At 62.0% G+C, this 55,326-nt stretch carries 55 protein-coding genes, 3 tRNA genes and 1 rRNA gene (1 of these 59 only partly in view); 22 read left to right on the top strand and 37 right to left on the bottom strand.

Annotated elements, in window-relative coordinates; translation table 11 throughout:
* Positions 1–730: the 3' portion of an IS21-like element helper ATPase IstB gene (gene istB, locus BB934_RS09735; protein ID WP_099509450.1), read on the top strand. Its footprint begins 32 nt before the window's first position; 730 of the gene's 762 nt are visible here — the last part of the coding sequence; its start codon lies beyond the left edge, outside the window; its stop codon occupies positions 728–730.
* Between the two features lie 168 nt (positions 731–898).
* Here the strand turns inward: istB (BB934_RS09735) and BB934_RS09730 are convergent, their stop codons facing one another.
* A complete protein-coding gene (locus BB934_RS09730) occupies positions 899–1,186 on the bottom strand; it encodes a hypothetical protein (protein WP_099509449.1) in 288 nt (95 codons plus the stop codon).
* Positions 1,187–1,480: 294 nt separating this feature from the next.
* Here BB934_RS09730 and BB934_RS46990 point away from each other — a divergent pair, with 294 nt between their 5' ends.
* Positions 1,481–1,702 (top strand): hypothetical protein, encoded by a 222-nt coding sequence (locus BB934_RS46990; protein ID WP_157934109.1) that lies wholly within the window; start codon positions 1,481–1,483, stop codon positions 1,700–1,702.
* 655 nt (positions 1,703–2,357) lie between these two features.
* Here the strand turns inward: BB934_RS46990 and BB934_RS09725 are convergent.
* Both BB934_RS09725 and BB934_RS09720 read right to left on the bottom strand, forming a co-directional pair.
* Positions 2,358–3,101: a DUF4145 domain-containing protein gene (locus BB934_RS09725; RefSeq protein WP_157934108.1), complete on the bottom strand. Its 744-nt coding sequence runs from the start codon at positions 3,099–3,101 to the stop codon at positions 2,358–2,360.
* 1,500 nt (positions 3,102–4,601) lie between these two features.
* Positions 4,602–4,832 carry a hypothetical protein gene (locus tag BB934_RS09720; RefSeq protein WP_099509447.1) on the bottom strand — a complete coding sequence of 77 codons (231 nt, stop codon included), beginning with the start codon at positions 4,830–4,832 and terminating at the stop codon, positions 4,602–4,604.
* A gap of 628 nt (positions 4,833–5,460) precedes the next feature.
* Here BB934_RS09720 and BB934_RS09715 point away from each other — a divergent pair.
* Positions 5,461–5,652, top strand: a complete 192-nt coding sequence (locus BB934_RS09715) for a DUF2188 domain-containing protein (protein ID WP_099509446.1) — start codon at positions 5,461–5,463, stop codon at positions 5,650–5,652.
* Positions 5,653–6,196: 544 nt separating this feature from the next.
* Here the strand turns inward: BB934_RS09715 and BB934_RS09710 are convergent.
* The 3 genes from BB934_RS09710 to BB934_RS09700 form a co-directional block, all read right to left on the bottom strand.
* Positions 6,197–6,745, bottom strand: coding sequence for a HEPN domain-containing protein (locus BB934_RS09710; RefSeq protein WP_157934107.1), 549 nt, complete (start codon positions 6,743–6,745; stop codon positions 6,197–6,199).
* Positions 6,746–6,817: 72 nt separating this feature from the next.
* A complete protein-coding gene (locus BB934_RS09705) occupies positions 6,818–7,132 on the bottom strand; it encodes a Rap1a family protein (protein WP_157934106.1) in 315 nt (104 codons plus the stop codon).
* 279 nt (positions 7,133–7,411) lie between these two features.
* Complete coding sequence (locus tag BB934_RS09700) at positions 7,412–7,639, bottom strand: WGR domain-containing protein (protein ID WP_099509443.1); 228 nt, start codon at positions 7,637–7,639, stop codon at positions 7,412–7,414.
* Positions 7,640–8,480: 841 nt separating this feature from the next.
* On the opposite strand from BB934_RS09700, the gene BB934_RS09695 reads away from it, so the two are divergent.
* Entirely contained in the window at positions 8,481–8,993 is a 513-nt protein-coding gene (locus tag BB934_RS09695; protein WP_099509442.1) for a hypothetical protein, read from the top strand.
* 166 nt (positions 8,994–9,159) lie between these two features.
* Here BB934_RS09695 and BB934_RS09690 read toward each other — a convergent pair whose 3' ends face one another.
* On the bottom strand, positions 9,160–10,143 hold the full coding sequence (locus BB934_RS09690; RefSeq protein ID WP_099509441.1) for an IS481 family transposase: 984 nt from the start codon (positions 10,141–10,143) through the stop codon (positions 9,160–9,162).
* 1,093 nt (positions 10,144–11,236) lie between these two features.
* Between BB934_RS09690 and istA the strand changes: the two genes are divergently transcribed.
* Together istA and istB (BB934_RS09670) are read left to right on the top strand one after the other, a co-directional pair.
* Positions 11,237–12,724 (top strand): IS21 family transposase, encoded by a 1,488-nt coding sequence (istA, locus tag BB934_RS09675; protein WP_157933989.1) that lies wholly within the window; start codon positions 11,237–11,239, stop codon positions 12,722–12,724.
* A complete protein-coding gene (gene istB / locus BB934_RS09670) occupies positions 12,721–13,488 on the top strand; it encodes an IS21-like element helper ATPase IstB (RefSeq protein WP_099508287.1) in 768 nt (255 codons plus the stop codon). The genes istA and istB (BB934_RS09670) overlap by 4 nt, the downstream gene beginning before the upstream one ends.
* Positions 13,489–13,698: 210 nt before the next feature.
* Here the strand turns inward: istB (BB934_RS09670) and BB934_RS09665 are convergent, their stop codons facing one another.
* Positions 13,699–13,947: a DUF6894 family protein gene (locus BB934_RS09665; protein WP_099509438.1), complete on the bottom strand. Its 249-nt coding sequence runs from the start codon at positions 13,945–13,947 to the stop codon at positions 13,699–13,701.
* An 86-nt stretch (positions 13,948–14,033) separates the two neighbouring features.
* A complete protein-coding gene (locus BB934_RS09660) occupies positions 14,034–14,756 on the bottom strand; it encodes a Crp/Fnr family transcriptional regulator (protein ID WP_099509437.1) in 723 nt (240 codons plus the stop codon).
* Positions 14,757–14,934: 178 nt separating this feature from the next.
* On the opposite strand from BB934_RS09660, the gene BB934_RS50210 reads away from it, so the two are divergent.
* The gene (locus tag BB934_RS50210) at positions 14,935–15,057 is read left to right on the top strand and encodes a hypothetical protein (protein ID WP_257792371.1); all 123 of its coding nucleotides are present in this window, start codon (positions 14,935–14,937) and stop codon (positions 15,055–15,057) included.
* Positions 15,058–15,180: 123 nt separating this feature from the next.
* On the opposite strand, the gene BB934_RS09655 is transcribed toward BB934_RS50210, so the two are convergent.
* Positions 15,181–15,603 carry a helix-turn-helix domain-containing protein gene (locus BB934_RS09655; RefSeq protein ID WP_237050233.1) on the bottom strand — a complete coding sequence of 141 codons (423 nt, stop codon included), beginning with the start codon at positions 15,601–15,603 and terminating at the stop codon, positions 15,181–15,183.
* A 247-nt stretch (positions 15,604–15,850) separates the two neighbouring features.
* On the opposite strand from BB934_RS09655, the gene BB934_RS09650 reads away from it, so the two are divergent.
* The 3 genes from BB934_RS09650 to BB934_RS09640 all read left to right on the top strand — a co-directional run bounded on the left by BB934_RS09650 (position 15,851) and on the right by BB934_RS09640 (position 17,541).
* A complete protein-coding gene (locus BB934_RS09650; RefSeq protein ID WP_237050232.1) occupies positions 15,851–16,255 on the top strand; it encodes a helix-turn-helix domain-containing protein in 405 nt (134 codons plus the stop codon).
* 508 nt (positions 16,256–16,763) lie between these two features.
* Positions 16,764–16,982, top strand: a complete 219-nt coding sequence (locus BB934_RS48390; protein WP_099509434.1) for a hypothetical protein — start codon at positions 16,764–16,766, stop codon at positions 16,980–16,982.
* A gap of 79 nt (positions 16,983–17,061) precedes the next feature.
* Complete coding sequence (locus BB934_RS09640; protein WP_099509433.1) at positions 17,062–17,541, top strand: M41 family metallopeptidase; 480 nt, start codon at positions 17,062–17,064, stop codon at positions 17,539–17,541.
* A 542-nt stretch (positions 17,542–18,083) separates the two neighbouring features.
* Here BB934_RS09640 and BB934_RS09630 read toward each other — a convergent pair.
* From BB934_RS09630 to BB934_RS09615, 4 genes are all read right to left on the bottom strand, one after another.
* Entirely contained in the window at positions 18,084–18,341 is a 258-nt protein-coding gene (locus BB934_RS09630; protein WP_099509431.1) for a WGR domain-containing protein, read from the bottom strand.
* Positions 18,334–18,576, bottom strand: a complete 243-nt coding sequence (locus tag BB934_RS09625; RefSeq protein ID WP_157934105.1) for a hypothetical protein — start codon at positions 18,574–18,576, stop codon at positions 18,334–18,336. The genes BB934_RS09630 and BB934_RS09625 overlap by 8 nt, the downstream gene beginning before the upstream one ends.
* Positions 18,577–19,449: 873 nt before the next feature.
* On the bottom strand, positions 19,450–20,220 hold the full coding sequence (locus BB934_RS09620; RefSeq protein WP_237050231.1) for a DnaB-like helicase N-terminal domain-containing protein: 771 nt from the start codon (positions 20,218–20,220) through the stop codon (positions 19,450–19,452).
* Positions 20,221–20,471: 251 nt separating this feature from the next.
* Positions 20,472–20,556: transfer RNA gene (locus BB934_RS09615), tRNA-Leu, on the bottom strand.
* 256 nt (positions 20,557–20,812) lie between these two features.
* Between BB934_RS09615 and BB934_RS09610 the strand changes: the two genes are divergently transcribed.
* The 3 genes from BB934_RS09610 (at position 20,813) to BB934_RS09600 (ending at position 23,082) form a co-directional block, all read left to right on the top strand.
* Positions 20,813–21,394, top strand: a complete 582-nt coding sequence (locus tag BB934_RS09610) for a YqaA family protein (protein ID WP_099509428.1) — start codon at positions 20,813–20,815, stop codon at positions 21,392–21,394.
* 10 nt (positions 21,395–21,404) lie between these two features.
* The gene (locus BB934_RS09605; RefSeq protein WP_099509427.1) at positions 21,405–21,905 is read left to right on the top strand and encodes a disulfide bond formation protein B; all 501 of its coding nucleotides are present in this window, start codon (positions 21,405–21,407) and stop codon (positions 21,903–21,905) included.
* 91 nt (positions 21,906–21,996) lie between these two features.
* The gene (locus BB934_RS09600) at positions 21,997–23,082 is read left to right on the top strand and encodes a D-TA family PLP-dependent enzyme (protein WP_099509426.1); all 1,086 of its coding nucleotides are present in this window, start codon (positions 21,997–21,999) and stop codon (positions 23,080–23,082) included.
* Between the two features lie 27 nt (positions 23,083–23,109).
* On the opposite strand, the gene BB934_RS09595 is transcribed toward BB934_RS09600, so the two are convergent.
* From BB934_RS09595 to BB934_RS09555, 9 genes are all read right to left on the bottom strand, one after another.
* On the bottom strand, positions 23,110–23,679 hold the full coding sequence (locus BB934_RS09595; protein ID WP_162299152.1) for an HNH endonuclease: 570 nt from the start codon (positions 23,677–23,679) through the stop codon (positions 23,110–23,112).
* A 233-nt stretch (positions 23,680–23,912) separates the two neighbouring features.
* Positions 23,913–24,794, bottom strand: a complete 882-nt coding sequence (locus tag BB934_RS09590) for a 3-hydroxybutyryl-CoA dehydrogenase (protein ID WP_099509424.1) — start codon at positions 24,792–24,794, stop codon at positions 23,913–23,915.
* A 70-nt stretch (positions 24,795–24,864) separates the two neighbouring features.
* Positions 24,865–25,809 (bottom strand): electron transfer flavoprotein subunit alpha/FixB family protein, encoded by a 945-nt coding sequence (locus tag BB934_RS09585; protein ID WP_099509423.1) that lies wholly within the window; start codon positions 25,807–25,809, stop codon positions 24,865–24,867.
* Between the two features lie 12 nt (positions 25,810–25,821).
* Entirely contained in the window at positions 25,822–26,571 is a 750-nt protein-coding gene (locus tag BB934_RS09580; protein WP_099509422.1) for an electron transfer flavoprotein subunit beta/FixA family protein, read from the bottom strand.
* Between the two features lie 143 nt (positions 26,572–26,714).
* Positions 26,715–27,422, bottom strand: coding sequence for a rhomboid family intramembrane serine protease (locus BB934_RS09575; protein WP_099509421.1), 708 nt, complete (start codon positions 27,420–27,422; stop codon positions 26,715–26,717).
* A 102-nt stretch (positions 27,423–27,524) separates the two neighbouring features.
* The gene (locus BB934_RS09570; protein WP_099509420.1) at positions 27,525–28,100 is read right to left on the bottom strand and encodes a cob(I)yrinic acid a,c-diamide adenosyltransferase; all 576 of its coding nucleotides are present in this window, start codon (positions 28,098–28,100) and stop codon (positions 27,525–27,527) included.
* A 139-nt stretch (positions 28,101–28,239) separates the two neighbouring features.
* Positions 28,240–28,785 carry an acyloxyacyl hydrolase gene (locus tag BB934_RS09565; protein ID WP_237050230.1) on the bottom strand — a complete coding sequence of 182 codons (546 nt, stop codon included), beginning with the start codon at positions 28,783–28,785 and terminating at the stop codon, positions 28,240–28,242.
* A gap of 151 nt (positions 28,786–28,936) precedes the next feature.
* A complete protein-coding gene (locus BB934_RS09560; RefSeq protein WP_099509418.1) occupies positions 28,937–29,128 on the bottom strand; it encodes a twin transmembrane helix small protein in 192 nt (63 codons plus the stop codon).
* A 246-nt stretch (positions 29,129–29,374) separates the two neighbouring features.
* On the bottom strand, positions 29,375–31,975 hold the full coding sequence (locus tag BB934_RS09555) for a TIGR02302 family protein (RefSeq protein ID WP_099509417.1): 2,601 nt from the start codon (positions 31,973–31,975) through the stop codon (positions 29,375–29,377).
* A 237-nt stretch (positions 31,976–32,212) separates the two neighbouring features.
* Between BB934_RS09555 and BB934_RS09550 the strand changes: the two genes are divergently transcribed.
* Together BB934_RS09550 and BB934_RS50415 are read left to right on the top strand one after the other, a co-directional pair.
* Positions 32,213–33,856 carry a hypothetical protein gene (locus BB934_RS09550; RefSeq protein ID WP_099509416.1) on the top strand — a complete coding sequence of 548 codons (1,644 nt, stop codon included), beginning with the start codon at positions 32,213–32,215 and terminating at the stop codon, positions 33,854–33,856.
* A 330-nt stretch (positions 33,857–34,186) separates the two neighbouring features.
* Positions 34,187–37,489 carry a cadherin domain-containing protein gene (locus tag BB934_RS50415; protein WP_162299151.1) on the top strand — a complete coding sequence of 1,101 codons (3,303 nt, stop codon included), beginning with the start codon at positions 34,187–34,189 and terminating at the stop codon, positions 37,487–37,489.
* 82 nt (positions 37,490–37,571) lie between these two features.
* Here the strand turns inward: BB934_RS50415 and lysA are convergent, their stop codons facing one another.
* Together lysA and lptM are read right to left on the bottom strand one after the other, a co-directional pair.
* Positions 37,572–38,840 carry a diaminopimelate decarboxylase gene (gene lysA / locus BB934_RS09540; protein WP_099509414.1) on the bottom strand — a complete coding sequence of 423 codons (1,269 nt, stop codon included), beginning with the start codon at positions 38,838–38,840 and terminating at the stop codon, positions 37,572–37,574.
* Between the two features lie 9 nt (positions 38,841–38,849).
* Positions 38,850–39,095, bottom strand: coding sequence for an LPS translocon maturation chaperone LptM (gene lptM, locus BB934_RS09535; protein ID WP_099509413.1), 246 nt, complete (start codon positions 39,093–39,095; stop codon positions 38,850–38,852).
* A gap of 202 nt (positions 39,096–39,297) precedes the next feature.
* Between lptM and tlpA the strand changes: the two genes are divergently transcribed.
* Entirely contained in the window at positions 39,298–39,945 is a 648-nt protein-coding gene (gene tlpA, locus BB934_RS09530) for a thiol:disulfide interchange protein TlpA (protein ID WP_173909436.1), read from the top strand.
* A 209-nt stretch (positions 39,946–40,154) separates the two neighbouring features.
* Here tlpA and BB934_RS09525 read toward each other — a convergent pair whose 3' ends face one another.
* From BB934_RS09525 to purC, 8 genes are all read right to left on the bottom strand, one after another.
* Entirely contained in the window at positions 40,155–40,469 is a 315-nt protein-coding gene (locus BB934_RS09525) for a hypothetical protein (protein WP_099509412.1), read from the bottom strand.
* A gap of 189 nt (positions 40,470–40,658) precedes the next feature.
* Positions 40,659–40,994: a Grx4 family monothiol glutaredoxin gene (gene grxD, locus BB934_RS09520; protein WP_099512717.1), complete on the bottom strand. Its 336-nt coding sequence runs from the start codon at positions 40,992–40,994 to the stop codon at positions 40,659–40,661.
* 43 nt (positions 40,995–41,037) lie between these two features.
* Positions 41,038–41,274 (bottom strand): BolA family protein, encoded by a 237-nt coding sequence (locus BB934_RS09515; RefSeq protein ID WP_099509411.1) that lies wholly within the window; start codon positions 41,272–41,274, stop codon positions 41,038–41,040.
* A 26-nt stretch (positions 41,275–41,300) separates the two neighbouring features.
* The gene (gene purL, locus BB934_RS09510; RefSeq protein WP_099509410.1) at positions 41,301–43,511 is read right to left on the bottom strand and encodes a phosphoribosylformylglycinamidine synthase subunit PurL; all 2,211 of its coding nucleotides are present in this window, start codon (positions 43,509–43,511) and stop codon (positions 41,301–41,303) included.
* A gap of 21 nt (positions 43,512–43,532) precedes the next feature.
* Positions 43,533–44,231: a phosphoribosylformylglycinamidine synthase subunit PurQ gene (gene purQ / locus BB934_RS09505; RefSeq protein ID WP_099509409.1), complete on the bottom strand. Its 699-nt coding sequence runs from the start codon at positions 44,229–44,231 to the stop codon at positions 43,533–43,535.
* A gap of 7 nt (positions 44,232–44,238) precedes the next feature.
* Entirely contained in the window at positions 44,239–44,478 is a 240-nt protein-coding gene (gene purS / locus BB934_RS09500) for a phosphoribosylformylglycinamidine synthase subunit PurS (RefSeq protein WP_099509408.1), read from the bottom strand.
* A 66-nt stretch (positions 44,479–44,544) separates the two neighbouring features.
* Positions 44,545–45,081 (bottom strand): hypothetical protein, encoded by a 537-nt coding sequence (locus BB934_RS09495; RefSeq protein ID WP_099509407.1) that lies wholly within the window; start codon positions 45,079–45,081, stop codon positions 44,545–44,547.
* A gap of 105 nt (positions 45,082–45,186) precedes the next feature.
* Positions 45,187–45,981, bottom strand: a complete 795-nt coding sequence (gene purC / locus BB934_RS09490; RefSeq protein WP_099509406.1) for a phosphoribosylaminoimidazolesuccinocarboxamide synthase — start codon at positions 45,979–45,981, stop codon at positions 45,187–45,189.
* Positions 45,982–46,218: 237 nt separating this feature from the next.
* Between purC and BB934_RS09485 the strand changes: the two genes are divergently transcribed.
* A complete protein-coding gene (locus BB934_RS09485; protein ID WP_099512716.1) occupies positions 46,219–46,542 on the top strand; it encodes a DUF1476 domain-containing protein in 324 nt (107 codons plus the stop codon).
* Between the two features lie 50 nt (positions 46,543–46,592).
* Positions 46,593–47,363 (top strand): HpcH/HpaI aldolase family protein, encoded by a 771-nt coding sequence (locus BB934_RS09480; RefSeq protein WP_099509405.1) that lies wholly within the window; start codon positions 46,593–46,595, stop codon positions 47,361–47,363.
* Between the two features lie 88 nt (positions 47,364–47,451).
* Here the strand turns inward: BB934_RS09480 and BB934_RS09475 are convergent, their stop codons facing one another.
* Both BB934_RS09475 and BB934_RS09470 read right to left on the bottom strand, forming a co-directional pair.
* Complete coding sequence (locus BB934_RS09475; protein WP_099509404.1) at positions 47,452–48,135, bottom strand: alpha/beta hydrolase; 684 nt, start codon at positions 48,133–48,135, stop codon at positions 47,452–47,454.
* Between the two features lie 23 nt (positions 48,136–48,158).
* Complete coding sequence (locus BB934_RS09470; protein WP_099509403.1) at positions 48,159–48,803, bottom strand: DNA-3-methyladenine glycosylase family protein; 645 nt, start codon at positions 48,801–48,803, stop codon at positions 48,159–48,161.
* Positions 48,804–48,832: 29 nt separating this feature from the next.
* On the opposite strand from BB934_RS09470, the gene gluQRS reads away from it, so the two are divergent.
* Positions 48,833–49,705: a tRNA glutamyl-Q(34) synthetase GluQRS gene (gene gluQRS, locus BB934_RS09465; protein WP_099509402.1), complete on the top strand. Its 873-nt coding sequence runs from the start codon at positions 48,833–48,835 to the stop codon at positions 49,703–49,705.
* A 95-nt stretch (positions 49,706–49,800) separates the two neighbouring features.
* Here the strand turns inward: gluQRS and BB934_RS09460 are convergent, their stop codons facing one another.
* Both BB934_RS09460 and BB934_RS09455 read right to left on the bottom strand, forming a co-directional pair.
* Positions 49,801–50,718, bottom strand: coding sequence for an AEC family transporter (locus BB934_RS09460; RefSeq protein ID WP_099509401.1), 918 nt, complete (start codon positions 50,716–50,718; stop codon positions 49,801–49,803).
* Positions 50,719–50,724: 6 nt separating this feature from the next.
* A complete protein-coding gene (locus tag BB934_RS09455) occupies positions 50,725–52,761 on the bottom strand; it encodes a M23 family metallopeptidase (protein ID WP_099509400.1) in 2,037 nt (678 codons plus the stop codon).
* 596 nt (positions 52,762–53,357) lie between these two features.
* Here BB934_RS09455 and BB934_RS09450 point away from each other — a divergent pair.
* From BB934_RS09450 to BB934_RS09440, 3 genes are all read left to right on the top strand, one after another.
* Positions 53,358–54,844 (top strand): 16S ribosomal RNA (locus BB934_RS09450).
* Positions 54,845–55,021: 177 nt separating this feature from the next.
* Positions 55,022–55,098 (top strand) — tRNA-Ile (locus BB934_RS09445).
* A gap of 24 nt (positions 55,099–55,122) precedes the next feature.
* Positions 55,123–55,198 (top strand) — tRNA-Ala (locus tag BB934_RS09440).
* Positions 55,199–55,326 lie beyond the last annotated feature (128 nt).

Raw genomic sequence — 55,326 nt, 5'->3', positions numbered from 1 at the left:
CGCGCTTGGCCTGACCGGCATGGCCAAAGCCTTCGAGGAGCAGCGACGATTGCCCGATCTCGACGCTCTGTCCTTTGAGGAGCGCATCGGGCTGTTGGTCGACCGCGAAGCGGCCGAGCGCGACACCAAGCGTCTCACCGCGCGGCTCAAGTTCGCGGCGCTGCGCCAGAACGCCTGCGTCGAGGACGTCGATTGGCGAACCCCGCGCGGCATCGATCGCGCGGTCTTTGCCCGGCTGGTTGTTGGCGACTGGATCGACCGGCATGAGAATGTGCTGATTACAGGGGCGGCCGGCCTCGGCAAGAGCTGGATCGCCTGCGCGCTCGGCCACAAGGCCTGCCGGGATAACCGCTCGGTGCTCTACCACCGCGTGCCGCGCCTGTTCGAGGCATTGGCGCTCGCGCGCGGCGACGGGCGCTATGGCCGCCTGCTCAAGGCCCTCGGTCGCGTACAGGTGCTGATCCTCGATGATTGGGGCTTGTCAGTGCTCACCGGGTCCGAGCGGCGCGATCTCCTGGAAATCCTCGACGATCGTCACGGCCGCTCATCGACCATCGTCACGAGCCAGGTTCCCGTGGACGCATGGCATGACCTGATTGGGGATCCCACTCTTGGAGACGCAATCTTGGATCGTCTTGTTCACAATGCCCACCGCCTTCAACTCGCCGGAGAAAGCATGAGAAAGCAGAACGCCAGAGCCCGCCCTCTTGACGGCGACCAAATCTCCTGACTCCATCACCCCATCGGTCGACGCGACCGCTCATGATCGCGTGAAATGCCTGCTCACGATCCCACGAAATGAGCGCTCACGATCCGCGAGATGCGCAGATCACGGGCCTACCATTCCGCGGTGCCAGTCTGACCGGATACCAGTCCTGCATGGCGGCTCTTTCCCGATTCAAGGCTTTGGCTCTGCCCTGCTCTTGCCCGTCTCGGCCTTGCCGACTGCCTCTGTTTCCAGCGCGTGAACCCGGGCCTCAATCCACCCGCTCATCTTGTCAACGAACTCCATGGCGCAAGCCCTTAGCCCCTCATCAGCCTCATAGGTCTCCAGGAAGGCTTGCCGCACCTTCTCAACTTCAGCCTGGATGTAGGCGGGGCGGTGATCAGGGGGCACGGTGACCGCCCGCTCGGCGATCTTGGTAACGATCTTCTCGATCCGCGCTGCTTGCTGCTCCCGATTCATCTTCGCCTCCCGTCCTGGCGCTGCCGATCCTGCTAAGCGCCCCCGGCTTTGCCGATAGCCCTTCTCAGGTTCTCCAATGCTGCTTCAAGTTTTGGGTCTGGCACATAGGTCTTTGGCGGAAGGCCGCTTATCTTTCTGATCTCCTCCATAGGCACAGTGGATGTGGCCCGAAGCTTAGGTGCCATTGATTGGCTTGCATAGGAACATGCCATTCCGGGAGGCGTTCCCTAACGGGCCCAACTTAGCAATTCAGTAGGCCGTATGCCCTGGGCCACCTCAACCGGAGACAAATCCATGAGCAAACTCACGGCAGTGATGGCCTCTACCTTCCTGGCTGCTTCGTCTGCATGGGCGCAGACCCCAGCCCCCACCACCCCGGCACCTGGCACTACTCCTGCCTCCCCACCCGCAGCAGGTGGCGGTATTGCGGATTACTGGTGGCTCATTGTGCTCGCCATCATCGTCGCCGCTGCTGTCTGGTACTTCTCGCGGAGTCGCAACCGCAATCAATTGTAGGAAGCCCATCCGGTAGCCCGACAGTCGTGGAACGGCTTCATGGGCGCCAGCGTTGATGAGCAGACGTGTTGTTGCTCATGACCGTCCCCGAGACAGGAACCCGGCCTCGTGCCGGGTTCTTTTTTGGCTGCTGATCGCGCAACTAGCGCAGCTTTCTCACTCCCTATTGGGACTTCATAGGTCCTTGTACCCGCGATGACGCATTACTTGGGCGATGTCCTCGAGGGCTGCTCCGGCTTGGAGCTCGTCAGGGGTTGCGCTGCTGTATCAAGCTTCGAGGATAAGCGGGCGGCCATCGCCTGTACAGGAGGCGCAATCTAACCCCACACGCTCCAATTCCCTAAACGGCCTTATCGGAAAGCGCATTCCATATACGACCTTCCGCGAAATTCGGCCCTACAGCTGAAAAGGCGACGCCGGCGCGATAGGGGTTGGAGAACCTCCCAATCGGCCGGCGTCGGGGCCTCGCGATCAGAGCAGTCTCACAGACCAAGCCATGAGTGGCCGCAGACCTCAGATTAGCCGTTCAGGCGGCCGCTCCAAAGCTATCCTTTGGCTTATACCACCTCTACCACCTCCCCGATTTTCTGCGCGGTATGGGCGTTATGGAATGCGGCCCCGCTTCCGAGGCCTCGCGTGCGCGAGTCCAGCCCAATCAAGCTGACGCAGGCTCCGGCGGAGGCTCAGGGATTTTCGGCTTCTTTGCACGGGATGGCTTGGGCGGCACTGCCTCCCTCAGCTTCTGCGCCTGATCGCGGAGGATGAACGTCCTGTAGATGAAGCCCTCGATGCTCGCCATCATGACATCAAGCTGTTCCGGCGTCGGCGCCCAGCCTCGATGCGCAGCAGCACTTCCTGCATCCGTAAGTGCATCAAGCATCCTAGATTCGTCTCTTCCGATCCTGCCCTGATCCAAGAGGTCAAAGAGCTTCTCGTCGAACCTCTTGGCAGAGTCGATTCCAAGGAACTCAGACGCACGATCAAAGGTGGTCCTGATACCTATGGCTGCGAAGATGCGGAGGTCGTTATCGAGCGCCTTATAGGTATCGATCAGCAACGTATGTAGCTGATTGTCATACACCCATATCTCTTCAAGCCATTTGGGTCGGTCACGCTGGGACGGCGATGGCCATTGCTCGATCTTATGCTCGTACTCCTCCTCCTCTTCTCCAGTATGAGGGCTGTATCCTACGGATGTGTCCTCGGAGAATACGGAGTCACTAAGGAAATATACTGTCTCACATGCTGGACATTGGACGATGTAATACGTCGTATCCGTCCACAGGCCGCTGTCACCGTGATCATCGTGAACATGGTAGCGGGCTTTGATGGCAGCCCATCGGTCGGGTCCGCATTGCGGGCAATGGGCCTTGATGCGCTTCGGACCTTTCGTCGCCATATCCATCTCGCAGTGCGTTTGCCTGTTCGTTTCGCATTGCCGATGGAGAGGTGCAACCAAGACCTATGGCGGCACCAAGGTGTGCTGCATCAACGGCGCGGTCTGCTCGACGTATCGATGGTGACGAGGTTCCCGGTGATCGGATCGAGAATGGTCATAGGCGGGCCCCCTGGGTTCAGGCATACAGCAAACGCCGCATACCCGATTCAGTCAGTTTCTATTGAAGATGTGGTTACAGGACAGTTACCGCGGTGGATGGAGCCTTCTAAGCAGAGCCCCTTGCGGCGACCGCTGCGCGGCCCTTCTGAGTAATCACGGCCACGTCGCTGTTATCACTGCTCACTGTCGCGTATCCGCTGCTGAATAGCCGATGCAGCGTTGGGGTGAGCGCGATGCGGGAATCCTCATGCGTCCAGGTATAGTCACCGGCTCGCTGTGAACGGTAAACGCGGTGAGCGGCTTGTTGGTTGAGAAGCCTAAGCGTGCGCAGTTGCGCCTCACTGATGGTCATTCGTACTGCCCCTGGCCTAGTATTGTTTGTGTTGAATGCTCTTAAAACGATACACGCAATGTACTAGGAGGGTCCTGGGAGGAAAGAAAAAGCCGCGCTCAGGGTCTATCCCCCGAGTTCACGGCCTTGATCCCACATCTGCCCCCGCTCAATAGGAAGTTTATCTTTTAATATATTTGTTTTCTTACCGCAATTGCTTGATCAATGCTTGTGATCGTATGGCGATTCGGAGTTAATCACAAGGTAGTAATTGTGCTTAAGCCTTTTGGCCTAGACCAGCGCGTTCAGGCGCAAAATCCCTCATCGCAACAAGTTCATCCTTGATAGCACCAAGGTGGCACGAGCGCGTCGCTGCCTATCACAGGCCCAATTCTGCCCCATGGGTCGGCACCTTCGAAGCGCCCCCTGTGGGACGCTTTTTCTTTGGCCGCCTCACTCGAACAATGCTTCTCGAGCTAATAGTTCACCCTGGAATGGGCGCCGCAGGGCATCAATCAGCGGCCGCGAGACAGCCGTTATTGGAGAAGCAAATAGGCGCCCCGAGAAGGACAGCAGAACGGCCAACTTTCACGCCCGGGCTCGGTTCACAAGCACGGGCCCTATGAAAAAGGACCCGTGCTTGTGAGCATGTTCGCGACCCTCGGCCCGCAATTGCCCCTAAGCGCCGGGACGGGTATTAGCGGGAAAAGCGTCCATCCGCCTTGCTGTCATGGGCCAATGACTTGTTGGATTGTTCCAAACCTGCTGCGCCGGCGCTCTCGTGGGATCCACCCTGTTCCATACTGCGGTTTATGCAAAATTCGCGGAGATTATCTCAACCGTGTAGAAGCGGTTTCCAGCCACCAATGTGTTGGCCAGAGCAGACGCGTGGAGGATCGCTAAAGAGCCGCCACTCATGGTCGTTCTCGACATGGTGGACAAACCTCACCGAGCCTATCAACGACAGGCAGAGGCCTTTGTTCGCGGTTCCATACAGGGCTTTATCGGAATTACGCGCACCGCAGGAGCCAGTTGCGGATAAAAGAGATAGCGGCGAGCAGTAATGCTCCAGCCAATATAAAGATGACCATCACGGACAGAGCATGCATGGCCTGATCATCGTCGGACACCTGCCCCCAGAAGGCATCAAAGAAATTGAGCATCATGCCCCCGACCAAGCCGAGCAGAGCCCCGTAAAGCGCAAAGCCTTTGGTGTCCCAGCGATTGTTTAGGACAAGCATATTGTCCTCCAGATTTCAATATAGACCTAGTCAATAAATGCCGGATACTGGACTCGACTCGTATATAGTCGTGCTAAACATTCTGACCTTCGGATGAACCAGCGGATAAGCAAAGCTCCCAAAGGTATAGGTGAGGCAAAAAACCGCAAAAGGTCGGCATTTTGCCCTGCATCGGCCTCGATTGTTCATTGGCTTTGCCCAGACATCCTGAGCCTGGAGGATGCCACATGCCGCTGGATGAGCCGTTTCCTTTCGAAGCCATTACGCCACGGGTGAGACGAGTGATTTTGAATGAGGCCCAGGGGCGCTGGCTCACTGTGCACGAGATTGCTCAGATCTCCGATCGGCACTGGTTAGCAACCCCTGGAGTCGGCCCAGGCACGCTTGAGACAATGCGCAGTATCACCCATCCGCCACGACAGCAGGATGATCCCGATAAACCCCGGTTGAGCGATGCTGAGTTGTTGGACGGGCTTGGTTCCTGCAGGAGGAGTTCCGGCGGATCCCGCGCATCCTGAAGGCGAAAATGCGCGGAACGGCAAGAACCGACGATCACTGCTAGAGCCAAGACCGTGTGGGTTCCGGCCCTTAAGATTGGCCTTTAGCGTCACCAGGGAGGGCCACCAGCATGGAACGCTTCGTGGTCACATGCACAAGGCAAGGTCTGTGGTCGGTCTCGCATGATGGAGAGACCTTTGCGACCTACCCGACCAAAGAGGAGGCGCTTTCGATCACGTTCACACGTGCCGAGGAACGGAGACAAGCGGGGTTTGAAGTGGTTGTCGTGGTCACGCAAGCCCGGAACGAGCAAGGAGGCTGAAGCTTGGTTCAGGCGTGCAGCTACATCCAACTGCAAAAGGGGCACGCAGGAGTAAGCTGCCTCTAGGTCCAGGGCCTTGAGAACCCATAGGAGCGCATCAACACGCAAGGACATGGCCCATTTGATCTGCTTCTCGGACCCCTCCAGGGCCGGCAAGCCGCCGCTCAACGTCAGAACGTGTTCATCATGTTCATCCCGCCGACACGCGGGGCAATTCTCCCCTGCTTACCTTGCGGTTCTTTCCAGGTGCCTCTTTGGCTTTCCCTTTAGGTCGATGTCTCGTGTGGGTCCGCAGGCGTGAAGGATCGTGTGAATGGGCATTTGCGTGGGCTATTCTGGAGGCAAGTAGCCGTCTGTATGCGCCATCAGAACCGCGAAGGAGCAGGGAGAGCGGATGATGCGGCTCAGTGCCGAGGTGGCTGAGCAGGTCAAGGATGCACAAGAGAACCTCCGCCGCTTACAGGAATTGCTAAGAGCCCTCGGCAAGGACAGCGTCAGCTGAGAATGCTTGTTCTCAGATTGTCAAAAACAGCCTTATCGGAAATTACGCCATCCACTTACGCATGAGCATCTTCCTGGCCTTCGCAACTGTGAGAGGGCGTGGAGGGTGGACAAGCGGCAACTTGGGAAGCCTCAGTGTCATAATCCCGGCCGCATTGAGCGATTGCTCCACCCTCGACTGTAGGTCTCGGGCAGCCTCGTGAAGTTTGTAGGTAAGCAATGCTCGCCTCCTACCAGTCTTGATGTATCGCGCATCTAGAGGGTCATCGAAATCATCGGTCGCATCGCAAACAAGCCTCACGCGTTTTCCAATAAACAGCCCTAGCTTTTCCGCTTCATTCGCAAGGCTATTCAGGTTGTGACCATAAGGGCTATATTTGAGTTTCTTCTCCTCGATGCCTTTGAGCCTCAGATATGCTTTGAGAAAGAGCTCGATTGCATGGAAGTAGAGGTAACGCACCGGGGCCTCATAGTGCCCGCCCGCAGGCTTTGGCGCCGCACTGAGGGTGGCGGCATCGTACAGATAGGCATGGGCAAGGTAAAACCATGCAGATGGCGTTTCGCCGGGTGCCTCTTCCGGTGCTTCACTCAAAACCTTACCCCGCTCCTTGGTTCTCACAGATCACTATAGCCTCGGCGCCGCTTGCGTTGCGCAAGGGCGCATTCACTTCTTACAGGGGAACGCAGACCTCAAGCCCACGAGCAGGATAAGACCTAACGGGTCGTCCTTGTCTGGGTCTGGAGCGGTGGCTAGGTAGCGCTTTATCAATTCAATGTTCTGATCAATGGTGATGGAGATACTCTCAGGAGGGCAGAAGATTTTGGTGTTGCCGCTGGCTCCGATCCAACCATAGGCAACAGAAAGTCCTGCGAGGAATGCCCGTCCATTTTGTGAGTTACTATGCTGGGTCAGGAACTCCCTCGCGGTCATCTCTGCTTGTGAAGGAGCGGCGCTCGCTGCAAATACGCATGCCGCCAAGACGAACGTCCTGAACATCATCACGGTACAGCCCTATTCCGCCACTTTCATCTTCTTCGGTGGTACAGTTCGGTAAACACCGAAGGCCCCGAACCCAAACAAAACGGCGACAAATGCCGCGAACTCAGGGTTAGCAGAGTAGCCTCGCGCCGTGGCTGCGTGAACGGCCGCAGATGCGGAAATTGCCGCAAGGAAAGCTATTACAGTCCACCGCATAAACTCTTTCATTCTAAGCCCCCACGATCTTTATGCTTCAACCTAGCGCAAAGCTTTGACTTTTCACAAATCTAGATACCCCCGTCGCCGCTTGAGCCGGGCGAGATCCTCAAGGGCTTGGCCGGCTTCGATCTCGCTCGGGTATTCCGGCGCTATTTCGCGGCCGTTGGTGCCGATCCGGCCCCAGTTGCGCATCAGGCGCACGATCCCGAATAGATCTCGCTCGATCATAAGGGAGAAAAAGCCTTGCCCGCTATAGTCGTCATGGCGCCTTTGGGGATGGGCAAGCATGTGCTAGCTCTTCTCGAGCAAGGTGCATTACAGTCGGGACACTGCCAACAATGACGGCTCGAATGCTGATCGTCATCCATGTTCTGGTCGCTATAATTGGAACGGCTGCATTCTGGTGACTTGTGATGCCTGCCGCCCCTTTAGAAGCGATTGCGGACGGAATTACTGCAGCAGCCGTTGCGGGCTATGCTGAAATCATGGCCACGCGGTTCGGCTGGTAACCCCGTTCAGCTATCTAAAGGGCGTTGGACCCGCCCCGACCTAATAGCGTGGTTCGGTGAATGGCTGTCAGACAGGCGGTTTGCCGATGCCGAATGGAACTGATCCCTGGCGTAAATACGCAAAGAAAACGCCGGCAGGCAGTTACCTCATTACGGCACAACGTCTCTCCAAATGGGATTTATCTTCGATTGCAATGTCTTAATCAGAACGGGTCATTGCAATACAGTCGCTGGTTACAAGAGTTACAAAAGCTTGTAACTGCTAAATGATTGAAATTATTGCGGTTACAGCGGTTACAACGGTTACATGCCCGAAACACATGATCCGGGTTACGAGGGTCGTACTTTAGCACTGTCCAGCCCTCACGCTCGGCCCTGCCGAATGGCCTGCAGGAGCCGTCTCAGCGCTTCGACGTTACTGGATCGTATGCTGAAGAACGTCACTGAGACCTTAGGGATCTGAACCAGTGGTCGTGGCCACCCAGGTAGACGCAAGGGACTTAAAATCCCTCGGGGAAGCCACTGTTAATGAACGCGATTTAAGGTGCGTTCGCCATAATTCAGAGGCCACACGGCTCGCGGGTCGATGTCGCTCAACGATTGTTAAAGAGGGGGCTTACATGGGACACAGATACTCCGTGGGCGAACAGGTCCACGTGACCGGTCATACTTCCAATCCTGTCGTCTATGAGATCATCCGCCTCTTGCCGGAGGACGATGGAGAGTTCGGCTACAGGCTCCGGAGCGTGTTAAGCGATAATCAGCGCTCCGCCAGAGAGTCGGAAATCAGGCCTTTAAAGGCGGAGCAGGATGTCTCCAAAGCGGCAACGGCGGAGCATAGTTTCCCCAAAGCAAAGGCCGAGCATAAGCTCCCCAAAGCGGCGGCGGGCACAACGCAGCGGAAACTTTTTGGATGGTGGGTGCTGACGATCGTCCTCGCGGCTGGGGCAGGGGCGCTCCTGATGGTCGCCTTTCGAGGCTCACAAAACGACGCCGGCCCTGGTGCTTTCTTCGGGTTGCTCCTCGGTTTGACGGCCCTTGCGCTCTATCTTCACAAGCTCCGCCCGCGGCAAGTTTATCTCAGTAATCGTGCGCGCGCCGAGGCGCTTGCGGGAGCCACTTTTACTGAATAGGCGCGGCAGGGTTCCATAAAGCGCCGGGAATACGCTCCGAAACCTTCCAATCGCGTTCCATACTGGGCGTTATGCGAAATTACGTACTCCCACATGCGCAGGAGAAAGCCCGCTTGGCAGTGCCAAGCGGGCTTCGGAAGTGATCTATAAGTAGTCGCTGGAGAGGCTACCTGTCTGGATGCGAGACCTCCTTGGCGCGAGCGACGACCCTGAGGGCTGGCGACAAAGCGTCTGAATCGGGCGGCTTGTAGCGCCGGTTGGCCCGCTTCGGCTCGGCGGCCAAGCGGCTGTGCACCACCTGCTCGGGGGATCGTCCCTTCAACACGCGTTGGCGTCTCTGGTTATAGGCTTGGTTGAAGCCCTTGAGCAGCGTCTCCAGATCCCGGTGGCTGTAGATCGTAATGCCCAGCACCTCGCGCTGCACCCGCCCGTTGAAGCGCTCCACAAGGCCATTGGTTTGCGGCGTGTACGGCTTGGTCCTGCGGTGCTCCACCTTCAGTTTGCGGCAGGCGTCCTCGAAGCCGTCGGCGGTGAAGCAGGAGCCGCGGTCGGTGAGCACGTGCGTGATCTTGAACGGGAAGGCACGCACCGCCTCATTCAGGAAGGCGATCGCGCTGGTGGCCAGTTCGTCGTCCTTGACGGCGAGATGCACCCAGCGTGAGCAACGGTCGATGGCGACATACAGGAAGCGCTTGCGGCGCTCGCCATTTGCGGTCTGCAGCTTGGGCAGGTGCTTGATGTCCATATGCACGAAGCCGAGATCGTAGTCCTTGAAGGTGCCGCTCTTCCGCTTGTGCTGCTGCGCCGGCAGGCGTCCCAAGCCCTCAGCCTTGAGGATGCGGTAGACGGCATCGCGGTTGAGATGTGGCAGGAAGTGCGTGACGATGAAGGTGATGTCGTCGAGCGGAAAGCCGGTGGCCTGGCGCAGGGCGCAGACGATGGCGCGCTCTTCCTCCGTGGCTTTCCAGGGCAGCTTGTGCGGCCGGCTGCTATGGTCCTGGCAGTCCTGCGCCCCACGTTTGCGCCACTTGCGGACGGTCTCGGTGCTGACGCTGAAGCGCTGGGCCAGCACGCCGGTGGGCTCGCGCGAGCGGGCGATCTCCTGGCGAACGGCTGGGGTGGTGCGGGCTTGCGGATGAAGGGAGTGCATCACGTCCTCCTTCGACGAGGGGCTCGGCGTCGCAGGCCATCGAAGCGCCAAGTGTACTCCTCAATTGCGTAACGCACCCGATCCCAACAACGTTCCGCTACCAAACAGCTACCCGTTGGGTTAGTTCGGGTTGCAGGCGTCACCTGGACTCGGGAAGACGTTTTTGAGGCCCTGCCGTACGAGCTGGCCAAAGGACTGCACTCGCGGGGCTTCTGGATCATATTCCGGCCCACCCACGTCGTAAAATTCATCGTTCAAGCCGGAGTATTTGCAATCCGACCTGCCTGCCTCTTCGCGTTGCATAATATACTCGCCGGTCCCCTTGATTTCGCCGGCAATGACTGGCGTTGAGGCGGCTAGGCAAACAACAAGTGCGGCTAAAATCCTTGTGCACATATCCGTGGCTCCCCTGTAGGGATAAGCGGCGCACCTTTACGCCACGGCGCAAGCTAGGCGGATTTCTAGGCGGATTTCAGGCCAATTCCATATAGTAAATCATTCGAACTACTCGGAATTTCCACCTCGAGTCGGTAAGTTGCACTGTTCTCTCTTCGAAGCCGCGTTCGTTAATCCGCTCCAAGCACGTTCCATACTGCGGCTTATGCGAAATTCGCACCCAGCTTAGGAATCCGTGAAGCGGTAGGCTTGCCAAGCCGCGAGGCCCTTGGGGGTGATCGTGTATACGTCGAATTGCCCCCTCTTCAGATATCCTCGCTGGATAAGCCTCTCCGCCTCGGCAGTATATTTATGCAAGTCCCTGTTTCGAGAAGGCGGCTCCGCAAGGCTGCCGAGAAGATAGTATTCCCTTTCAGTCAACTCTTGTTCGTTCTGAGGCACCCAAAATCCTTTGGAACCATTGATACGCTACGGTCGATGAAAGGATCATACTCAAAGAAAGTGATAACATCCCAGATGTTAGACTTATGATCTTAGGAAAAGAAAGGGGTAACACTAGCGATTTAGTCTAGTGAGTGAGAACGGCGGTGCAAAATTTGACCACGGTAGCGGCGGGATAGACCCGCTGCGGGCGGCGCAAAAGTCGTCCACCTATTCCCTTTCTGCCGGTTGCAGGGAGGGCTGGGGGATTTTCACCGTGGAACTTTACCGGAAGGTTCGGCTGGCGTGCTCTGAAGGCATGAGCCAGCGCGAGGCGGCGAAGCATTTCAACATATCGCGCGACAGCGTTCGCAAGATGATGGCCTATGCGGAGCCGCCCGGCTATCGGCGTCATGCTCCTGTCCGGCGCCCGAAGCTGGAAACGTTCGTCCCGATCATCGATGCCTGGCTGGAGGGCGATCGGTCGGTTCACCGCAAGCAACGCCATACGGCGAAGCGGGTGTTTGACCGGCTCCGGGAGGAGCATGGGTTCACCGGCGGCTATACGACGATCAAAGACTACATCCGCGAGCGCGAGCGGCGATGCCAGGAGATGTTTGTGCCGCTGTCGCACCCACCCGGCCATGCGCAGGCCGACTTCGGGGAGGCGGTGGTCGTGATCGGCGGGGTGGAGCAGAAAGCGCATTTCTTCGTGCTTGATCTTCCGCACAGCGATGCGTGTTTCGTCCGGGCCTATCCCGCGGCTGTGTCTGAGGCCTGGGTGGACGGCCACATCCAGGCCTTTGCCTTCTTCGGTGCGGTGCCGCAGTCGGTGCTCTATGACAATGACCGCTGCCTGGTGGCAAAGATCCTGCCGGACGGGACGCGCAAGCGGGCGGCGTTGTTCAGTGGTTTCCTGTCGCACTACGTGATCCGGGATCGCTACGGTCGTCCGGGCAAGGGGAACGACAAAGGGAATGTGGAGGGCCTCGTCGGTTATTCCCGTCGCAACTTCATGGTGCCAATCCCGAACTTCCCGAGCTGGGAGACCTTCAACACCTGGCTGGAGGGGCAATGCCGCAAGCGGCAGGATGACAAGCTGCGGGGGCCGGCCGAGACGATCGGCCAGCGCCTGCAGCGGGATACCGCGGCCATGCGTCCCCTGCCGGCCTCGCCATTTGAGGCCTGCGATCAGGCCAGCGGGCGCGTCTCATCGCAGTCGCTCGTGCGCTACAAGACCAACGACTACTCGGTGCCCGTGGCCTGGGGCCATCAGGATGTCTGGATCCGGGGCTATGTCGACGAGGTGGTGATCGGCTGCCGCAGCGAGGTCATTGCGCGCCATCCCCGCAGCTACGAGCGGGAAGAGGTGATCTTTAATCCGCTACATTACCTCCCGTTGATCGAGAACAAGATCAACGCACTCGATCAGGCCGCTCCTTTGCAGGGATGGGACCTGCCCGAGGAGTTCGCGACCTTGCGCGGCTTGATGGAAGTCCGCATGAACAAGCAGGGCCGGCGCGAATATGTGCAGGTGCTGCGGCTGCTGGAACTCTTCAATCTCCCGGATCTCCATGCTGCGGTGAAGCAGGCCCTGCAGATGGGGGCGATCGGCTTCGATGCGGTCAAGCATCTGGTCCTGTGCCGGGTGGAGCGCAGACCGCCGCGGCTGGACCTCGATGTTTACCCCTATCTGCCGAAAGCCAGGGTCGAGAAGACATCGGCGGCGGCCTATATGTGCCTGATCTCGGAGGATGCCGCATGAGCGCTGAAGCTCCCGAGATTTTGCTCGCCCACCACCTCAAGGCGCTCAAACTGCCCACATTCCTGCGCGAGCACCAGAAGCTGGCCCGCCAATGCGCCACCGAGGGGCTTGACCATGTCCGCTTCTTGGCCCGGCTCGTGGAGATGGAGCTGATCGACCGCGAGCGGCGGATGGTCGAGCGGCGCATCAAGACCGCGAAGTTCCCGGCCGTCAAAAGCCTCGACAGCTTCGACTTCGCCGCCATCCCGAGACTGAACAAGATGCAGGTCCTAGAGCTGGCGCGTGGCGAGTGGATCGAGCGGCGCGAGAATGTCATTGCCCTCGGCCCCTCCGGCACCGGCAAGACCCATATCGCCCTGGGGCTCGGGCTGGCCGCCTGCCAAAGGGGACTGTCCGTCGGCTTCACCACAGCCTCTGCCCTGGTCAGCGAGATGATGGAGGCCCGTGACGAGCGCCGCCTGCTTCGTCTCCAGAGGCAGATGGCCGGATACAAGCTGCTGATCATCGACGAACTGGGCTTCGTGCCCCTCTCGAAGACCGGGGCGGAGCTGCTGTTCGAGCTGATCTCGCGACGCTACGAACGCGGCGCCACCCTCATAACCAGCAATCTGCCCTTTGACGAATGGACCGAGACCCTTGGCTCAGAACGCCTTACGGGCGCACTTCTCGACCGACTGACCCACCATGTCAGCATCCTCGAGATGAACGGCGAGAGCTACCGTCTTGCTCATAGCCGATCGCGCAAACGGCAAACATCGTCCTGAAATCAACCCGATGACAATTGGCCCAGGGGGCCAATGCGCCATGGCACGCGCCAGCTATGTGGTCAGCGCGCCCGCCACTGGCCCAGTTTTGCGCCGCCCCGTGGTCGACTTTTGAACCGCCGTTGACACTAGTGAGAGAATAACGATGGCGATTTAGTCTAGTGGAGTGCGGTTCCATACTGTGTTTTACCCGAAATTGGGCAGCCGCTTTCACGCGAGCGTACGGATCGTCCGGAGCACCGTTAAAGAGGTGGTCGCGGCGATCAGCCCGAGGCCGTTTTCATCGTTGACCTCGACCGTGATCTCACGAACCTTGCCGTGCGGAAGCTGGCTCCGCCCGATGTCAACCGCGCTTACAGCCGCCTCCCGCTCGGCGGCGTCCAAGCTCTCAAGCTCAAGGCCTTCCTCATCAGGGATGAAGCGCGCTCCTTCCCGCACGTCGAAATAGAACCGAGGCACTGCTCTCTCCCGCGTCTGGTGCCTACAAACTCGGGCGAGGGTTGATTGTTCGGCCCTTGCCAAGGAAATATAAGGCTGTCGCTCTGCTAGCGTGGCTCGCTTTTCAGGCACAGGAAGGTTGGGTCAAACTCAGCCGTCTCTTGCAGACGTGGCCAATCCTCAATGACCACCGTTTCTCCTTGCCAGGTGATCAGACCTTCCTTCCGTAATCCCTGGAGGATTCGATTGACGTGAACAGTGGAGAGCCCAAGAGTATCGCCCAGCTCAGCCTGGGTGAGGGGAAGCTTGAATCCGGAGCCTTCGGTGAGCCCAACCGCCTGAAGGCGGAGAAACAACTCGCAGAGCAGTTGGGCGGCGTGCTCCCGGGCGGACTGGCGCCCAATGGAGACGAGCCATTGACGGTGGATGGCCGCATCGACGGCAATGTGCAATGCAAGCAAACGGGTCAGGTGAGGCTGGGTTTCTGTGATGGCGCGCAAGGTCTCGTGGGGCACCACGCCGAGCGTGCAGGGTGTGATGGCCATGACGCCGTGGTCCATCGTCTTGATCAGGAAGCTGTGTAGGTCAACGAAGTCACCAGGCACATGCAGGGCTGTGATCTGGCGCTTGCCATTCCGCAGGATGTTGTGGCGAGCGGCAAAGCCGGTGATGAGGAGGAGGCTCTCCGACGGACGATCCCCCTCGCGTACCAAGTCCTCTCCCTTGGCCACAGCCCTTTGCCGGACGACGGCTTGCTCCAACACCTGTCGCTCGGCATCTGAGATGCGGTCGTATTGCTCAAGCTTCCGGATCAAAGCGGCGGCTGCCATGTGCTTTCCCGAGGAAGAGTTGGAGACGATGATCAGCTTAGTCCAAATGCCACGGGTTGACGAACAGGGCTAAGCTTGGCCCTATCCCAGTTTCATAAACGTTATCGGAAGTTGCGCGGCTGCAATCTTTCCGTTCGCCTCGACCTCCGGCTAAGGTCCTGCAAACAGCGGGGCACCCATGGCCGAGTTTTCTGCGTTCTGGCACGGAATGGCTGAGGTGATCGGCATCCTGCCTTGGTGGGCTTGGGTGGTGTTCGCTGTGGGCTTCCTGGCCTTGCTGGCTTGGTCATGGAAGAGCTAGCCTCATAGGTCACCATACCCGCGCCGGCGCTTGGTCCTAGCGATTGCTTCAAGCGATTGGCCGGCTTCATCCACGGTGGCGAACTCCTCGGCCTGTTCCGCGCGAAGCGATGCTCTTGCCACTTTAGTGGGCGGCTCGCCACGCGCTTGGCGCCTGGCCGGACCAGCCCCGGAAAGCGCGGGTGAAGGCGCTGGCCTCGGAATAGCCAAGAGCCGCCGCAATCTGGATGAGCGACATCTCGGTATCCTTGAGCAGACGACAGGCAACCTCGAACCGGATCTCGTTTGCAAGTGCCCTGTAGCTGGTGCCGCGGCTCTTCAGGCGGCGGTCGAAGGTGCGGCGGCTCATCGCCAGCAGATCGGCCATGGCGTCCGCCGAACAGCGATGGCTCGTCAACCACGTACAGAGCAACCGCCGGATGTCGCCCGCCCATTCGGATCCCGGGCCGCCCTTCATTTGCTTGATCTGCTCCTCCAGCAGGGGATCTGCCCCAGGCTCTGGCTCAGCGGCCAGCGCAGGCATGGACACAAGCAAGTGGGTCGTCATGATCCCTCCTGGGACGAGCGTCCCTGGCCGGATGATGGTCGGCCGAGATTGTGGTACTTGCAAGGGGAGCGCATTGCGCTCAATCGGTACCATTTCAGGTCAGCCGCGCGGCCTCAAGGCTGTTTTCATAAACGGGCATTCTGCAAATGACGTCGCGGGAATGGAGGGCCAGCCGCGGCGTCCCAAACGGTCACAAGGCTGTCCCAAGCGATCAAGCACGACCCTCCAGCCGCGCTAGACTGATGCGATGGAAATGCTGTCCCCCGGCAGGGCAGGCCTGCCCCAATCACGTCGTGGCCGACGCCCGCTCACCGAGGAGGTGCAGCGCTCGCTTCGGGTCAAACTCATCCGGAATACTTTTACGTCTGACATGGCCGCCAGCCTCTACGCGGTGTCCCGCCGGACCCTGTACCGGTACCTGAAAGCCGAAGGCCGCACATTTCGGCAGGTGACCAACGAGGTCCGCTGCGTGATTGCCTGCACGCTGCTCGCCGAGACGGACCTGACGCTCAGCCAGATTGCTGAAATCCTGAACTACTCCGAGGCCAGCGCCTTTACCCGCGCCTTCCGGCGCTGGGCGGGTCAGCCCCCGTCGGTCTGGCGCAGCAGTCATCGCGCGCGCAAAGGACGGTCACGGCGTCGCCGACCTTAAAGCTGGCTTCGTCGAGGCGATCGACCATTCCATACTGCGGTTTATGCGAAATCGCGCGGCCAGTTTTCACGCGCGAGGCAATAAAAAGGGCCGCGCCCGGTCTTATGGCCATGTTCGCGACCCTCGGCCCGCAATTGCCCCTACGCGCCGGGACGGGTATTAGCGGGAAAAGCTTCCATCCGCCTTGCTGTCATGCGCCAATGACTTGTTTGGGCGAGCCATGCCTACTGCGCCAGCGCCTGTTCCATACTGCGCGTTATGCGACATGCTTGGCCCTGTGCGTGACGGGCTCACAGAGGTAGATCCAAAGATCAATGGCTGCTCACGCCCGATAGGTTATGAGGGACAAAGATTATCATCTTGTCGGAGATTTACCGTTGAGCCGGATTTGCCTTGTTGCCACTTTTTCGCTCCTCTGTGCTGGAGCCTTGGCTGCGGACAGGCCCCTCGGTCAGAAGAGATTGGGCGGAAAGTTTGTCTGGTTGAGGTGGCAAAGCGCCTACCTCCCGTGCCTGGTCTCACCATCGAGGAGGCCCGCACTACGAAGAGGGCGAGCGGTAAGATGATGCGGACTAATGCCTCCTACGAGTGGGATGTGGAGATCGATGTTGTCGCCGCGGGCACAGAGATAACCTTTTCGACCAAGTGCGATCCGAACATTCCAGATCCGGACTCTTCTGACGATTGGAAATTTCTACTCGACGACAACCCGAGGATCGTGAAGTAAGAGCCTAACCCGGCACTCTTGCCACCGCTGCGAGAGCGCCGGGCTGGCCGGACCATGCGCAAAGCTGTAAGCGGGGTGCATGATCGAACCTGACCTCGCCCCGGATCTTCGCGCCCGCCGCCGCACCGCCTTCCACGAGGCGGGCCATGCCGTTGTCGGCTGGGCCCTCGGCCTTGAGGTCGGGTGGGTGCGCATCATCGACGACAGCAACGGAAAGGCTGACGTTGCGATCCCCGACGATCTCTCCTTGGTCGATCAGATCGCCGTCGCCATGGGTGGCGAGTACGGAGCCGAGTGCAGCGGTGTTGAGGTCATTCACGACGTGGAAACCCTTGGCGACGAGATACGCGTTTTCAACCTCACGCAGCGCGCTTTTCCCGAGGACGAGGCCTTCGGCGACACGCTCCGCCGCGCAGGTCGTAACCGTGCGGAAAAGCTGATCGCCGGCCACGTAGACATGGTCGGCAAGGTCGCGGACGAACTCCTCTGCCGAAGCGAGATCCTTGAGGGCGAGTTCGCTCGGTTATTCCCTCAGCTGTCGAGCAAGGAGCCGGCCTAAGTTCAGACACGAGAGACTTAAAATACCTCGGTTTAATTAATATCTACAGTTAGTATAGAAACCCGTACTTATGCATTTAACAGTTCCACCCCCAAGCGGAGTTATCGGCATAACTTGTGGCGGAGTGTATTGATAAGTTGGTTGATAGGGCTGATATGACTGAGCTTGCTGCAGGAATTGTTGAGAAGCCTGAAGCTCGTACATCTTTTGCATTTGATATATCTGTATGTCTTGGGCTGTCATAGGATTTCTGTAGCCAGTTGGTTTATTCTCTGCGTCTAGGCAGGTAATTCTACTATCATTGCCGGTCCAATTGGCTCTAACGCAGCTTGGATCTCCTGCCATGTAGTAGTTTCCATTGATCAAATTCGGAGCGGCTGTAGTTGCGCATCCTGATAGAGCAATACTTACGACTGGTATAAGAACCTTCTTCATGGGGGGCGCTCGCCTCAATGTCTCAGATTTTGTTAGCTTGCTTCGTAAACTCGTCTTCGAATTCGAAGACGAGCCCCGTCTTCCCACACCGATCTTGCGGGTAGCTGTCATAAATCCCTGTACCCGCGTCGCCGCTTGGCCCGGGCGACCGCCTCGAGCGCCTCCCCGGCCCTGAGCTCGTCGTCGAAAACCTCGACCAGCTCCTGCCCGGTCGTGCCGATCCGGCCCCAATTGCGCACCAGGCGCACGATCCCGAACAGATCCCGCTCGATCATGAGGGCGTAAAAGCGCCGGATCCCCTGCTCCGGGTCGATCCGGTGCAGCACCAGGTGGTGCTTGATGGGGGAGCGGAGGTCGTCAGGCACGGCGCGGATATTGCTGCGGTCGCGTCGAGAGATAGTGCCGGTATGTCTCGATCATGCGCGTGGTTGCCGTGCTCCTGTCCGCCTCGGTGCCCCTGGTCGGCAGACGATAGGCCGAGCCGGGCAGCGATACCGTCATGGACCATCGCCAAAGACCGGCATCGGGGCCGCGCTCGACCAGGGCGACGGTGCCGATGATCTCGTCGCCGTCAGTCGGATTGAACCGGGGGAAACGCATGTCAGGATCGAAGGCAATGAAGGCCTGATCGTGCCATCTGCCAATTCTCTCAACCAGATCAAGTGCGAACCATCCTGAGCCTGCCACTGCTCCGCACTCGGGAAGCGCTCGACCGCTTTTTGGACAGAGAGGCATAACGCGGCGTGCACGCAGCGGCACCCTCTACAGGCCATGCAGGGTCAGGAGCATACACTTGCCAAGCGGATTTTAGGGCAAAAGCCTGCCTCAAGTGTGTGACCTCCCCACCCTGCTAAGGAGGTTGTGTTATGTCGAAACGAAAGGATAAGAGGCCAAACACTCCGAGAAAGAGACCTGAGACTAGGTCAAAGCCCAAAGCCACTGAGTTACGCTGGTGGGAAATTCTTATCAAGCTTGCCCCCATCGCCGCCGCGCTCTTGAATCATTTCCCTGAGCAAGGCGCCAATCGGGACCCTCCACCATCGCCCCCGCCAGCGATCCATCGTGAGTGGCGAGCCTGAGACGGCATTTTCTTTCGATAAAGAATTCTCCGTTCATAACTGCTTAGGACACTTTGCAGGCTGATCGTCGGATCGGTCCTGAGCGAGCCTCATCTGGATTGCCCCAGGCGGGGCTTTTCTTTTTAATGAGGGGGGTGGTTTGATCGAAAGAAGATGGCCTACCGTGAAAGGGAGCCACAGTGAGGTCACCCTCAGATCTGAAGGCGCTTTCCAACCGGTCGAATTTTCGACCCGTTCATAATCAGGGAAATTCCCAGGCTACGCTCACTGTCGGAAACGACAGTGATATACGCGGGGACCCCCAGAGCCCTCACTGCGAATATTCGCAGTGAGATGCTGCCGCAATGGCGCAAATTCCAACCGAGCGAAACTCGTATGCTTGGGTTCTCGGTTCTTACGCTTCCATCTGCGAACGGCATTTGGACAGGGCATAAATTGTCAGGGCCAGTCGCTTGACATCGGAGATGTCTGGCGCCTTTTCAACGAGCACATCTAGATATTGAGATACTGTGATGCCGCCTAGATCCCGGTTTCCCAAGAAATGCCCAAGAAGTGAAGTTGTCACTATCTTTCCTGCGTTAAACAACGCTTCCATCACTGCAAACAGCCTCTTGTGGAGGTCTTCTATAAAATGTTCTGGCTTAAGGAAGAACACGGCATCGCATACATCATTGTTTACGAGCATTGCTCCAAGAATGCCTTGTTCAGCTTCGATATTGAAGAACTCCGTTCCGACTTCCTGATACTGCCTTACGAGGATTTCAGCCTCACTCTCGATGTGGCCTTCAGCTATGAACCGATAGTATGGCTCTCTGCCTGAATGATAGCGCCATGCCTGATCGACGAATGAGGCGTGTCGATTGCGGATCCACCTGCTCGCCGAGCATTCCTTGATGGCTTCCTGGTGGAAGTCCTCCAAGACCAGGGATCTAATTTCATCATGGCGATACTCTGATTTTGCTTTCAAGAGTTCGATCACCGCATCAGCCCGGATTTGCAAGGCCCACGCTACCTGCTTCTCAGTGCCCTGGAGAGGCGGCAGTGAACTGTTGACTTCCTTATGAGCTTGGTCCCGCTCTACCTTCCAGCATGCTGGGCAAAGCCTCTCCTCATACAGCCGGAGCTTCGCGAGGACCCTGCCATCAAGGGAGCCATTGACGTCCAACTCACGCGAATGCCCACAGACATGATGGAGCGTGTGTAACGGCATGATCAGAGCCTGCGTCTTTCGTTTTGTGCAATTCGTCCTCCGGGCTGCACATGCTACCCGGATGGAAGTAGTACCGCAAAACGGCAGCCGCAGCTCTTGCGCCTTACGATCCATTTTCGCTCGCGTGCCGACATGGTGCCGACATGGAATCGCAGATATGAAAAAGGCTCCACACAATGGAGCCAAATTCATCAACGAAATCAATATGGTGCCCCTGGCCGGGATCGAACCAGCACTCCTTGCGGAACTCGATTTTGAGTCGAGCGCGTCTACCAATTCCGCCACAGGGGCAAGGAGGTGCGACCTACCATGCCGGGTAAAGGCCGGTCAATGAGGGAGATGCGATGCTTCTTCTCTTGCCTGGCGCATCGTTAGGTGCGGAAAACCGGATCCACTTTTCACTGACGTGGCCCTTCAGGTCGCTGACGCGGCCCTCTGGGTCCGCACGATGCGCTAGGCCGCAAGGCGGGCCTCTCGCCTTTCGGGACGCCTTGTGCTCAAAGGAGCCGGGGCGCGGCCCCATCCGGACCCGAACCTGCGGACTTCCATGCTCAGACGCCTTTACGACTGGACCCTCTCCCTCGCGGCGCGACCCTCGGCCCCCTATGCGCTGGCGCTGGTGTCGTTTTCGGAAAGCTCGTTCTTTCCGGTGCCGCCGGATGTGATGCTCGTCCCGATGATGCTGGCGCGGCCCGACAAGGCCTGGTCGTATGCCCTGATCTGCACGATCGCCTCGGTGATCGGAGGCATCCTGGGTTATTTCATCGGCTTGGGACTCTACGATTCCATCGGCGCCTGGCTGTTCCAGCTCTACGGACTGTCTGAGGGCGCGGAGACGTTCCGGCACGCTTATGCGGAATACGGCCATTGGGTGATCCTGCTCAAAGGCCTGACCCCGATCCCCTACAAGCTCGTGACCATCACGTCGGGCTTTGCCGGCTATCACCTGGGCTGGTTCATAATCCTCTCGATCCTGACGCGCGGCGCGCGCTTCTTCATCATCGCCCTGCTGATGAGCAAGTTCGGCCCGCGCATCAAGTCGATCATCGACAACAACTTCAACCTGGTGGCAGGTTTGGCCATCGCCGCCTTCATCGGCGGGTTCGTGGCGTTCCGCTACCTTTTCTGAGGAGAGAGCGATGCGTCTCGCACTGACCATGCGCCAAGCGGCTCTCGCCGTCGCCCTCGGGGCTGCGGCTACCATCGGCGGCGCGCTCGTCTTCGAGCATGTCTTCGGCTACGTGCCCTGCAAGCTCTGCCTCATGCAGCGCAATCCCTATTACCTCGCCATTCCCCTCGGCCTTGCCGCCGCTCTCCTGCCGCCGCGCTGGGCCAGGATCTGGCTCTGGCTCCTGCCGCTCACCTTCATCGTGAGCGCGGGGCTCGGCGCCTATCATTCCGGCGTCGAATGGGGCTTCTTCGCAGGCCCGAGCGATTGCGGCGGCGGGTCGGGTGCCGCGGCAGGCAGCGTGGGCGATTTCATGAACCAGCTGCAGACCACCCGCGTCGTCAGCTGCACGGAAGCGGCCTGGCGCTTCCTCGGCCTGTCGCTGGCGGGCTGGAACGTGCTGATCTCGCTCGGGCTCGCGGCTTTTGCTGCCCTAGCGGCATCCCGGAAGGGCTTTTACGTCGGCCGCTGAGGTATTTGCAGGGCTTCCGGATCGTCGGCAGGACTTGCGTCGGCCGAGGCGGCTTCATTAGCTTCAATCTGAACAGGAACGGGGGATCATCATGAGCATCGAGGCTCTCAAAAACGAGGTCGCGCGGCAATTCGGGACGCCGGCGGTCGTGATCGATCTCGACGTGGTCGAGCGCAACATCGCGCGGGTGCAGGCCCTGTGCGATGCAGCCGGCATCGCCAACAGGCCGCATATCAAGACGCACAAGAGCCCGGTCATCGCCGCCATGCAGCGCGATGCGGGCGCCCGCGGCATCACCTGCCAGAAGCTGGGCGAAGCCGAGATCATGGCCGAGGGCGGCCAAGACGACATCCTCATCGCCTACAACCTCCTCGGCGAGGAGAAGATGGCCCGCCTCGGCCGGTTGCTGTCCCAGGTGAAAGTCACCGTGGCGGCCGACAACCCCGTCGTGGTCGCGGGGCTGCCCGAGGCAGCCGCCATCGCCGGACGCGATCTCGATGTGGTCGTCGAGTGCGATACCGGGCGCAAGCGAGCCGGGGTCGAGACGGTCGCGGAGGCCGTTGCGCTCGCGAGGGACATTGCCTCCCGTCCCGGGCTCTCCTTTGCCGGCTTCATGCTGTATCCGCCGGAGGACGCCACGGCCGAGACGCAGGCCTTCCTCGACAAGGCCACCGCCGGAATCAGGGAGTTCGGGCTCGAGCCGCGCATCGTCTCGACGGGCGGCACGCCCAACCTGCGCAATCTCGGCAAAATCAAAGGCGCAACCGAGCATCGGGCCGGCACTTCGGTGTTCAACGATCGCATGATGCTGGCAGCCGGCGTCGCCGGGCTGGAGGATTGCGCGCTTACGGTCTATGCGACTGTGGTCAGCCGGGCCGGCCCAGAGCGGGGCATTCTCGATTCCGGCTCCAAGACCCTGACCAGCGACACGGGAGGCGGCCTCGACGGGCATGGCCTCATTCTCGAGCATCCCCAGGCCAGGATCGCCCGTTTCGCGGAAGAGCACGGCTTTCTCGATCTCTCCGCCTGCAACGACCGGCCCAGCATCGGCGACGTGGTGCGCATCGTGCCGAACCATGTCTGCGTGGTGGTCAACATGGTGGATCGTCTGGTCACCGTGCGGGGAGACAGGATCGTCGGCGAATTGCCGGTCGCGGCAAGGGGCAGGCTGACCTGATCAAGGCGGCGTACGCTGCGGGGGCTTTTATGGCTCGAGCTCGCTGTCCCAGTAGAGATAGTCCATCCAGCTGTCGTGGAGGTAATTGGGCGGAAAGAGGCGGCCGTTGGAATGGAGATCGTGGACGGTGGGGGCGAAGGGGCTCTGCCGAGGCCACATTTCCACCTCGCGGGGCAGCTTGTCCCCCTTCCTGAGGTTGCACGGCGCACAGGCGGCGACGACGTTTTCCCAGGTGGTCTGCCCGCCCTTGGAGCGGGGAACGACGTGATCGAAGGTGAGGTCTTCGCGGTCTCCGCAATATTGGCAGCTGAAGCGGTCGCGCAGGAAGACGTTGAAGCGGGTGAAGGCGGGATGCCGAGACGGTTTGACGTAGGTTTTTAAGGAGATGACCGAGGGGAGGCGGATCTCGAAGGTCGGACTTCGCACGACCTTGTCGTATTCGGAGACGATGTTGACCCGGTCGAGGAAGACCGCCTTGATCGCATCCTGCCAGCACCAGATGGACAAGGGGTAGTAGCTCAACGGCCGGTAATCGGCATTGAGCACGAGAGCCGGACAGGCCTCGGGTCGCACAACAGGCTGGACGTGTATCGTCACCTCACCTCCTCAGAGCATCGGACCCGAAAGCGAACACCGCTCCTGGGTTTCATTCGATGCTTTTCTTCCTGGCCGGCGCAGCCAAAGCAGTGGCGCGCAGGACAAGAGAAGGGTCGTATCCCGTCCGAGTAGACTATAGGCAGTGTGACGCTGTTGTGAAGATCGCCGGGGGAACGTTTGTGACGCACCCACAGGGATGTGGATGCAACCGCAGCGCTGTCCTTTGGGAAGATCTAGCGGGTCGGAACCGGCTTCTCGCCGCGATAATCGTAGAAGCCGCGCTTGGTCTTCCGTCCAAGCCAGCCGGCCTCCACGTATTTCACCAGCAGAGGGCAGGGGCGGTACTTCGAATCGGCCAGACCCTCGTGCAGCACCTGCATGATCGACAGGCAGGTGTCGAGGCCGATGAAATCCGCCAGCTGGAGGGGACCCATGGGATGGTTGGCGCCGAGCCGCATGGCGGTGTCGATGGCCTCGACCGAGCCAACCCCCTCATAGAGGGTGTAGATCGCCTCGTTGATCATCGGCAGCAGGATGCGGTTGACGATGAAGGCCGGGAAATCCTCGGAGACGGTGGAGGTCTTGCCGAGCTTGGCGATGAATTCCTTGGAAGATTCGTAGGTCGGGTCGTCGGTGGCGATGCCGCGGATCAGCTCGACGAGCTGCATCACCGGCACCGGGTTCATGAAATGGATACCGATGAACTTCTCGGGCCGGTCGGTGGCCGCGGCGAGCCGCGTGATCGAGATCGAGGACGTGTTGGTGGCGACCATCGCATCCGGGCGCAGGGACGGGCAGAGATTAGTGAAGATCCTGCGCTTGACCTCCTCGTTCTCGGTCGCCGCCTCGATGACGAGGTCACAGGTCGAGAGATCGTCGTAGGTCAGGGCCGGCTTGATCAGCGCGAGCGCCGCCTGCCGGTCGCCATCGGTGATGGCCCCTTTCGAGACCTGCCGGGCCATGTTGCCGTTGATCGTGGCAAGGCCGGCATTGATGCGATCTTCGGAGAGATCGTTGAGCCGGACGTTGAATCCTGCGAGCGAACAGACATGGGCAATGCCGCTGCCCATCTGTCCCGAGCCGACGACGCCAACCGTTTTGATCTCTATGCCCATCGATCTGCTGCCTGCATCCTCTACGAGAACGGCCGGGCGGAAGATGCCCGGCTCGTTACTATTCCTGACCTTATTGACCGGCTTTGGTCAACTCCTCCTTCAGTTCCGGGAGGATTGTGAAGAGGTCGCCGACGAGGCCGTAATCGGCCACCTGGAAGATCGGGGCCTCCTCATCCTTGTTGATGGCCACGATCACCTTGGAATCCTTCATGCCGGCCAGATGCTGAATGGCCCCTGAAATCCCGACCGCGATGTAGAGATCGGGCGCCACCACCTTGCCGGTCTGGCCGACCTGCCAGTCGTTCGGCGCATAGCCGGCATCCACCGCCGCGCGGGAAGCGCCCATCGCCGCCCCGAGCTTGTCGGCGATCGGCTCGATGTACTTGGTGAAGTTCTCGGAGCTTCCGAGCGAGCGTCCGCCCGAAATGATGATCCGGGCCGAGGTCAGCTCGGGCCGGTCGGATTGCGCGATCTCCTCGCCCTTGAAGGACGATGTGCCCGGATCGTCGGCCGCATTCACCGTCTCGATGGCAGCCGAGCCGCCCTCGGCCGCTGCCGGGAAGGCGGCGGTGCGCACGGTGATCACCTTCTTGGCGTCGGTTGCCTGCACCGTCTGGATGGCGTTGCCGGCATAGATCGGCCGCTCGAAGGTGTCGGGCGAGACCACCTTGGTGATGTCGGAGACCTGCATCACGTCGAGCAGCGCGGCGACGCGCGGCATCACGTTCTTGCCGGTGGTGGTCGCCGGCGCCACCAGGGCGTCGTAGGAGCCCGCCAGCGACACGATCAGCGCCGCAACCGGCTCGGCGAGCTGGTGCTCGTAAGGAGCGCTGTCGGCGAGGAGCACCTTCTCCACGCCCGCGAGCTTCGATGCGGCTTCCGCGGCCGCCTTGGCGTTGGCGCCGGCGACCAGCACATGCACCGGCGCACCGAGCGCCGTGGCGGCGGAGAGCGCCTTGTGGGTGGCATCCTTCAGGTGAGCGTTGTCGTGCTCGGCGATCAGCAGGGTGGTCATCGTTGGATCTCCTTAGAGCACGCCGGCTTCGACTTTGAGCTTCTGGACCAGTTCGGCCACCGACGCCACCTTGACGCCGGCCTTGCGCCCGCCGGGCTCGGCGGTCTTGAGCACCTTCAGGCGCGGGGCCACGTCGACGCCGAGCGTCTCCGGGCTCGTCTCGTCGAGCGGCTTCTTCTTGGCCTTCATGATGTTGGGCAAGCTGGCATAGCGCGGCTCGTTGAGGCGCAGGTCCGTGGTGACGATGGCCGGCAGCTTCAAGGCCACCGTCTGCAGCCCACCATCGACCTCGCGGGTGACGTCGATGGAGCCCTCGCCGACAGCGACCTTGAAGGCGAACGTGCCCTGCGGCCAGCCGAGCAGGGCGGCCAGCATCTGGCCGGTCTGGTTGGCATCGTCGTCGATGGCCTGCTTGCCCATGATGACGAGGTCGGGCTTCTCCTGCGCGACCACCTGGGCCAGGATCTTGGCCACCGCCAGCGGCTCGACGACAGCGTCGGTCTTGACCAGGATGCCGCGGTCGGCCCCCATGGCGAGCGCCGTGCGAAGGGTCTCGCCCGCCTGTTGCGGGCCGATGGAGACGGCGACGATCTCGGTGGCCTTGCCCTGTTCCTTCAGGCGCACCGCCTCCTCGACGGCGATCTCGTCGAACGGGTTCATCGACATCTTGACGTTGGCCAGTTCGACCCCGCTCCCGTCGCCCTTCACACGGATCTTCACGTTGTAGTCCACAACACGCTTCACACAGACCAGAAGCTTCATTCGTCTGTCCTCACCAAAGGTCGGATCCGGATATGGCCCAAAATCAGCCCTCCGGACATATAGGAAAAAGGTGGACGGGACCCTAGAGCATCGAGCCGCAAAGGGGAATCTACTTTTGGGGCACGATGGTCGAACCCTGATCGTCAGCGCGGCGCCTGCAACTCCTGCGCCTGGGCGCGCGCGAGCACGGGATCGTAGCGCCGCCGCATGAGGGGTGTGAGAATAGCGCCCACGACGAAGCCGCCAAGATGCGCGAACCAGCCGACGCTGTCGTCCCCGCCGAGGAAAGCGGAGATGAATTGGAGCGCGAACCAGAACCCGATCGTCCAATAGGCGGGAAGATGCAGCGGGATGCCTTTCAGGAAGAGGCCCCAGATCTTCACGCGCGGATAGAGAATGAGATAGGCCGCCACCACGCCCGACACGCCGCCTGACGCCCCGATGAGGGGGCGATGGGGTTCGGGCGTGATGAAGGCATGGGCGAGGCTCGCGGCGATGCCGCAAAGCAGGAAGAAAGCGACGAAACGGAGATGCCCCATGGCATCCTCCACATTGTCGCCGAACACCCAGAGAAACAGCATGTTGCCGATGAGGTGGAACAGGGAGCTGTGCAGGAAGATGTTGGTCGCGAGCGTCAGCTCCACCGGCACGAAGGGATAACCGTCCGGCAGCACCTCGGTGCCGAACAGGACCGATGGGATGAAGGCGAGACCGCCCACCATCTCATCCTCGCCGAGGGGACCGTAGAAGGTGAGGCCATAGACGACGATGCACAGGGCGATCAGACATCGCGTCGCGAGCGGCGTCTTCATGTTCTTGAGGGGAACACCGTCGTGAAGCGGCAGAAACATCGTCCCCTCCTAAGGCATCGGACCCAAAAGTGAAATCCGCTTTTGGGAGCATCCGATGCTCCTCACCTTGGCTGACGCAATACTCCGGTTTCGCGCGATGCCCTAGCGGTTCTGCCCAGGCACCCAGAGAACGTCGAGCGCACCCTTATCATTGACGTAACGTGATGCGACGAAGAGAAAATCGGACAGGCGGTTCAGATATTTTACGGTCTCAGGAGAAACCTTCTCCTCCGGCTTCTCCATGAGTTCGACCACATGGCGCTCCGCACGACGGCAGATCGTGCGGGCAAGATGAAGCGCGGCGGCGGCGGGCGTTCCGCCGGGGAGCACGAAGGAACGCAGCACCGACAGCTCTGCGTTCAGCCGGTCGATTTCCTGCTCGAGGCGATCCACCTGTCCTTGCGTGATGCGCAAGGGCTCGTAGGGCAGGGGCTTGCCCGTCTCGACGGTGGAGAGGTCGGCGCCGAGATCGAACAGATCGTTCTGGATGCGGCCGAGCATCGCATCGATCTCGTGGCCGTTCGTGTGAAGCCGGACCAGCCCGATGCAGGCATTGGTCTCATCGACCGTGCCATAGGCCTCGACGCGAAGATCGTATTTCGGACGGCGCCCGCCGGCGGCGAGGGCGGTGGTGCCTGTATCGCCGGTGCGGGTATAGATGCGGTTCAGAACGACCATGACGCGCCCGGATTTTGGGGTTCAGTTAGAGCATCGGACCCAAAAGTGGACACCACTTTTGGGATCGATTCGATGCTCAATCCCTTAAGTAGCGCATCGTTTGGCGCGGAAAACCGGGTCCACTTTTCCGCACGATGCGCTAGAACGAATACCCAACCCGCGCACCGACATTCGTCAAGCCTCTATTCTCGTCCGAGCAGGTTCCGGCATCCGACAGGTGCTCGATAGTGGCCAGCAGGCTCCAATTGGCCGACAGCCGCACGCCCACCGAGCCCGATTCGCGAAACAGCGGCGAGCAGCCGAGCTGCTGTCGATCGGCCAGGAGATGGTCCTTGCCGTTATGCACGGCACCGCCGAGGCTGCCCTCGACGAAAACATCAGGCGTCACGTCGATGGTCCAGGACAGGCCAGCATAGGCAAAGCTCGTCTGTCCGTCGAAATTCAGGCTGCCGCCCACATGGGGGCGAGGAATGAAGTAGCTTGTGAAAAGGTCCGACGCGGTAAACGGCTTCGCAAAAAGGATTTCGCCGGTAAGATTGGCGGAGCCGTCACGCCCTCCCGCGCCCCAGGGATCCTGAGCGGACAATCCAAAACGGAATTCCGACAGGAAGCTCGGTGAGGTTGACGTTGGGGAGGAATTCGTTTGCCGCTTGAAGTCGGAGCCCAGGACACCCGATGATCCCATCAAAAGGATCATAAGGCTCATGCCTATGGCTGGACTGACACGCATTAAGAGATCCGTAACTCAATAAAAAATTCACGCCGCCAGGCTAGGCCTTTATGGCTAACGTTCTCTTAATACAGACCGTGGCGAAAAAGTGTCAATACGGGGGTGCCTAAACCGCTCTCCACCAGATAACGCCCATGATCACGATGATGGCGATAAACTGAAGCAGGACACGCAGTCTCATCAGGTGCTGCGACCGATTGGCATTACCGCCGCGCAGCATGTTGACCAGGCCCAGAAGCAGCACGAACGCGACCGCAACGACCGCAATCGGGACAAGCAAATCAACGAAACGATTCATCTCGAATCCACTAGAGCATCGGACTCAAAAGTGGAATCCACTTTTGGGATCAATTCGATGCTTCCCATTAAATGGGCGCATCGTCGAGGGCGGAAAACCGGATCCACTTTTCACTGACGTGGCCCTTCGGGTCGCTGACGCGCCCTCTGGGTCCGCACGATGCACCAAACATCCGGGCGACCGTGGCCCGAACCCATCGCGGAGGCAAGAGGTTCGCTGACGTTACGGTATCAGCTACCGCTGCGTTCAGTTCCGGCGCAGGAGACGTTCGAAGTAGTCGAGCTCTTCCTGTGGACGGCTGAGATCGCCCAGCTTGCGCCGCAATTCTTCAAGGATCCGCTGGGCTCTCTGCGCAGGTGACGCATTGGCGCCCGGCACTTCCACGCGACCGTCGGAATAATCCCTGTTGCGCACGGGGCGTCCCAGGGGATCGTTGTCGCGCTGGCCGGCCTGCTGGTTGCCCTGGGGGTTGCCCTGGCCGGGCTGATCGCCGGCCTGCTCGTTCCCCTGGCCGTCGCCCTGCTGCATTTGCTGCATCTGCTGGGCCATGCCCTGCATGCCGCGGCGCAGACTTTCGAGCGCCCTCCCTTGCGCATCGACAGCCGGGCCGTCCTGGCCCTGGCCCAGGGCGCCTTCGGCCTCGCGCATGGCCTGTTCGGCATCGCCCAGGCCCTGCTCGCCCTGCATGCCCATGCCTTCCATCCGCCGCTGCAGCTCTTGCAGCCGTTCGCGGAGGGCCTGCTGCCGCTGCTTTAGGCCGAGCGGATCCTGCTCCTGGCCGCCCTGGCCGTTCTCGGCCTGCTCCTGGCCGTCGCCCTGCTGCCCTTGCTGGCCCTGCTGGCGCTGACCCTGCTGCCTCTGGCCCTGGCGCTGGCCCTGCTGGCGCTGCCCGTTGCGGTCGCCCTGCTGCATGCGCCGGTTCTGGCCGTCGCGGAAAGTCTCGTCGCGCAGATTCTGCTGCTCGCGCGCCATGTCCTCCATGTCCTGCATGGCCTGATTCATCTCGCGCCCGAGCGGATCGGTCATGCGGTTGTTCGGCTGCGCGGTCTGCAGGTTCTCGAGGATGTTGCGCAGCTGCTCGAGCAGGCGCTGGGCCTCAGCCAAGTCGCCGCGGCGCATGGCGTCTTCCATCTGGCGCAGCATGCGGTTGAGATCGTCCTGCGAGATGGTTCGGTCCGGCGTGCGCTGGTTCTGGTTCTGCGATTGCTGGTTCTGCTGCATGCGCTGGGCGAATTCGCGCAGGAACTTGTCCATCGCCATCCGCAGTTCTTCCATGAGACGCCGGATCTCGTCATCCGTAGCGCCCCTGTCGATGGCCTCCTTCAGCCGGTCCTGGGCCGCGCGCAGTTCGCGTTCCGCGTCGGAGAGGCCGCCGTCCTCGATCTGCAATGCCATGGCCCAGAGCCAGTCGGCCACATCGAGCAGGTCCTGGTCCGTCCTGGCGACGCGCAGGCGCTCCGTGCCGGCGCGCAGACCCATGAACACGCCCCATTGCGGCGTGTAGGTTTCCGGCGCGATCAGCAGCGCGTCGAGCGCGACCTGCACGCGCTTGCGGTCGTCTGGGGCAAGCACGAGCTTGCGCCGCTGCTCCACCAGCGCCTTGGCAAGGGGATTGGTGAAGGGGCGCTGCGGCAGGGTGAAGTTGATCGCTTCGCTCGTCGCCTCCTGGCCGGCCTCGTCCTTGGCCTTGAGCCGGATCGTCACCGGCGCCCCGGCCCAGGCGTGGTTCGTGAGATCGACCGGAGACTTGGTGTCCGGCGCGTTCTCCTCGTGGCTCGGGAGAGCGAGCGTGAGCTGGGGTGCGGGAACGAGGGAGCGGCCCTTGCTGTTGTCGGCCTTCTCGACGATGCCGTCGAGGGAAGCGATGCCGTAATCGTCCTTGCCCTTGTAGCTCAAGGTGAAGGTGCCGCGCGCATTGACCTCGGGCGGCAGGGTGAAGGCGATCTCCGGCAGCCGGTCGGGAATGGCGTCGATGGTGAGCGTGACGCTGTTGGCGAAGCCGGTGCTGACGGTGAGCTCGCTCGAGCCGTCGAGCTGGTAGCGCTCCTCGCGCATGTCGGCGCGCTGGTTGGCCTTGGGCGGCAGCGGCGTCAGCCCCTTGCCCGGCTTGATCTCCGCGCTGCCTTCGCCCGCGATGCGGATGACCACGGTCGAATGGATCGGGGCCCGCAGGTTCTGGCCGCGGGCGAGGTCGATCATGAGCGGCGGCGTGCGGGTATAGAGCGGCGGGTCGATCCAGCCGTCGATGCGGAAGGACGGGGAGGCGGTTTCGACATGGCGCCAGTCGAAGGCCGCAGCGAGGCGCGAGCCGATTTCGGGTCCGGCCACGAAGGCGCTGGTCACCAGGGCGAGGATACCTGCCGCGCGCAGGGCATAGCGGTCGCGCCTGGGCATGTTCGGCTGCGGCAGGCCGACGCGCATGCGGCCGATTGCGTCCTCGGCCCGCTTGCGGTGGAGGGCCCAGAGCGCCCGGGTGCCGGGATCGGCCGAGCCGAGGGCGAGGGTATCGTCGAGGACGCGGGCAGGCCCGGTGGTGAGGCCGGTCTCCCGGTCGAGCCGATCGAGGGCCCGTGTCCGGCTCGGCAGGCGCAGGCACGCGAGCGGCCAGAGCGAAAGCAGCAGGGCGGTGGTGAAAAGCCCCAGGCCGATGGTGCGCCACAGGGGCGAGGCGTCGAGCCAGAGGCCGAGCCAGGACAGGGTGAAGAACGCGAGGACGATGGCGAGCGGCAGCCAGAGGCGGGGCCACGCCTCCTCCCACCAGAGGGACCAGCGGGCATGGGACACCAGACGCCCGAACCGCTGGTTCGGGTGGCTGCGTCCAGGCGTCGGGTTCTGGCCTTCGCTCATGCCAAACATCTCCCGCTGCACGAAATGTGCAGTCCCCCTTTTGAAAAGCTAGCACGCGAGCCCCGGATGACCAGCCGTCAAATGGGCACAGCGCATCAACAAGCGGTGACCGGACGGCCGGAGCCGGGATCGAGTCTCAGGCTTGCCGTTAAGGGAGGGAAACCGCTTGACCTCATGAAGTCAGTATCGATACATGGTTCGGTTATCTAACGTTATAACTATCACGCAGGCTGTTTGATGGCTGCCATTGTTTTCATGTCCGCGACCACCCCTCTCAATACCCTGCCGGAGGATGCGGACGCGGGCACCGTTCTCGGCACGCTCGGCGTTAGCGGAGGCGAAGCCGGCGAGACCTTTGCCTTTACGCTGGACGATCCGAACTTCGCCATTGCCGACACGAACCGAGACGGGATCTTCGAACTCGTCGTGAAGGCGGGAGCCGAGTTCGATTATGAGGATGGACCCCGGTTTTTTGGTCTTCCCATCAAGGCGACGGGCAACAGCGGCACCACGGTCGACGGGCCCCCGCTCGCGATCCAAATTGCCGACGTGAACGAGCGGCCTTACATTCCGCCCGACGAGAGGGACGTGCATGAGGGTGCCTTGCCCGGCACGGAAGTCTACCGGCTCGTCGCCGAGGATCCTGAGGGCGATATCGTGACTTATGAGCTGTCGGAGGACAGCGAAAAGGTCTTCGATCTCGTCGACAACAAGGATGGAAGCTGGAGCGTGGTCGTCGACCCGTCGGTCACGGGTGGGCTTAGGCTCGGGAACGACGCCCACGAGCGTTTCGTCCTGACAATCACGCATGGCGGCGACACGTATGAAGACACTTTCGATCTCAGCCTTTCGGAGAACCTGGAGCCGGAGATCGATTTTACGGCGATCCCCGTCAGCCAAGTCACACCGAGCGGTACGCGTGTCGGCACGCTCCTCGCCACGGATCCGGACGGTCACGCCATCACCTACAAGCTGATCGAAGGCCAGGATCTTTTCGATCTCGTCAAGAACGCCGACGGCACCTGGGGCGTCTTCGTCAAGGCCGGCGTAACGCTCGACTACACGAGAGCGGAGCACAGGGTCTTTGCCGTCATTGCGGGGGATGGGTTCAACGAGGTCGAGAAGACCTTCTTCCTCACCTTCGTCAACAAGGAGCCTGCTCTGACCTTCACCTCCGCCCAGGTTGCCGAAGGCGCGCAGGGCGATACCGTCGTCGGCAAGCTGCTCGCGATCGATCCCGAGAACGACGAGATGACCTACACCCTGTCCCCGGAAAGCGCGAAGCTGTTCGCGCTTTTGGAGAACGAGCAGGGTGGCTACGACATCGTCGTCCGCGACGGGGTCGTGCTCGATTACGAGGATCCGACCCACCACCGGGTGAGCGTGACGGTTTCCGACGGCACCCATACGATCGGCGGCACCTTCGAGATCGCCCTGACCGACCGGATCGACACGGTCACCGGGACGAGCCGCAACGACATTCTGAAAGGCGGCAAAGGCAGCGACATCGTGAAGGGGCTCGCCGGCAAGGACCGGCTTTACGGCGGCAGGAAAACCTTCGTGTTCGACACCAAACCGAACAAGAAGACCAATGTCGACAGCATTTGGGACTACGACGTGCCGAACGACTCGCTCTGGCTCGACAACAAGGTCTTCGCCAAGCTCGGCAAATCCGGCTCCCTCACCAAGCCCGCGGCCCTGAACAAGGCTTTCTTCAAGGTCGGCGACAAGGCCAAGGACAAGAACGACTACCTGACCTACGACAAGAAGACCGGCATCTTTTCCTACGATGTCGATGGCTCCGGCGCCAAGGAAGCCATCGACATCGCCCGCCTGAAGAAGGGTCTGGCGCTGACGGCGAAGGAGTTTTTCGTGATTTGAGGAGAGGGAGGAGGGGCCTCCTTAGGATGGGGTGACGTGAGCGTTCCGGCGGTTGGTCTGACCCTCAGTGCCTGTCCTAGCTTCGAACCTGCTTAGGCCGCTCCATCCGATACTACCACCCATCCGGCTCGTTACCCTATTGAAGCAACCCAGCCAAAGTCGGTGGCAGTTGTGTGAGGCAACGGAGGCTTCGAGCATCTGGGCGCCAAAACCTTAGTGCATATTGAAACGATATAATAAGTTGTTAAGGTGGTGGGAAGTCTTTCTCACCTGAGGTCATTGCTTTTGGAATGCCGCGGGTGCGAGGCGTCAGACATGGGGAGCAAGCCGATGGCTTTTACGGTAGTCCGACAGGGGAACGAGATCCGCGTCAACACGACCGGGCAGGGCTATCAGGAACAGCCCTCGATCGCCTCCTTGGGCAATGGACGCTGGGTCGTCACGTGGGACGGGCCCGGGCCGAACGGGCCGGGCGTCTACCAGCAGGTCTATACCGGCGACGGCGTGCCGGTCTTCGCCGCTGAGCAACGGGTCGATCTTGCCATGGCCGGAAGCGCCGTCGGTCAAAACGCGTCCGTCCAGGTCCTTCCCGACGGCGGCTGGATCGTGACATGGACGCGAGCCTCGTCAGGCGACGCTGATGTCTTCATGCAGCGGTTCGATGCGAATGGCAGCCCGCTCCTTCCCATTGGCGGACCGGCGGCGAACATACAGGTCAACACGCTGACCGTCGGCCGGCAGAGCGACTCGAAAGTGACGATTCTCGACGATGGATGGCTGATTACCTGGAAGGATAGCGGGGGACGGGTCTTTCAGCAGCGATATAATGCCGATGGAGAGCCCCAATATCGCAATGGCGGCGGCAACCCCGAGGAGCGGCGCGTCTCCCCTGACACCAGCTTCGCGATCGGCGGGACAGATGTCGCTGCGCTTGACGATGGTGCCGCGGTGGTGTGGACCCGCAAGGCGAATTCCTCTGCGGCCTACGAAGTCGTTCTGCAGATGCTGGACGACGACGGCGATCCGGTCTTGGCCGACGAGCACGTCATCGCGGTCGCGACCACGACCTTTACGGCGCCGAGCATCAAGGCTCTTCCGAATGGGACCGGCTTCCTCGTGGTCTGGTCCGGACCGGACGCGGACGGACAGGGCGTCTTCCTGCAGAAATTCGATGCTCAGGGCCGAGCCGCGTTCGCGCAGCCGCTCCGGATCAACGCCTTGGAAGCGGGTGTCCAGACCGAAGCTTCCGTCGAGGTGCTCGATGACGGAGGCTTCGTCGTCACCTTCTCCTCCGCCTTCGATGTGTTTCAGCGTCGCTTCGACAGCGACGGCAATCCGCAAGGTGTCGAAACTCCGATCGCGGCCTGGCTGGGCAGCGAATGGAACCGGCAGGGCGTCACTGCCTATCTCGGCGAGGGACGCTGGGTGTCGGCTTGGTCGAACTTCAACCAGGGCGGCGACGAGAATGCTGGCGTTGCGCAACGCGTCTTCACGCTCGCCGACACCGCCGTGCTGACGTCGGCGGCCGAGATCGCGAGCGGGACGGTAGACGGTGAAACGCTCCAGGTCCGGGCGGGCGGATTGTCCGACGGCGACCGCGTCGACGGCGGCGGCGGCAACGATACACTGGAGATGATCGAGGCGGGGACGCTCGATCTGCGTCTGCCTCTGGCATTCGCCGGCTTCGAGATCATTGCGGGATCGGGCGGGGCGGACACCATCATCACCGATCTCGCCCGCCTCAGCGGAATCGCGACGATCAATGGCGGTGATGGCAACGACGTGCTGCAACTGTCGGGCGCGGACGCCTTCGATCTGAGCGGCATCGCGATCAACGGTATCGAGCGCATCGAGCTGACCGACCCGGCGAGGGTGACGGTCGACGAAACCCAGATTGCGCTGCGGATGTTCGGCGATGTCAGCGAGGACGAGGTGATCCTGACCACGGGCGCGCTCACCCTCGATGAGCGTATCCAGGTCTTCCGTCAGGGATTCGACAAGATCACCTTCGGCGGCGTCACCTATACCAACGCGCCGCCCGTCATCTCTCATCTTGACGGCGATGGCGTGGTTGCCGCTGTCGGAACCTCGGTGAGGCTCGACTTCGCCGGCAATGCGACGGTGACCGAGGATACCGAACGCTTCTCCTCGCTCTCGGTGAAGATCACCAACCGCGTCGTCGGCGAAGACCGCCTCCTGATCGTCGCCACCGGCGGCATCACCCTGGACGGCACTACGGTGCGCGTGGACGGCACCGCGATCGGGACCATCGTCGAGAATGGAGGCGGCGCGGAGGGGCTCAAGATCGATTTCCTGGCCAGCGCCACAGCCGATCAGGTTCGAACGCTGATTTGGGCGCCCACCTATCAGAACACGTTGTCGAGCGACCCCGACATGCGCGACCGCAAGGTCGAGGTCACGCTTACCGACGGCATCGGCGCGACTGCCACGGCGCAGGTGACGGTTGATATTGTTCCGCTGGGACAGGGTGAGAATGCACAGCCGTCGATCACGAACAGGGGTCCCGCGCCGACCGGGGCCGACACGGCTCTGCTATCGCCCTTCGCCAACCTGCGCGTAAGCGATGACGACGATTTTCTGACGGTGGTCGTCACCTTCGACGCGGCGAAGGGGCGACTGGTGCTAGGCGCGAAGAATTTCGGAACGTATGACGCGGCCGCGGGCCGCTACACGATCACCGCTCATAAAGATGACATCACGGACGATTTGCGCGCACTCCAATTCAATCCGACCGATCGCTCCGACGCGATCGGCACGGTGCATACGACCGTGTTCACCCTCACCGCCACTGATCCCTCCAATCCTGCCGTGACCGCCGAGGTGACCGTCAATGCCGTTACCGCCAACCGCGCGCCGGCCTCGCCCGTGCTCACGCTCTCCGCGAGCAGCGTGGCGGAACTTTCGGCGACTGGAACGCTTGTCGGCACGCTCGCGGCGACGGATCCGAACCAGGGAGACACCGTCAGCTATGCGCTCATCGGAGCGAGCGATGCCTTCCGACTCAACGGCAACAAGCTCGAAGTGGCGAACGGCGTCGGGCTCGACTTCGAGCAGGCGCGGTCCCACACCTTCACCATCCGCGCCACCGACGCTCGTGGCTTGTCGAATGACAGCATCGTGACGGTCGCCGTCGGCGACATCAATCCGGAGCGCACCGCAGGCACCGCCGCGGGCGATCGCATCGCCGGCGGTGCGGCGAAGGACAGCCTGTCGGGCGGCCTCGGCAACGACACGATCTTCGGCGGCCTCGGTAACGATGTACTCACGGGCAACGGCGGCCGCGACTTCTTCGTCTTCAATACCAAGCCGAACAAGTCAAGCAACGTGGATCGCGTCAGCGACTTCTCGGCGAAGGACGATACGATCTGGCTCGATAACGCGGTGTTCACGAAGATAGGCGAGACGGGAACCGAGGCGCGGCCCGCCAAGCTGAAGGCGGACATGTTCTGGACCGGTAAGGCCGCGCACGATTCCTCGGATCGGATCATTTACGACAAGGCTACCGGCGCGCTCTATTACGACGCCGACGGCACAGGACGCAGCGCGCAGGTCAAGATCGCCACTCTGACCAAGAACCAGAAGGTCAGCGTGTCGGACTTCTTCGCAATTTAAGTCGGGCAGTGACCCAAACACAAAACCCGGCGATCCTCTCGCCGGGTTTTTCATGCGTGGGCGCTGGTGTCGTTAGCCGGCTTCAGCCCAGCCAGCCCGGAATCCGGTCGAGGCCGATCTGCTCGTCGTAGCTGGGACGTGGGCGCACGACCGCGTGGTCGTCGCCGTTGACCAGCACCTCGGGCACGAGCAGGCGCGTGTTGTAGGTGTTGGCCTGCACCGCGCCATAGGCGCCGGCAGTCATGATGGCGATGAGATCGCCGGCCTTGACTGCGGGCATGTCGCGGGAGAGGGCGAGATAATCGCCGGTCTCGCAGACCGGGCCGACCACGTCGGCGACGATGCGCGGCGTGTCGGGCGAGGCCTCGACAACCGTCCTGATGTCGTGATGGGCGTCATAGAGCGTCGGGCGGATGAGGTCGTTCATCGCCGCGTCCACGATCACGAAGGGCTTGTCGGCGCCTTGCTTCACATAGATGACACGCGCGACGAGCACGCCCGCATTGCCGGCGATCATGCGGCCCATCTCGAAGACGAGTTTTAAGCCGAGATCCTTGGTGTGGCGCATGATGATCGCCGCATAGGCCTGCGGATCGGGCGGGGGCTCGTTGTCCTCGCGATAGGGCACGCCGAGGCCGCCGCCGAGATCGATGTGATGCAGCTTGTGGCCGTCGGCCATGAGGTCGCGGGCGAGCTCGGCCAAAAGGGCGGTGGCGTTGTCGTAAGGGGTGAGATCGGTGATCTGGCTGCCGATATGCATGTCGACACCGGTGACCTCGATCCCCTTGAGAGCGGCCGCCCGCGCATAGACGTCGCGGGCGCGGGCAATGGGAATGCCGAACTTGTTCTCCGACTTGCCGGTCGAGATCTTCTTGTGGGTCTTGGCGTCCACGTCCGGGTTGATGCGGATCGAGATCGGCGCACGCGTTCCCTTGGAGATTGCGACCTCGGAGAGCGCTTCGAGCTCGGGCTCGGATTCCACGTTGAAGCAGAGGATGCCGCTCTCCAGCGCGAAGGCCATCTCGGGCCTCGTCTTGCCGACGCCCGAGAACACGATGCGCTTAGCCTGTACGCCGGCGGCAAGTGCGCGGCGCAATTCGCCCTCGGAGACGATGTCCATGCCGGCGCCCAGGCGGCCCAGCGTCTTGAGAACGGCCTGGTTGGAATTCGCCTTCATGGCGTAGCAGACGAGGGCGTCCGTATCGGCGAAGGCCTCGGCGAAGACCTTGTAGTGCCGCTCGAGCGTCGCGGTGGAATAGCAATAGAACGGGGTTCCGACCTCATCCGCGAGGCGGCGCAGGTCGACGCCCTCCGCGTGGAGGACGCCCTTACGATAGGCGAAATGGTGCATCGAAAAGGCCTAGAGCAACGGGTCGAGGATAAAGGGCTTGTTCGGAATCGTGTAGCCCTGCCGCGCCGAGGAGCGAGGCGTGCCGACCGGGGAGGGCAGGGTGGAATCGCTCATCGGGGTCTGCATCTGGGTGTCGGCCTGGGCCGAGGCGTCCGGCGGCGGCTCAAGCGCGCCGCGGCGGCCGCACGCGGCGAGAGCGAGAACGAGAAGGCCCGCAACCAGAACCGCGCGGGGAAAAGTCAGGCTGGACGACATCAGACACTCCGAAACGTGGCCGCACCATAACGCATCGTGCGGAAAAGTGGACCCGGCTTTTTTGCACCCGACGAAGCGCGCGGCTGGAGGCAAAACCGGGTCTTGGGCGGGGGCCGGATCAACGCTTTCGTGAAGGCTTCCGGCGGGGCGTTCCGGCGGCCGGGGCTTGAGGCTTTGCCGAAAACGCGCCACATGACGGGCGATGTCGAACGCTGCCAAATCCCGAAAAACCTGGCTGGCCGGCTTGGCCGCCGTTGCCCTCCTCAGTGCCGGCGCTGCCTGGTACGGCCTTGCACCTCATGATCCCATGGCCTCCGTAACGGCCGAGTGCCGCGCCTCGAAGGCGACGGCCGAGCGGCTGAAGCCGCTGGCCAAGGGCGAGGTGGCGGCCGTCGGCGTGAGCGGCGCTCCCAAGCCGCCGCCGGTCATCGCCTTCGCCGGCCCGGAGGGGCAGCCGATGAGCCTTGCCGATTTCAAGGGCAAGACCATCCTGGTCAATCTCTGGGCGACCTGGTGCGTGCCCTGCCGGGAGGAGATGCCGGCCCTCGACAAGCTCCAGGCGGAGTTGGGCGGTCCCGACTTCCAGGTGGTCGCCATCAACGTGGACACCCGCAACCGCGACAAGCCGAAGGCCTGGCTGCGGGAGAATGGGATCGGGAACCTGGCCTATCACGCCGATCCCGAAGGCAAGCTGCTGCAGGTGCTGCAGAAATCCGGCCATGTGGTCGGCCTGCCGACCACCTTCGTGGTCGACGGCTCGGGCTGCGAGATCGCGCTGCTGAAAGGGCCGGCCGAATGGTCCTCGCCGGACGCGGTCGCCTTCATGAAGGCGGCCTTGGGACGGTCTTAAGCTGTCTCGCCGCCGCTTCTTAAAGGCTTGCTCATAAAAGCGCGGGCGACCCTCCTCCCCCTTGTGGGGAGGAGTTGGAGGTGGAAGTGTGAGCGATAGCCATCAATGTGTGGCGGAAACACCCCCGCCCCGGCCCTCCCCACAAGGGGGAGGGAGAAGGCTCCTGCGCCTCATGATGATGATAAGCCAGCCCCTTAGGCTGAGGGCTCTCAGACTGGCAGGGCCCCGCCGTCCGGAACCCCGATCTTGCCGGAGAAGGCCGGCTTGGAGAGGCGCCAGGGGCGGTCCATGGCCTGTCTGGCCTCGCCACGCTGGAGGCGGCGCGGGGTGCCGTCGGCCAGGATCTCCTCGATCACCAGGAACCCCAAGGCCTGCAGCATCGTGGCGGCCATCTTGGTGGCGCGGTCATCGGCCCGGATGGAGAGCGAGCCTGCGGCGTAGATCCGCTCCATGAGGCTCTTCGGATGATGCGCCACGCTCGTCCGCGGCTTGAAGGCGATGATGTTGGTCTCGGGTTCGATCATGAAAGAGCCCCTTCTCACCGCTCCTTCTTATTCTGTGTCGAGCGGCTTTTCTGTTGCGTCCAGCACAGATCATTGTGCCGGAAACTAAGCCGTTTAAGGAATGCGACATAAGACGCCCTCCTTCTGGCGAGGGCTCAAACGAAAAAGGCGGGGCCAAGCCCCGCCTCGATCTCGTCGGCTGGAATGCCTTCAGGCGCTCTGCTGCACCTGGATGCCCTTGTCGGTAAAGAGCTGCTGCAGCTCGCCGGCCTGGAACATCTCGCGGGTGATGTCGCAGCCGCCGACGAATTCGCCCTTCACGTAGAGCTGGGGAATGGTCGGCCAGTTGGAATAATCCTTGATTCCCTGACGGATGCCCTCGTTCTCGAGCACGTTGACGCCCTTATACGGCACGCCGAGATAGTTGAGGATCTGGACCACCTGGCCCGAGAACCCGCACATGGGGAATTGCGGCGTGCCCTTCATGAACAGCACGACGTCGTTGGACTTCACTTCGGTGTCGATCACCTGATGGGCGTCGGTCATGGAATGCTCCTTGGTCCCGGCGGTCAAGGCGCCGGGTTCGTTCTCAATTGTCGGGTGCCACGGTCGTCAATGCAAGGGCGTGCAGCACGCCACCCATGCGTCCTTGCAGCGCTGCATAGACCATCTGGTGCTGCTGAACCCGCGACTTCCCCTTGAAGGCGGAGGAGGTGACGGTGGCGGCATAATGATCGCCGTCGCCGGCCAGGTCCTTGATCTCGACCACCGCATCGGGAAGGGCGGCCCTGATCAGGCTTTCGATGTCTCGCGAATCCATCGGCATGGATCAAACTCCTCAAGGCTTTCCGATCAAGACTTGCCGGTCATGTAGTTCGGCAGCCAGGCTTCGTGCGTCGCCTTCAATTGCTTCACGGATATGGCCTGCCGGCCCGGCAGAATCAACGCATCGCCGCCGGTGACGCCGAGCATGGCGGCCGGAATGCCGATGGCCCCGGCCTCGTAGAGGATGTCCGCGGCGATATCCTGATCGGCCGCGAGCAGATAGCGGGCCTGATCCTCGCCGAAGAGGAAGGCATGGAGCGGCAGGTTCTCGGGCGCGGCCGCAATGTCTGCGCCCATGCTGCCGGCCATCGCCATCTCCGCCAGGGCCAGAGCAACGCCGCCGTCCGAGACGTCATGGACCGTCGTGACCTGGCCGGAGCGGATGAGCTGGCGCACGAACTCGCCGTTGCGCTTTTCCTGGACCAGGTCGACCGGCGGCGGAGCGCCTTCCTCACGGCCGCAGACGTCGCGCAGGTAGATCGACTGGCCGAGCCACCCTTGCGTTTCGCCGATGAGGATGACGACCTCGCCCTCGTTCTTGAAGGCGATGGACGCATTGACCGTCACGTCGTCGACAAGGCCGACGCCGCCGATGGCGGGGGTCGGCAGGATGCCCTGGCCGTTGGTCTCGTTGTAGAGGGAGACATTTCCGGAGACGACCGGGAAGTCGAGCGCCTTGCAGGCCTCGCCGATGCCTTTCACGCAGCCGACGAACTGACCCATGGATTCCGGCCGCTCGGGGCTGGCGAAGTTGAGGTTGTCGGTGATGGCGAGAGGCAGGCCGCCGACGGCGGTGATGTTGCGCCAGGCCTCCGCCACCGCCTGCTTGCCGCCCTCGAAGGGATCGGCCTCGCAATAGCGCGGCGTCACGTCGGTGGTGAGCACCAGGCCCTTCGGGCCGTCCTCCACGCGCACGACGGCGGCATCGCCGCCGGGCGTCTGGACCGTGTTGCCGAGGATCAGGTGGTCGTATTGCTCCCAGACCCAGCGCTTGGAGCACTGGTCCGGGGAGCCCACGAGCTTCAGGAGCGCCTCGGCCTCGGAGATCGGGGCCTTCACGCTGTCGGGCGCGATCACCGGCTGTTTCGGGCTTGCCACATGGGGACGGTCGTAGAGAGGAGCCTCGTCGCCCAGTTCCTTGATCGGCAGATCCGCCTTCACCTCGCCCTGGTGCTTGATCACGAACCGAAGCGTATCGGTGGTCTTGCCGATGATGGCGAAGTCCAGGCCCCATTTGTGGAAGATCGCCTCGGCCTGTTTCTCCATGCCGGGCTTGAGCACCATGAGCATGCGCTCCTGGCTTTCCGAGAGCATCATCTCGTAGGCGCTCATGCCCTCCTCGCGGCAGGGCACCTTGTCGAGGTCGAGCTCGACGCCGAGATTGCCCTTGGCGCCCATCTCGACCGCGGAGCTGGTCAGCCCCGCCGCGCCCATGTCCTGGATCGCGATCACCGAGCCCGATTTCATGAGCTCGAGGCAGGCCTCCAACAGGAGCTTCTCGGCGAAGGGATCGCCGACCTGCACGGTCGGGCGCTTCTCCTCGGACGCGTCGTCGAATTCGGCCGAGGCCATGGTCGCGCCATGGATGCCGTCGCGGCCGGTCTTCGAGCCGAGATAGACGATCGGGTTTCCGACGCCCGTGGCCTTGGCGTAGAAGATCTCGTCGGTGCGCGCGAGGCCGACCGCCATGGCGTTGACGAGGATGTTGCCGTTGTAGCGCTTGTCGAAGCCCACACTTCCGCCGACGGTGGGCACGCCGAAGGAATTGCCGTAGCCGCCGATGCCGGCGACCACGCCCGAGACCAGATGCGCGGTCTTGGGATGATCCGGCTCGCCGAAGCGCAGGAAGTTGAGCGATGCGATGGGCCGCGCGCCCATGGTGAACACGTCGCGCAGGATCCCGCCGACGCCCGTCGCCGCCCCCTGATAGGGCTCGATGAAGGACGGGTGGTTGTGGCTCTCCATCTTGAAGATGCAGGCCAAGCCATCGCCGATATCGATCACGCCGGCGTTCTCGCCGGGGCCCTGGATGACCCACGGCGCTTTCGTCGGCAGGCCGCGCAGATGGATGCGCGAGGACTTGTACGAGCAATGCTCGTTCCACATGGCGGAGACGATGCCGAGCTCCGTGATGGTCGGCTCGCGGCCGATCAGGTTCACGAAGCGCTCGTATTCATCGGCTTTAAGCCCGTGCTCCTTGACCAGCTCCGGGGTGATGGCGACGTCGTTGCGGATCATCGTTATCTCGTGCTTTCGAAATCAGGCGGCGCGGGGGAAGGACGACACGAGGCTCTCGAACAGGCCGCGCCCGTCGGTGCCGCCCACAAGGTCCTCGATCAGATTTTCCGGGTGGGGCATCATGCCGAGCACGTTGAGCTTGTCCGAATAGATTCCCGCGATCGAATTCATCGAGCCGTTGCGGTTGGCATCCTGCGTGATGTGGCCCTGGGCATCGGAATAGCGGAAGGCCACCAGCCCTTCGCCTTCGAGCCGCTTCAGGGTCTCTTCGTCGGCCGTGTAGTTGCCCTCGCCATGCGCGACGCAGACATCGATGGCCTGGCCCTTGGCATAGGCTCGGGTGAAGGCGGTGTCGTTGCGCTCGACGCGCAGGAACTGGCGATGGCAGATGAACTTGAGGTTGGCGTTGCGCATCAGGATGCCGGGAAGAAGCCCGGATTCGCACAGGATCTGGAAGCCGTTGCAGATGCCGAGCACAAGCCCGCCGCGCGCCGCATGCGCGCGGACCGCATCCATCACGGTCGCGCGGCCGGCAATCGCCCCGCAGCGCAGATAATCGCCGTAGGAGAAGCCGCCGGGCAGGACCACGAGGTCGGTACCTTTCGGCAATTCGGTCTCGGCATGCCAGACCTTCTCCACGTTGGAGCCGGCCGATTGGAGCGCCCGCAGCACATCGCCTTCGCGATTGGAGCCGGGGAAGACGATGACAGCGGATTTCATGGAAGCCTCACGCGATCTCGACGCGGTAATTCTCGATCACCGTATTGGCGAGCAGCTTTTCGCAGGCAGCCTTGAGTTGGGCCTCGGCCTGGGACTTGTCGGCGGTTCCGAGCTCTATGTCGAAGACCTTGCCCTGGCGCACGCCGTCGATGCCCTCGACGCCGAGGGATTTGAGCGCGCCTTCGATGGCCTTGCCCTGGGGGTCGAGAACGCCGTTCTTGAGGGTCACGGTGACACGCGCTTTCATGGAGGCCTCGGGCTGTTTGGAATGTGCCCAACGCCATAAAGCCATTAGGCGCAAGAGACAACGCCTTCAGGAGCCCAATTCACGGGCAGCCACGTCTCGGGCCGTTGCGAGCACGGCATCCTGGGCTTCGCCGATCACCAGAACGACGGCCAGGGCCTCGCCCTCCCGTCGGCCGAAGGCGGCGCCATAGGCCGGCCGCTTGCTGCCGTCGGCCGGGGCGAGATCGATGGCAAAGCCCGGATAGGGGTCATTCAGGCGCTCGACCGTGATCCGGGTCTTCACCGGCCTCTCGCGGCCGGCGGGCGAGCGCAGGGCGCGGGCCAGCCGCTCCGGGTCCTTCAGAAGCGCGTCCGTGATGTCCGCGTCCTTGCCCGTCAGGCGAATGACGCTGACCGCGAGGCCGGGACCGCATTCCGGAGGAGCGCAGAAGGACAGCGCAACCGGCTCGGCCCGGTCTTCCGCCAGCCATTTCCGCAAGGGCAGGGCATCCCAAGACGTATCCGCCGAGAGGCCGGCGACCTGCCGGGGAATGTAGCCGCAGCTGGCAAGGGTCAGGGCAAGGACCAGGATCAGGGCGCAGGAACGCAACAGGCGGACGGGCATGAGGCCAATCTATGCAGGAAACCGGGGGAAGGGGAATAGCCGCCTGCGCCAAAGAAAAGCCCGGCAACGGAGCCGGGCTTTCGCATCGCTAATGGCAAGGCAGGCTTACTGCACGAGGCGGGGCCCGCCCGTGACCGGGTTCTCGTTCTCGGCCAGGATGCCGAGGCGGCGGGCCACTTCGGAATAGGCTTCGACCAGCCCGCCCATGTCCCGGCGGAACCGGTCCTTGTCGAGCTTGTCCTTGGACTTGATGTCCCAGAGGCGGCAGGAATCCGGGGAGATCTCGTCGGCGACGACGATGCGCATCAACTCGCCCTCCCAGAGACGACCCGTCTCCAGCTTGAAGTCGACGAGGCGGATGCCGACGCCGAGGAAGAGGCCGGAGAGGAAGTCGTTGACCCGGATGGCGAGCGCCATGATGTCGTCGATCTCCTGGGGCGAGGCCCAGCCGAAGGCCGTGATGTGCTCCTCCGACACCATCGGGTCGTTCAGGGCATCGTTCTTGTAATAGAATTCGATGATCGAGCGAGGGAGCTGGGTGCCCTCCTCGATCCCGAGACGGGTGGCGAGCGAGCCCGCCGCCACGTTCCGGACCACCACTTCAAGTGGAATGATCTCCACCTCGCGAATCAACTGCTCGCGCATGTTCAGGCGGCGGATGAAGTGGGTCGGGATGCCGATCTCGTTCAGATGCTGGAATAGGTATTCCGAGATCCGGTTGTTGAGCACACCCTTGCCGTCGATCACTTCATGCTTCTTGGCATTGAAGGCGGTCGCGTCGTCCTTGAAGTGCTGGATCAGCGTACCGGGTTCAGGGCCCTCATATAGGACCTTCGCCTTGCCCTCATAGATGCGGCGGCGACGATTCATAGGCGTGTACCGTGGTTTGAGAAAATCCATGTGCCGTGGCTCCTGGGGATGGTCATTTTTAAGATCCGCGGCTGGCGTATGCGCGGCTTTTCACCGGCGTTCGCTCCATGGGCAACCTATCCGATCCCTTGGGCAAGCACAACGCGGGCAGAGGGCCGCCGGGGGCAACCCGGTAAAAGCACCTTCTTCCAGATGGGGAGCGTCTGGCATCTGCGCGAGTGCGCCCTTATATCGCATGAAGGCCCCATGGTTCAGGAGAACGACAAGATGACCGCTTTCGACGACCGCAGGAATGCCTTCGAGAAGCAGTTCGCCCATGACGAGGATCTGCGCTTCAAGGCTACCGCGCGCCGCAACAAGCTGTTCGGTCTCTGGGTCGCCGACCGTCTGGGCAAGACGGGAGATGAGGCCGAGACCTATGCCAAGAGCGTCGTTCTCGCCGATTTCGAGGAGGCCGGCGATGCGGATGTCCTGCGCAAGGCCTACAAGGATCTGGAGGGGGCTGGCAAAACGGCGGACGAGGCCGAGCTCAAGGCCAAGCTGGTCCAGCTGACCGAACGTGCGATCGAGGAGGTCAAGGTAGGCCGGTAAACGGCCTATCTTCACCTTCGTGACGTCCAGAACTCACCGATAAGGGCATCATGCTGACCGATCCGTCCTTCCCCGAGCGCCTGAAAAGCGGCGCACCGCTTCTGACAGCCTGGTGCGGTCTCCCCGACCCGGCGACGGCCGGGATCCTGGCCCGCGAGCCGTTCGATGCGGTGGTCCTGGACGTGCAGCATGGTTCCATCGACTTCGCCGCCGTGCTCCAGGCCATTCCGCTGGTCGTGGCGGTGGGAAAGCCCGCCCTCGTCCGCATCCCGGTCGGGGATTTCGCATCCGCCTCGCGCTACCTCGATGCCGGCGTCTCCGGCGTGATCGCCCCAATGATCAACACCGTCGAGGATGCCGGGCGACTGGCAGGCTTCACCAAATTCCCGCCCACGGGCGAGCGCAGCTGGGGCGCCTATGGGGCGCTCTCCCTCTCCGGACTCGAGGCCGGCGAATATCTGAGCAAGGCCAACGGCCTCACGGTCACCTTTGCCATGATCGAGACCCGCGAGGCGCTCGCCATCGTGGACGACATCCTGGCCGTGCCCGGGATCGACGGGATCTTCATCGGCCCCTCCGACCTGTCCATCGCGCTCTCCGGCGGCAAGGGCCTCGATCCCACCGGCGCCGAAGTCGAGAAGGCCCTGGACCATGCCCTGTCACGGGCGAAGGCCGCGAACAAGCTCGCGGCGATCTACGCTGTGTCGGGTGCGCGGGCGGCGGAGCTCGCCCGCAAAGGCTTCCATATGGTCTCCATCGGCAGCGATATCTCCATGCTCAAAGCCGGAGCTCACGCCGCACTCGCCGCCGCGCGGGCCTAGAGCATTTTTGGCGAAGTGGATCCGGTTCGCCGTCAAAAAATGCGGCAAATCAAAGAAGAGAGATGATTCCACGCAAGTGGAAACAGCTCTAGCCCTGCACAGGGGAGGGAAGGCCGAAGGCCTGCGCCAGAAAGAGGCCGCCCTGCCTCAGACCCTCCTCATCGATGCCGTGGCCGAGGCCGGCCGAAAGGTGCCATTGGCAGGGGATCTCGGCGGCGCCGAGAGCAGCCTTTGAGAAGAAGAACATCTCAACCGGCACCACGTCGTCCCGGTCGCCATGGATCAGCAGGATCGGCGGCGTCGACCCCGCCATCGGCTTGAGGCTGTCCGGCCCCGCTCTGTCTTCCAGCACCAGCAGGCCCGAATAGCCGACGATGGCGGCCGGAGCATTCCGCCCGCGCAAGCCCAGATGCAGCGCCATCATCGCGCCCTGGCTGAAGCCGACGAGGGCGAGCTGCGAGGGCGGCAGGGAATATCGGGCCAGTTCCCGGTCCAGGAAGGCGTCGAGGCCTGGCGCCGCATAGGTCACGCCACGCCAGAACTCCCGCGGATCGGTCAGGGTGAGCGGAAACCACTCCCGCCCCATCGGCACATTGCTGCAGGGATCGGGCGCATGCGGCGCGGCGAAGGCCGCATCCGGCAGCCAGCCCTGCCATTGCTGCCCGAGCGCGATCAGATCGTTCCCATCCGCGCCGAGTCCGTGCAGGAGGACGACGAGCTGCCTCGCCGTCCCGGATTTCGGCGCAAGGCGGGGTCCATCGATCATGGCCATGAAGCGTCTCCCGATCGTTCCTGTCAGGTCGGGGCGCCTTCCCGCGCCTTGACCGTCCGGTAATAGGCCCAGAGCACCTTGGCGGCAACGCCGCGCCAGGGACGCCAGCTTTCGGCCAGAGCCGTCAGGGTCCTGGCGTCCGGCCGCCGCTCGAGGCCATAGGCAAGGCGGGCGGCCTCCTGAACGGCGAGATCCCCGCTCGGGAAGGCATCCGGGTGGCCGAGGCAGAACAGCAGGTAGACGTCGGCCGTCCAGGGGCCGATCCCCTTCACCCGCGTGAGCAGATCGTGGGCTTCGTCCGCAGGAAGATCGGGAAGCCGGTCGAGCGGGAGCCGCCCTTCGACGATGTCCGTCGCGACGGCACGCAGCGTCCTGACCTTTCCGGCGGAGAGCCCGGCCGCGCGCAGATCCTCGTCGGACAGCCGGAGAAACACCTCCGGGGTCGCGGGTTCGAGACGCTGCCGAAGCCGGTTCCAGATCGCCGTCGCGCTGGCAGTCGAGACCTGCTGCCCGACCACGATACAGGCGAGGCCCTCGAAACCCGGCGGACGCTTGCGCAACTGGGGCACGACTCCCTGCGCCGCGAGATCGGCCATCACGGGATCGGCTTCGGTCAGCGCATCGAGCCCCCTCTTGAGAACCGCATCCGTTTCGAGGAGGGTGGCCATGTCGTCGTCCCTTTCAACTGCAGGCTCCCGTGACGAAGCCGGTTTTTCGATTCGCTCCCAGCCCGAACGGGCGGCTTCATCTGGGCCACGCCTATTCCGCCCTGCTCAACGCCGATTTCGCCAAGCGTTTCGGCGGCCGGTTTCTCCTGCGCATCGAAGATATCGATATCGCACGCTGTCGTCCCGAATTCGAGGCCGCGATCTATGAGGACCTGGCCTGGCTCGGTCTCGTCTGGGAGAGCCCCGTCCGCCGGCAGTCTGAGCATTTTTCCGACTACCGTGCCGCTTTCCTGAGGCTGAAGGAGAGGGGAGCGGTCTATCCCTGCTTCTGCTCCCGCAAGGAGATCACGGCTGCGATCGCCTGCCAGGAGACAGAGACCGATCGTCCCTGGCCGCGCGATCCCGATGGGACGCCGCTCTATCCGGGCACCTGCCGAAACCTGTCCGATGAGGAGGCGGAGCGGCGCATCGCGAGCGGTGAGCCTCACGCCTGGCGCCTCGACAGTGCGCAGCTGCAGCGGATGCTGCCTGGACCTTATCGCTACCGGCGCTTCGATCGCGAGGGCAGGGAAGAGATCGTCGCCGCGGATCCCTGGCGCTGGGGCGATACGGTGGTCGTGCGCAAGGAGACGCCGACGAGCTATCACTTCTCCGTGGTGTTGGACGACGCCCTCCAGGGGATCACCCATGTGGTCCGCGGCCAGGATCTCGAAGCGGCGACCGATCTCCACGTGCTGCTCCAGACCCTGCTCGGCCTGCCGACGCCGCTCTATCATCACCATGGGCTTGTGCTCGATCAGACCGGCGACAAGCTGGCGAAAAGCCGCCAGTCGACCTCCCTGGCGGAGGCCCGCGCCGCGGGTCTCGACCCGCAGGCGATCCGGCAGCGCCTCGGATTTTAGAGCATTTTTCGGCGAAGTGGCTCCGGTTCGCCGTCAAAAATGCGGCAAACCAAACAAGAGAGGTGATTCCACATCAGTGGAAACAGCTCTAGGTCTTACCCGATGCCGAGCACGCGCAGCCAGATCAGGGTCGTGCCCAGGGCAAGCGCCGTCGACAGGGTGATGGCGCTCGAAGCAAGGGCGACACCCTCCCCGTAGCGCTCTGCGAAGAGATAGGCGTTGATGCCCGATGGACAGGACGCGAAGAGCACGGCGACCCCCGCCCAGACCGGCGGCATGGGGAAGACGTAAGTGGCGAGCAGCAGCACAATGAGCGGATGTACGATGAGCTTGAGGAAGGAGATCACCGTCGGCAGCTTCCAGCCCATCTGCAGGCCGTAGCGGCGCAGTGCGATGCCCATGGAGATCAGGGCGCAGGGAACGGCGGCGCTCGCCAGCAGGTCCATCACCTGCCAGGCCGGTGCCGGCACATAGGCCGCAACCGGTCGGCAGATCGACCCCGCCAGGATCCCGACGACGATGGGATGGGTGAGAAGACGGCGGACGATCAGCAGGGGCGAGGCCCGGCGCCCCTCGGCCAGGATCGTCGCCAGCGTCATCGTGACCGGCAGGTGGACGGCGATCAGCAGGAAGAGCGGCACGGCCCCTTCATCGCCATAGGCCTTGAGGATCATCGGCACGCCGACGAAGACGGTATTCGCCTGGCCGGTCGCGAATCCGGCCACGACGGCGGGGATGCCCTTGAGGCCGAAGAAGCGCCTGCCGATCCCGGTCGCCAGGAACCAGACTGCGGCGACGCCGACGAAATAGGCGATCCAGTAGCCCCAGGGCTGGACGGCTGGGATTTCGGCGCGGACGAGGGTGCGGAAGATCAGACAGGGCAGGGACAGGGTGAACACGAATTCGGACAGGCCTTCGCCCACCCGTTCGGAGATGAAGCCCGTCTGTCGCGCGACATAGCCAATGCCGATCAGACCGAAGACCGGCAGCACGATCGCGAGAAGGTCAAGCATCGAGGCCTATCGCAGCTCTGCCCGTTGGGAGAGGCTGGCCGAGGCCATGCTATGCGCCATCAGCTCGTTGACCTGCTCGCGCTGGCGCTTGAACTCAACCAGCCCGCGGCCCTCGAGCTCGCGTCCGCGCGGCAGGCGGATCTTCAGCGGGTCGACGAAGCTGCCGTTGATGATCACCTCGTAATGGAGGTGGGGGCCGGTCGAGAGGCCGGAATTGCCGACATAGCCGATCACCTGGCCCTGCTGGATCCGCTTGCCGGGCGCGATGCCCTTGGCGAAGCTGGACATGTGGGAATAGGCGGTCACGTAGCCGTTGGTGTGCTGCAGCTCGACCCGGCGGCCATAGCCCGAATCCCATTCGGACTTGAGCACCGTGCCGTTGCCGGCGGCGATGATCGGGGTGCCGACCCGGTTGGCCCAGTCGACGCCGGTATGGGGCCGCGAATAGCCGAGGATCGGGTGGAAGCGCGATCCGAAGCCCGAGCGCAGGATGCCGTCGGCGATCGGCTTGCGGATCAGGAATTTCTTGAGCGAGCGGCCGGATTCGTCGAAGAAGTCGATCGAGCCGTCCTCGCCTTGGTAGCGGTAGACCCGGCGCGCCTCGCCGCCCACGGTCAGGGAGGCGTAGAGGACTTCGGGCGCTCCGTTTTCGTCGTCTGAGCCGAAGAAGACCTCGAAGGAATCGCCCTGGCTGACGCGGCGCTGGAAATCGACGTCGTAGCCGAAGATGCGCACGAGCTCGTTCACGGTCTGGCGCGGCAGGTCATTCTTGAGCGCCGTCTCGTAGAGGCTCTCGTAGAGGCGCACGCCGCCGCGCCGGTCGTCCTCGCCCTCTTCCTCGGAAACTTCGGCCACCTGGCGGTTCGATTCGTCCATGGGAGGCATGACGGACACGAAGACGCCGCGGTCGTTCGTGGCCGCGATGCCCTCGATCCCGCGCTCGCCGAAGGTGATGACGCGCACGATCTGCCTGGGATCGCCGAGGCGCGGTCCGGGCGCGATCAGGATGCGCAGCCGCTGGCCCTCGGTCAGGCTCTCGACCTTGATCCGGGCCGCCAGAGCTGCGGTGATGGCTGCGATCTGCTCAGGGGTGGCACCATAGCTGCGCAGGGCGGTCTCGAGCGTTTCGCCCTTGCGGAGGATGAGGTCGCGCTCCTCGACGAGGGGAGTGGCGGTCTTCTGGTCGATCTTCGGCAGCTCGGTCACGTTCTCGGGCACGACCCGCACCTCGATCGTGCTGAAGGGCGCATCGACGACGCGGGCATAGCCCAGGGCATCGCCGAGCCCATCGGGCTGCCGCAAGGTCCGTGACAGCATCTGCTGGGCAGGGATCGGCACGGAAGTCCGGCGTCCCGCCTCGTTGAAGACCCGGCGCTCCTCCTCGAGGATGGCGAGCACGTCGCCGTCCGTCAGGGAAGGCGCGCTCGCCTCGATGGCGACGAGGGCAAGATCCCGCCGCAGGACAGAGACATCGGCGTCGGCCACTTCAGGCGCCGGCTCGACCCGCTGCTCGTCCATGCCCTCGGCGAAGAGCCGGAGGGGGTTGAAGGGCGGGATATCGGCGGCATAGGTGCCGGCGCTTAAGGAGAGATTCGTGGCCACGCGCACGAAGTGCCGGACCTTGATCGCCTCGCGCTCGCCGTTGCGGATCGTCATCGGAGCCTTGAAGCTCTGACGGGCGGAGGCGGTGTGATCCGACATATTGAGCCGGTCGGCCTTGCGGGCGACGTTCGAGGCCCGCTCCTCATCCCCGTCGGAGGCAAAGCGGGTGCCGAGAGCGGCGCGCTCCGGCGGGATGGCGGAGGTCGTCGCGCCCTCGAGGGCAATATAGATGGAGGCTCCGATTAGGGCGGCCCCGGTGAAGCCGGTGAGAATGCTGGCGCCGAGCCAGCGCAGGTTCACCTCCCATTTGTCGACCTCGGAAGCTGCGCCGCCACTGGCGTTCAGGGGCGGCTCGTGTCCGAGATCGATGCCGGACGACAGATGCGAAGCTTCCCTTCGGGAGGCTCTGCCACGTCTGTCATCGCGGGGAGGTTGGCTCATTGATCTCTGTCTGGTGTCGATGCGGGGTTGCCGTCGCAGACACTAGACGCCATCTAGCACAAGAGACGACAACCGCACAGGTCATAGATAAGCTTGGACAGGATGCCAACTCCTTAACAAGAGAGGCACCCGAGGCTGCTCTGCTTCGTGCCGCACTGTGTCCGCAGTGAGGCAGAGGCCGGAAAATCCTGTGCGGCACAGCTGCCGACGCCGACTGACAAGCACTGTCAAAAAACTTTCACAAGCACGTTGACAGGCCAAAGGGGTTCGGCCTATATACCGCCCATCGACGCCGCCGCTAACGCGAACGGCGTCAAGAACTTCCACAGAGCCCGGGCTTTTCGCCCGACTTCGGTCGGGAATAAAGTCTGTTCTGCGGAAGTGCTCTTTTGTCTCCGGGTGAGACATTTGCTCTTTGACATTGTTGAGAGGGGAAGAGAAGCGTAGGCGGCGGTGTCCTTGCGGATCGTTCGATGAACGATCGTTAAGAATATCGACCATGTCTATGCTTTGGTGAGTACACCGTTTCCGGGGAAACCTGGAGATTGGGTGCACTCTGTCAATTTGCGTAGAGATTTAGTCGAGATCAAATTCTTCAACTTGAGAGTTTGATCCTGGCTCAGAACGAACGCTGGCGGCAGGCTTAACACATGCAAGTCGAACGCATCCTTCGGGGTGAGTGGCAGACGGGTGAGTAACGCGTGGGAACGTGCCCTTCAGTTCGGGATAACCCAGGGAAACTTGGGCTAATACCGGATACGTGCGAGAGCAGAAAGATTGATCGCTGAAGGATCGGCCCGCGTCTGATTAGCTAGTTGGTGGGGTAATGGCCCACCAAGGCGACGATCAGTAGCTGGTCTGAGAGGATGATCAGCCACATTGGGACTGAGACACGGCCCAAACTCCTACGGGAGGCAGCAGTGGGGAATATTGGACAATGGGCGCAAGCCTGATCCAGCCATGCCGCGTGAGTGATGAAGGCCTTAGGGTTGTAAAGCTCTTTCGTCCGGGACGATAATGACGGTACCGGAAGAAGAAGCCCCGGCTAACTTCGTGCCAGCAGCCGCGGTAATACGAAGGGGGCTAGCGTTGTTCGGAATCACTGGGCGTAAAGGGCGCGTAGGCGGCTTTATAAGTCGGGGGTGAAAGCCTGTGGCTCAACCACAGAATTGCCTTCGATACTGTAGAGCTTGAGACCGGAAGAGGTAAGTGGAACTGCGAGTGTAGAGGTGAAATTCGTAGATATTCGCAAGAACACCAGTGGCGAAGGCGGCTTACTGGTCCGGTTCTGACGCTGAGGCGCGAAAGCGTGGGGAGCAAACAGGATTAGATACCCTGGTAGTCCACGCCGTAAACGATGAATGCCAGCCGTTGGCGAGCTTGCTCGTCAGTGGCGCAGCTAACGCTTTAAGCATTCCGCCTGGGGAGTACGGTCGCAAGATTAAAACTCAAAGGAATTGACGGGGGCCCGCACAAGCGGTGGAGCATGTGGTTTAATTCGAAGCAACGCGCAGAACCTTACCAGCCTTTGACATGTCCCGTATGGGTGCCGGAGACGGCATCCTTCAGTTCGGCTGGCGGGAACACAGGTGCTGCATGGCTGTCGTCAGCTCGTGTCGTGAGATGTTGGGTTAAGTCCCGCAACGAGCGCAACCCTCGCCCCTAGTTGCCATCATTTGGTTGGGCACTCTAGGGGGACTGCCGGTGATAAGCCGAGAGGAAGGTGGGGATGACGTCAAGTCCTCATGGCCCTTACGGGCTGGGCTACACACGTGCTACAATGGCGGTGACAAAGGGCAGCGAACCCGCGAGGGGGAGCTAATCCTAAAAAGCCGTCTCAGTTCGGATTGCACTCTGCAACTCGAGTGCATGAAGGCGGAATCGCTAGTAATCGTGGATCAGAACGCCACGGTGAATACGTTCCCGGGCCTTGTACACACCGCCCGTCACACCATGGGAGTTGGTCTTACCCGACGGCGCTGCGCCAACCGCAAGGGGGCAGGCGACCACGGTAGGGTCAGCGACTGGGGTGAAGTCGTAACAAGGTAGCCGTAGGGGAACCTGCGGCTGGATCACCTCCTTTCTAAGGATGTTCTCTTACGAAGCGGCGTCATGCCGGTTCTATCGGAACTCTTTTGAACACAAGGGATCAGTCAGATCCCACTATGCGGGACGCTGCCGTCTTCGTTTCTCTTCTCTCACATCCAAACATCGGTTGGTCTGGGATGGTCCCGTCAGGGATTGTTCGTCATGGCCGACTGGGCCTGTAGCTCAGGTGGTTAGAGCGCACCCCTGATAAGGGTGAGGTCGGACGTTCGAGTCGTCCCAGGCCCACCATTATCGTGCTGCTCGTTTGAGCAAGGGGCCTTAGCTCAGCTGGGAGAGCGGTAGCTTTGCAAGCTTCAGGTCGTCGGTTCGATCCCGACAGGCTCCACCACGATGCCTGATGTTTGGTGTGTCCATGGACCATGATCCGTCATGGTCGTGGATCATGTCATGAGGTTCGTGCCCTGCCCTTCTCGGGTTTGGCGGCGCGGATGTTTGAAATCGTAAAGAGGCAGCATA

Source organism: Microvirga ossetica (assembly GCF_002741015.1).
GTDB lineage: Bacteria > Pseudomonadota > Alphaproteobacteria > Rhizobiales > Beijerinckiaceae > Microvirga > Microvirga ossetica.
Note: the sequence above shows the minus strand (reverse complement) of the source record. Positions and strands in the feature narration are given on the sequence as shown.

Bases quoted from the DNA above. Each gene is read 5' to 3' on its own strand.
- BB934_RS09495 (WP_099509407.1), bottom strand. From the start codon at position 45,081: ATGCCCGTCCGCCTGTTGCGTTCCTGCGCCCTGATCCTGGTCCTTGCC.
- BB934_RS09730 (WP_099509449.1), bottom strand. From the start codon at position 1,186: ATGAATCGGGAGCAGCAAGCAGCGCGGATCGAGAAGATCGTTACCAAG.
- BB934_RS09470 (WP_099509403.1), bottom strand. From the start codon at position 48,803: ATGGCCACCCTCCTCGAAACGGATGCGGTTCTCAAGAGGGGGCTCGAT.
- purQ (WP_099509409.1), bottom strand. From the start codon at position 44,231: ATGAAATCCGCTGTCATCGTCTTCCCCGGCTCCAATCGCGAAGGCGAT.
- purL (WP_099509410.1), bottom strand. From the start codon at position 43,511: ATGATCCGCAACGACGTCGCCATCACCCCGGAGCTGGTCAAGGAGCAC.
- BB934_RS09695 (WP_099509442.1), top strand. From the start codon at position 8,481: ATGGGACACAGATACTCCGTGGGCGAACAGGTCCACGTGACCGGTCAT.
- BB934_RS09600 (WP_099509426.1), top strand. From the start codon at position 21,997: ATGAGCATCGAGGCTCTCAAAAACGAGGTCGCGCGGCAATTCGGGACG.
- BB934_RS09655 (WP_237050233.1), bottom strand. From the start codon at position 15,603: ATGACGACCCACTTGCTTGTGTCCATGCCTGCGCTGGCCGCTGAGCCA.
- BB934_RS50415 (WP_162299151.1), top strand. From the start codon at position 34,187: ATGGCTTTTACGGTAGTCCGACAGGGGAACGAGATCCGCGTCAACACG.
- lysA (WP_099509414.1), bottom strand. From the start codon at position 38,840: ATGCACCATTTCGCCTATCGTAAGGGCGTCCTCCACGCGGAGGGCGTC.
- BB934_RS09525 (WP_099509412.1), bottom strand. From the start codon at position 40,469: ATGATCGAACCCGAGACCAACATCATCGCCTTCAAGCCGCGGACGAGC.
- BB934_RS09590 (WP_099509424.1), bottom strand. From the start codon at position 24,794: ATGGGCATAGAGATCAAAACGGTTGGCGTCGTCGGCTCGGGACAGATG.
- lptM (WP_099509413.1), bottom strand. From the start codon at position 39,095: ATGTCGTCCAGCCTGACTTTTCCCCGCGCGGTTCTGGTTGCGGGCCTT.
- BB934_RS09605 (WP_099509427.1), top strand. From the start codon at position 21,405: ATGCGTCTCGCACTGACCATGCGCCAAGCGGCTCTCGCCGTCGCCCTC.
- BB934_RS09475 (WP_099509404.1), bottom strand. From the start codon at position 48,135: ATGGCCATGATCGATGGACCCCGCCTTGCGCCGAAATCCGGGACGGCG.
- BB934_RS09610 (WP_099509428.1), top strand. From the start codon at position 20,813: ATGCTCAGACGCCTTTACGACTGGACCCTCTCCCTCGCGGCGCGACCC.
- BB934_RS09660 (WP_099509437.1), bottom strand. From the start codon at position 14,756: ATGGCAGCCGCCGCTTTGATCCGGAAGCTTGAGCAATACGACCGCATC.
- BB934_RS09560 (WP_099509418.1), bottom strand. From the start codon at position 29,128: ATGAATCGTTTCGTTGATTTGCTTGTCCCGATTGCGGTCGTTGCGGTC.
- BB934_RS09650 (WP_237050232.1), top strand. From the start codon at position 15,851: ATGGAAATGCTGTCCCCCGGCAGGGCAGGCCTGCCCCAATCACGTCGT.
- BB934_RS09625 (WP_157934105.1), bottom strand. From the start codon at position 18,576: ATGCGTTTCCCCCGGTTCAATCCGACTGACGGCGACGAGATCATCGGC.
- BB934_RS46990 (WP_157934109.1), top strand. From the start codon at position 1,481: ATGAGCAAACTCACGGCAGTGATGGCCTCTACCTTCCTGGCTGCTTCG.
- istB (WP_099508287.1), top strand. From the start codon at position 12,721: ATGAGCGCTGAAGCTCCCGAGATTTTGCTCGCCCACCACCTCAAGGCG.
- tlpA (WP_173909436.1), top strand. From the start codon at position 39,298: ATGTCGAACGCTGCCAAATCCCGAAAAACCTGGCTGGCCGGCTTGGCC.
- BB934_RS09585 (WP_099509423.1), bottom strand. From the start codon at position 25,809: ATGACCACCCTGCTGATCGCCGAGCACGACAACGCTCACCTGAAGGAT.
- BB934_RS09720 (WP_099509447.1), bottom strand. From the start codon at position 4,832: ATGCTTGTCCTAAACAATCGCTGGGACACCAAAGGCTTTGCGCTTTAC.
- BB934_RS09575 (WP_099509421.1), bottom strand. From the start codon at position 27,422: ATGTTTCTGCCGCTTCACGACGGTGTTCCCCTCAAGAACATGAAGACG.
- BB934_RS09570 (WP_099509420.1), bottom strand. From the start codon at position 28,100: ATGGTCGTTCTGAACCGCATCTATACCCGCACCGGCGATACAGGCACC.
- BB934_RS50210 (WP_257792371.1), top strand. From the start codon at position 14,935: ATGGCCGAGTTTTCTGCGTTCTGGCACGGAATGGCTGAGGTGATCGGC.
- BB934_RS09715 (WP_099509446.1), top strand. From the start codon at position 5,461: ATGGAACGCTTCGTGGTCACATGCACAAGGCAAGGTCTGTGGTCGGTC.
- BB934_RS09690 (WP_099509441.1), bottom strand. From the start codon at position 10,143: ATGCACTCCCTTCATCCGCAAGCCCGCACCACCCCAGCCGTTCGCCAG.
- BB934_RS09455 (WP_099509400.1), bottom strand. From the start codon at position 52,761: ATGAGCCAACCTCCCCGCGATGACAGACGTGGCAGAGCCTCCCGAAGG.
- BB934_RS09550 (WP_099509416.1), top strand. From the start codon at position 32,213: ATGGCTGCCATTGTTTTCATGTCCGCGACCACCCCTCTCAATACCCTG.
- BB934_RS09480 (WP_099509405.1), top strand. From the start codon at position 46,593: ATGCTGACCGATCCGTCCTTCCCCGAGCGCCTGAAAAGCGGCGCACCG.
- BB934_RS09640 (WP_099509433.1), top strand. From the start codon at position 17,062: ATGATCGAACCTGACCTCGCCCCGGATCTTCGCGCCCGCCGCCGCACC.
- BB934_RS09580 (WP_099509422.1), bottom strand. From the start codon at position 26,571: ATGAAGCTTCTGGTCTGTGTGAAGCGTGTTGTGGACTACAACGTGAAG.
- BB934_RS09485 (WP_099512716.1), top strand. From the start codon at position 46,219: ATGACCGCTTTCGACGACCGCAGGAATGCCTTCGAGAAGCAGTTCGCC.
- BB934_RS09565 (WP_237050230.1), bottom strand. From the start codon at position 28,785: ATGGGATCATCGGGTGTCCTGGGCTCCGACTTCAAGCGGCAAACGAAT.
- grxD (WP_099512717.1), bottom strand. From the start codon at position 40,994: ATGACCGACGCCCATCAGGTGATCGACACCGAAGTGAAGTCCAACGAC.
- purS (WP_099509408.1), bottom strand. From the start codon at position 44,478: ATGAAAGCGCGTGTCACCGTGACCCTCAAGAACGGCGTTCTCGACCCC.
- BB934_RS09515 (WP_099509411.1), bottom strand. From the start codon at position 41,274: ATGCCGATGGATTCGCGAGACATCGAAAGCCTGATCAGGGCCGCCCTT.
- BB934_RS09460 (WP_099509401.1), bottom strand. From the start codon at position 50,718: ATGCTTGACCTTCTCGCGATCGTGCTGCCGGTCTTCGGTCTGATCGGC.
- purC (WP_099509406.1), bottom strand. From the start codon at position 45,981: ATGGATTTTCTCAAACCACGGTACACGCCTATGAATCGTCGCCGCCGC.
- BB934_RS09555 (WP_099509417.1), bottom strand. From the start codon at position 31,975: ATGAGCGAAGGCCAGAACCCGACGCCTGGACGCAGCCACCCGAACCAG.
- BB934_RS09725 (WP_157934108.1), bottom strand. From the start codon at position 3,101: ATGGCGACGAAAGGTCCGAAGCGCATCAAGGCCCATTGCCCGCAATGC.
- BB934_RS09700 (WP_099509443.1), bottom strand. From the start codon at position 7,639: ATGCTTGCCCATCCCCAAAGGCGCCATGACGACTATAGCGGGCAAGGC.